This is a genomic window from Desulfosporosinus paludis (assembly GCF_045689965.1).
GTDB lineage: Bacteria > Bacillota > Desulfitobacteriia > Desulfitobacteriales > Desulfitobacteriaceae > Desulfosporosinus > Desulfosporosinus paludis.
This window is the reverse complement of sequence record NZ_CP144211.1, coordinates 3,524,384-3,582,054: the sequence shown is the minus strand read 5'-3', so window position 1 is coordinate 3,582,054 and position 57,671 is coordinate 3,524,384. Positions and strand designations below refer to the sequence as shown.

At 44.3% G+C, this 57,671-nt stretch carries 49 protein-coding genes, 3 pseudogenes and 1 riboswitch (2 of these 53 running past the window's edge); of the genes and pseudogenes, 12 read left to right on the top strand and 40 right to left on the bottom strand.

The features are described from left to right. From VZF35_RS17815 to VZF35_RS17785, 7 genes and pseudogenes are all read right to left on the bottom strand, one after another. Nucleotides 1-547 carry the start of a sensor histidine kinase gene (locus VZF35_RS17815; protein ID WP_407307046.1) on the bottom strand. Its footprint begins 866 nt before the window's first position, so the window shows 547 of its 1,413 coding nt (coding positions 1-547); it begins with the start codon at nt 545-547; the stop codon falls past the left edge of the window. After that, nucleotides 525-1,217: a response regulator transcription factor gene (locus tag VZF35_RS17810; protein WP_407314690.1), complete on the bottom strand. Its 693-nt coding sequence runs from the start codon at nt 1,215-1,217 to the stop codon at nt 525-527. The genes VZF35_RS17815 and VZF35_RS17810 overlap by 23 nt, the downstream gene beginning before the upstream one ends. A 221-nt stretch (nt 1,218-1,438) precedes the next feature. Then, on the bottom strand, nt 1,439-1,639 hold the full coding sequence (locus tag VZF35_RS17805; RefSeq protein ID WP_407307044.1) for a hypothetical protein: 201 nt from the start codon (nt 1,637-1,639) through the stop codon (nt 1,439-1,441). A gap of 103 nt (nt 1,640-1,742) precedes the next feature. Next, a complete protein-coding gene (locus tag VZF35_RS17800) occupies nt 1,743-3,017 on the bottom strand; it encodes a hypothetical protein (RefSeq protein WP_407307042.1) in 1,275 nt (424 codons plus the stop codon). Between the two features lie 52 nt (nt 3,018-3,069). Next, nucleotides 3,070-4,034, bottom strand: a pseudogene (locus VZF35_RS17795) (phosphodiester glycosidase family protein). A 573-nt stretch (nt 4,035-4,607) separates the two neighbouring features. Beyond that, on the bottom strand, nt 4,608-5,825 hold the full coding sequence (locus tag VZF35_RS17790; RefSeq protein WP_407307040.1) for an ABC transporter permease: 1,218 nt from the start codon (nt 5,823-5,825) through the stop codon (nt 4,608-4,610). 95 nt (nt 5,826-5,920) lie between these two features. Continuing rightward, nucleotides 5,921-6,616, bottom strand: a complete 696-nt coding sequence (locus VZF35_RS17785) for a polysaccharide deacetylase family protein (RefSeq protein ID WP_407307038.1) — start codon at nt 6,614-6,616, stop codon at nt 5,921-5,923. A gap of 573 nt (nt 6,617-7,189) precedes the next feature. On the opposite strand from VZF35_RS17785, the gene VZF35_RS17780 reads away from it, so the two are divergent. The 9 genes from VZF35_RS17780 to VZF35_RS17740 all read left to right on the top strand — a co-directional run bounded on the left by VZF35_RS17780 (nt 7,190) and on the right by VZF35_RS17740 (nt 15,971). Continuing rightward, nucleotides 7,190-7,315 carry a hypothetical protein gene (locus VZF35_RS17780; RefSeq protein ID WP_407307037.1) on the top strand — a complete coding sequence of 42 codons (126 nt, stop codon included), beginning with the start codon at nt 7,190-7,192 and terminating at the stop codon, nt 7,313-7,315. 404 nt (nt 7,316-7,719) lie between these two features. After that, the gene (locus VZF35_RS17775) at nt 7,720-8,184 is read left to right on the top strand and encodes a GtrA family protein (RefSeq protein WP_407307035.1); all 465 of its coding nucleotides are present in this window, start codon (nt 7,720-7,722) and stop codon (nt 8,182-8,184) included. A 132-nt stretch (nt 8,185-8,316) separates the two neighbouring features. Further along, on the top strand, nt 8,317-9,465 hold the full coding sequence (locus tag VZF35_RS17770; protein ID WP_407307033.1) for an NAD-dependent epimerase/dehydratase family protein: 1,149 nt from the start codon (nt 8,317-8,319) through the stop codon (nt 9,463-9,465). A gap of 14 nt (nt 9,466-9,479) precedes the next feature. After that, nucleotides 9,480-10,625 (top strand): glycosyltransferase family 4 protein, encoded by a 1,146-nt coding sequence (locus tag VZF35_RS17765; RefSeq protein ID WP_407307031.1) that lies wholly within the window; start codon nt 9,480-9,482, stop codon nt 10,623-10,625. Between the two features lie 168 nt (nt 10,626-10,793). Continuing rightward, entirely contained in the window at nt 10,794-11,249 is a 456-nt protein-coding gene (locus tag VZF35_RS17760; protein ID WP_407307029.1) for a divergent PAP2 family protein, read from the top strand. A gap of 441 nt (nt 11,250-11,690) precedes the next feature. Further along, nucleotides 11,691-12,857: a UDP-galactopyranose mutase gene (gene glf, locus VZF35_RS17755; RefSeq protein ID WP_407307027.1), complete on the top strand. Its 1,167-nt coding sequence runs from the start codon at nt 11,691-11,693 to the stop codon at nt 12,855-12,857. A gap of 60 nt (nt 12,858-12,917) precedes the next feature. Then, entirely contained in the window at nt 12,918-13,937 is a 1,020-nt protein-coding gene (locus tag VZF35_RS17750; RefSeq protein ID WP_407307025.1) for a glycosyltransferase family 2 protein, read from the top strand. A gap of 49 nt (nt 13,938-13,986) precedes the next feature. Next, the gene (locus tag VZF35_RS17745) at nt 13,987-14,943 is read left to right on the top strand and encodes a lysylphosphatidylglycerol synthase domain-containing protein (RefSeq protein ID WP_407307023.1); all 957 of its coding nucleotides are present in this window, start codon (nt 13,987-13,989) and stop codon (nt 14,941-14,943) included. Continuing rightward, the gene (locus tag VZF35_RS17740) at nt 14,916-15,971 is read left to right on the top strand and encodes a glycosyltransferase family 2 protein (RefSeq protein WP_407307021.1); all 1,056 of its coding nucleotides are present in this window, start codon (nt 14,916-14,918) and stop codon (nt 15,969-15,971) included. Before VZF35_RS17745 ends, VZF35_RS17740 begins: the two co-directional genes overlap by 28 nt. A gap of 96 nt (nt 15,972-16,067) precedes the next feature. On the opposite strand, the gene VZF35_RS17735 is transcribed toward VZF35_RS17740, so the two are convergent. The 3 genes from VZF35_RS17735 to VZF35_RS17725 all read right to left on the bottom strand — a co-directional run bounded on the left by VZF35_RS17735 (nt 16,068) and on the right by VZF35_RS17725 (nt 18,679). Beyond that, nucleotides 16,068-16,889, bottom strand: coding sequence for an undecaprenyl-diphosphate phosphatase (locus VZF35_RS17735; protein WP_407307019.1), 822 nt, complete (start codon nt 16,887-16,889; stop codon nt 16,068-16,070). Between the two features lie 49 nt (nt 16,890-16,938). Next, the gene (locus VZF35_RS17730; protein WP_407307017.1) at nt 16,939-17,649 is read right to left on the bottom strand and encodes a zinc dependent phospholipase C family protein; all 711 of its coding nucleotides are present in this window, start codon (nt 17,647-17,649) and stop codon (nt 16,939-16,941) included. Between the two features lie 223 nt (nt 17,650-17,872). Beyond that, a complete protein-coding gene (locus VZF35_RS17725; protein WP_407307015.1) occupies nt 17,873-18,679 on the bottom strand; it encodes a methyl-accepting chemotaxis protein in 807 nt (268 codons plus the stop codon). 419 nt (nt 18,680-19,098) lie between these two features. Between VZF35_RS17725 and VZF35_RS17720 the strand changes: the two genes are divergently transcribed. Then, entirely contained in the window at nt 19,099-19,578 is a 480-nt protein-coding gene (locus VZF35_RS17720) for a hypothetical protein (RefSeq protein WP_407307013.1), read from the top strand. A 282-nt stretch (nt 19,579-19,860) separates the two neighbouring features. On the opposite strand, the gene VZF35_RS17715 is transcribed toward VZF35_RS17720, so the two are convergent. Both VZF35_RS17715 and VZF35_RS17710 read right to left on the bottom strand, forming a co-directional pair. Then, complete coding sequence (locus VZF35_RS17715) at nt 19,861-21,060, bottom strand: diguanylate cyclase (RefSeq protein ID WP_407307011.1); 1,200 nt, start codon at nt 21,058-21,060, stop codon at nt 19,861-19,863. 396 nt (nt 21,061-21,456) lie between these two features. Then, nucleotides 21,457-21,879, bottom strand: a complete 423-nt coding sequence (locus VZF35_RS17710) for a metal-dependent transcriptional regulator (RefSeq protein ID WP_407314688.1) — start codon at nt 21,877-21,879, stop codon at nt 21,457-21,459. A gap of 244 nt (nt 21,880-22,123) precedes the next feature. On the opposite strand from VZF35_RS17710, the gene VZF35_RS17705 reads away from it, so the two are divergent. Further along, nucleotides 22,124-23,470, top strand: a complete 1,347-nt coding sequence (locus tag VZF35_RS17705; protein WP_407307009.1) for an Nramp family divalent metal transporter — start codon at nt 22,124-22,126, stop codon at nt 23,468-23,470. A 242-nt stretch (nt 23,471-23,712) separates the two neighbouring features. After that, nucleotides 23,713-24,003 carry a hypothetical protein gene (locus tag VZF35_RS17700; RefSeq protein ID WP_407307007.1) on the top strand — a complete coding sequence of 97 codons (291 nt, stop codon included), beginning with the start codon at nt 23,713-23,715 and terminating at the stop codon, nt 24,001-24,003. A gap of 32 nt (nt 24,004-24,035) precedes the next feature. Here VZF35_RS17700 and VZF35_RS17695 read toward each other — a convergent pair whose 3' ends face one another. The 28 genes and pseudogenes from VZF35_RS17695 to VZF35_RS17560 all read right to left on the bottom strand — a co-directional run. Beyond that, nucleotides 24,036-24,896 carry a YitT family protein gene (locus VZF35_RS17695; RefSeq protein ID WP_407307005.1) on the bottom strand — a complete coding sequence of 287 codons (861 nt, stop codon included), beginning with the start codon at nt 24,894-24,896 and terminating at the stop codon, nt 24,036-24,038. Nucleotides 24,897-25,154: 258 nt separating this feature from the next. Beyond that, nucleotides 25,155-25,241, bottom strand: a riboswitch (cyclic di-GMP riboswitch). A gap of 68 nt (nt 25,242-25,309) precedes the next feature. Next, the gene (locus tag VZF35_RS17690; protein ID WP_407307003.1) at nt 25,310-26,866 is read right to left on the bottom strand and encodes an ABC-F family ATP-binding cassette domain-containing protein; all 1,557 of its coding nucleotides are present in this window, start codon (nt 26,864-26,866) and stop codon (nt 25,310-25,312) included. 18 nt (nt 26,867-26,884) lie between these two features. Then, nucleotides 26,885-27,040: a hypothetical protein gene (locus tag VZF35_RS17685; protein ID WP_407307001.1), complete on the bottom strand. Its 156-nt coding sequence runs from the start codon at nt 27,038-27,040 to the stop codon at nt 26,885-26,887. A gap of 49 nt (nt 27,041-27,089) precedes the next feature. Continuing rightward, nucleotides 27,090-29,078, bottom strand: coding sequence for an ABC-F family ATP-binding cassette domain-containing protein (locus tag VZF35_RS17680; RefSeq protein WP_407306999.1), 1,989 nt, complete (start codon nt 29,076-29,078; stop codon nt 27,090-27,092). Nucleotides 29,079-29,341: 263 nt separating this feature from the next. Further along, nucleotides 29,342-30,745: a serine dehydratase subunit alpha family protein gene (locus VZF35_RS17675; RefSeq protein ID WP_407306997.1), complete on the bottom strand. Its 1,404-nt coding sequence runs from the start codon at nt 30,743-30,745 to the stop codon at nt 29,342-29,344. Nucleotides 30,746-30,909: 164 nt separating this feature from the next. Further along, the gene (hutI, locus tag VZF35_RS17670) at nt 30,910-32,175 is read right to left on the bottom strand and encodes an imidazolonepropionase (RefSeq protein WP_407306995.1); all 1,266 of its coding nucleotides are present in this window, start codon (nt 32,173-32,175) and stop codon (nt 30,910-30,912) included. Between the two features lie 48 nt (nt 32,176-32,223). Further along, nucleotides 32,224-33,119 (bottom strand): annotated as a pseudogene (gene ftcD, locus VZF35_RS17665) (glutamate formimidoyltransferase). A 133-nt stretch (nt 33,120-33,252) separates the two neighbouring features. After that, nucleotides 33,253-33,882, bottom strand: a complete 630-nt coding sequence (locus VZF35_RS17660) for a cyclodeaminase/cyclohydrolase family protein (protein ID WP_407306993.1) — start codon at nt 33,880-33,882, stop codon at nt 33,253-33,255. After that, nucleotides 33,873-34,178 carry a hypothetical protein gene (locus VZF35_RS17655; RefSeq protein WP_407306991.1) on the bottom strand — a complete coding sequence of 102 codons (306 nt, stop codon included), beginning with the start codon at nt 34,176-34,178 and terminating at the stop codon, nt 33,873-33,875. Before VZF35_RS17655 ends, VZF35_RS17660 begins: the two co-directional genes overlap by 10 nt. Before the next feature lie 9 nt (nt 34,179-34,187). Beyond that, the gene (locus tag VZF35_RS17650; protein ID WP_407306989.1) at nt 34,188-36,200 is read right to left on the bottom strand and encodes a urocanate hydratase; all 2,013 of its coding nucleotides are present in this window, start codon (nt 36,198-36,200) and stop codon (nt 34,188-34,190) included. Nucleotides 36,201-36,203: 3 nt separating this feature from the next. Continuing rightward, on the bottom strand, nt 36,204-38,471 hold the full coding sequence (locus tag VZF35_RS17645; protein ID WP_407306987.1) for a xanthine dehydrogenase family protein molybdopterin-binding subunit: 2,268 nt from the start codon (nt 38,469-38,471) through the stop codon (nt 36,204-36,206). Further along, complete coding sequence (locus tag VZF35_RS17640) at nt 38,464-39,369, bottom strand: FAD binding domain-containing protein (protein WP_407306985.1); 906 nt, start codon at nt 39,367-39,369, stop codon at nt 38,464-38,466. The genes VZF35_RS17645 and VZF35_RS17640 overlap by 8 nt, the downstream gene beginning before the upstream one ends. Next, a complete protein-coding gene (locus VZF35_RS17635; RefSeq protein ID WP_407306983.1) occupies nt 39,366-39,872 on the bottom strand; it encodes a (2Fe-2S)-binding protein in 507 nt (168 codons plus the stop codon). Before VZF35_RS17635 ends, VZF35_RS17640 begins: the two co-directional genes overlap by 4 nt. Nucleotides 39,873-39,889: 17 nt before the next feature. Continuing rightward, nucleotides 39,890-40,609 (bottom strand): vitamin B12 dependent methionine synthase, encoded by a 720-nt coding sequence (locus VZF35_RS17630; RefSeq protein ID WP_407306981.1) that lies wholly within the window; start codon nt 40,607-40,609, stop codon nt 39,890-39,892. A gap of 147 nt (nt 40,610-40,756) precedes the next feature. Continuing rightward, nucleotides 40,757-42,214 (bottom strand): trimethylamine methyltransferase family protein, encoded by a 1,458-nt coding sequence (locus tag VZF35_RS17625; RefSeq protein ID WP_407306979.1) that lies wholly within the window; start codon nt 42,212-42,214, stop codon nt 40,757-40,759. Between the two features lie 79 nt (nt 42,215-42,293). Then, complete coding sequence (locus VZF35_RS17620) at nt 42,294-43,772, bottom strand: trimethylamine methyltransferase family protein (RefSeq protein ID WP_407306977.1); 1,479 nt, start codon at nt 43,770-43,772, stop codon at nt 42,294-42,296. Then, nucleotides 43,769-44,770: an ATP-binding protein gene (locus VZF35_RS17615; protein WP_407306975.1), complete on the bottom strand. Its 1,002-nt coding sequence runs from the start codon at nt 44,768-44,770 to the stop codon at nt 43,769-43,771. Before VZF35_RS17615 ends, VZF35_RS17620 begins: the two co-directional genes overlap by 4 nt. Before the next feature lie 188 nt (nt 44,771-44,958). Continuing rightward, nucleotides 44,959-45,906: a glycine betaine ABC transporter substrate-binding protein gene (locus tag VZF35_RS17610; RefSeq protein WP_407306973.1), complete on the bottom strand. Its 948-nt coding sequence runs from the start codon at nt 45,904-45,906 to the stop codon at nt 44,959-44,961. Between the two features lie 109 nt (nt 45,907-46,015). After that, the gene (locus VZF35_RS17605; protein WP_407306971.1) at nt 46,016-46,660 is read right to left on the bottom strand and encodes an ABC transporter permease; all 645 of its coding nucleotides are present in this window, start codon (nt 46,658-46,660) and stop codon (nt 46,016-46,018) included. After that, nucleotides 46,661-47,776 (bottom strand): ABC transporter ATP-binding protein, encoded by a 1,116-nt coding sequence (locus VZF35_RS17600; protein WP_407306969.1) that lies wholly within the window; start codon nt 47,774-47,776, stop codon nt 46,661-46,663. Between the two features lie 56 nt (nt 47,777-47,832). After that, nucleotides 47,833-48,489 carry an ABC transporter permease gene (locus VZF35_RS17595; RefSeq protein ID WP_407306967.1) on the bottom strand — a complete coding sequence of 219 codons (657 nt, stop codon included), beginning with the start codon at nt 48,487-48,489 and terminating at the stop codon, nt 47,833-47,835. Nucleotides 48,490-48,864: 375 nt separating this feature from the next. Next, complete coding sequence (locus tag VZF35_RS17590) at nt 48,865-49,494, bottom strand: corrinoid protein (protein WP_407306965.1); 630 nt, start codon at nt 49,492-49,494, stop codon at nt 48,865-48,867. Between the two features lie 98 nt (nt 49,495-49,592). Further along, nucleotides 49,593-51,020: a trimethylamine methyltransferase family protein gene (locus tag VZF35_RS17585; protein ID WP_407306963.1), complete on the bottom strand. Its 1,428-nt coding sequence runs from the start codon at nt 51,018-51,020 to the stop codon at nt 49,593-49,595. 4 nt (nt 51,021-51,024) lie between these two features. Then, nucleotides 51,025-52,665: a histidine ammonia-lyase gene (locus VZF35_RS17580; protein WP_407306961.1), complete on the bottom strand. Its 1,641-nt coding sequence runs from the start codon at nt 52,663-52,665 to the stop codon at nt 51,025-51,027. Continuing rightward, nucleotides 52,662-54,097, bottom strand: a pseudogene (locus VZF35_RS17575) (trimethylamine methyltransferase family protein). The gene VZF35_RS17580 and the pseudogene VZF35_RS17575 overlap by 4 nt, the downstream one beginning before the upstream one ends. A gap of 306 nt (nt 54,098-54,403) precedes the next feature. Further along, nucleotides 54,404-55,861, bottom strand: a complete 1,458-nt coding sequence (locus tag VZF35_RS17570) for a sigma-54 interaction domain-containing protein (RefSeq protein ID WP_407306959.1) — start codon at nt 55,859-55,861, stop codon at nt 54,404-54,406. Nucleotides 55,862-56,107: 246 nt separating this feature from the next. Further along, entirely contained in the window at nt 56,108-56,401 is a 294-nt protein-coding gene (yhbY, locus tag VZF35_RS17565; protein WP_407306957.1) for a ribosome assembly RNA-binding protein YhbY, read from the bottom strand. A 143-nt stretch (nt 56,402-56,544) separates the two neighbouring features. After that, nucleotides 56,545-57,671, bottom strand: the 3' portion of a protein-coding gene (locus VZF35_RS17560) for an ABC transporter permease (RefSeq protein WP_407306956.1). Its footprint extends 73 nt past the window's final position; only the last 1,127 of its 1,200 coding nucleotides appear in the window; its start codon lies beyond the right edge, outside the window; its stop codon occupies nt 56,545-56,547.

Below are 57,671 nucleotides of genomic sequence, written 5' to 3'. Positions count from 1 at the left end.
GCGAAGCTGAGCCACCCAACCATAGTAACTGGCGTAAGAGCACGGTTTGGGCAAGCTCCACGTCTTCCAAATCTGCCGCGCCTTGAAGCGTGCCAATTTGTTTCCCACCAGACATGATCGGACGGGCCATATAATAGACATCCTTGCCATTAAAGTTGCAGATTTCAGGGCCTGCCTGTTGTTCGATTGGAAGCAAAACGCTTACATTGCCTTCCTTTTGTATTACCTTCCCTTGCAAGGAAGCTAATTGTATTGTCACACCCTTGGGTACATTATCTTTCAAGGCCTCCGGATCACGAATATCCATACCCTGCCCTTCCATCTGATCATCCAGCGAGCCAAGGACGCGAGTGACTGTACTCTCAAGGACTTGTTGTTTTTCTTTATGTAAGTCTTGGCTATTACCCCAATACGTGATAGCCGAAAGAATGAGCACCGTCAAAAGAAGTAGCAGAATATACCAAAGAGTAATTTTCCAGGCTAAACCCCATTTAAGCTTTGGGAAGCGGAATTTCCCAATTAGCTTAGTCTTCGGCGCGCAAGACATAGCCGACTCCCCTCACTGTATGGAAATAATGCACTTGAAAGCGATCATCAATCTTGCCGCGTAAAAAACGAACGTAAACGTCTACAGCATTTGATTCCCCATAATAATCGTAACCCCAGACATTTTCCAGAATATGCTCCCTCGATAGAACACGGTTCGGATGCTCCAAAAACAACGTCAATAATTCAAATTCCTTTTTCGTTAAACTTACTTCCTCACCTCCAAAATAGACTTGATATGCTTGAGTATTAAGTTCAAGTTCTCGGAACTTTAAGTGTCCTGAATTTTTAACTGGAGGGTTTTTACGCCGTAATACCGCGCGAATCCGAGCCATTAATTCATCCATAGCAAAAGGTTTTGTCAAATAATCATCCGCACCAAGATCCAAGCCAAAGACTTTATCCTGAACTTCATCTTTGGCGGTCAGGAGCAGAATCGGGATATCCTTACGCGTCCGGATTTGTTTACAAATTTCATAACCATTGAGAAAAGGCAGCATAAGATCTAAAAGAATCACATCCCACTCCCGCGTTAAGGCCAAATCTAGTCCCGTCCTACCATCAGCGGCAAGCGCAACTCGATGTCCTTGATGTTCTAATTCCAAGACTATGACTTTAGCAATAGCACGGTCGTCTTCAATCAATAATATATTGAGAGCTGTTTCTATCATCTTCACATAACCCCTCCTTCGTATACTATTTCGATTGCAAATGTTGTCCTTAACTCTCAACCTGGAACTTTTTCTCAAGCATTCTTATTTTATCTTAATCTTCCAAACCCGCTTATAATTTACTATTAATAGGCCTGGACTTCTTAATGTAATAATGTTCCTCTGGCCAAGGGTTCCAGAGCACACGACGATGCGGCTCTGAAAACCCCCAGCGTACTGAGTTAAACTAGACGGTCAATCTTGTTTCCTAGATATGTTGGATTTTGACTTTTTGTCGCTTTGGCTGATGAAGACTGAGCTTCAGATATCCTCTCACTCATGCTTTCCTTCGCTTCTTCGCTCGTGCCCGTTCTTGCCGTGACATTTTGGTTCACCAATGTCATTTTAGGTAACATACTGGTACTTCCGATCGATGCAATCATGTAATTCATCTCCTTTCTAAGCTAATCTTAATGCTTTAACATTAAAGGAGGATTAAACTAACATTAAAGTCAGCGAAGGAAGTTCTTGCTGGCTCTATAACTCTTAGGACTGGAGTGGTTGTACCTCTACTAAAGTGGATGTTCCTTGCTTTGTGAGTTGAATGAGCTCAGCGCCATCATCAGAGATGTAATTCTCATCCCCGTGTAATTTAACCTCTGTCAGACGGCCCGCTGTATCAATATAGGCTTTCTGCTGATCATAAACGATCACTTGTCCTTTAGCACCAATCAGCGTACACGAGCTGTTGTTAAATGGAATCGCACCTTCCCACTCAGTCGTCAGTGAAGAGTTATTCGTCATGTGGATAAGGTCAGGTGTTGTTTCAATTTTTATGAGTTCGTTATTTTGTACCTCCCCAATATACACTTTTCCATCTTTAATACCTAATATTCCATCATTACTATTCCTGGAAATTATTTGACGCTTTGCGCCATCTAGAGCGATGATCCGATGGATACCACCTTCTTTACTGTCCAGAAAAAGAGTTCCATAACGATCTGAGGCAGCCATATTGTCAATCGTCTCCCCCGATTGACTTAAGGTTCGAACGTTTTTCATCACGTCTATTTCTAATAGCAGTTCTCTTGAAGCATCTTTTACAGTGAGGTACATCAAATTGGTGGACGTGGAAACAACCAAGTTTTCAATGTTACCTCCTGCTGGAAAGGCGTCAATCGTTTGATTAAACCGATCATCAGGAGCAGTATCTTCGTCACTATTGGGGAGATCCAGGGAGTATAGCTCTGTGATTTGCGGATTTCCATATCGTTTTTCAAGATGAGGCGCTGCAGTTACCTCTTTGGTTACTGTTTTTGGAACTTCGTGAACAATTGTTTGATTGGGATCTTCTGTTTTCGGCAGTACCGAGATTGAACCAGAAGCTGATGCCGGCACCTGAATCGTAGTATTAGGAGGATAAACAGTAACATAGTTTACTGGATCGGGGTTTTTCTTGGCATAAAAATACAGTAATGTATTACGGTCTGGCAACCATTGGTACATAAGTACACCCAAACTTTTATCATTGTCGGAGGGCGGCGCCTTTTGAAAAACTACTTTGTTCTTTTTGAGATTAAAAACTTTCAAGGTACCATTTTCCGCATAAGCCAAGTAATCCTTAGCGTAAGAAATTTTAACATCTGTAAGATCGATGGCAGGGATATTGGCTTTGAGCTGGGTCGTAATCGGTTGAGTGCTAGCCGCGGGCGGAGGGGATATAACTTTTTGAACTTGGCTATTTAGAATATAGTAACCTCCATATTGCAAAAGTACTGAGATCATTGTCCAAACGAAAACGATGCGTAGTTTCTTCTTCATACCAGATTTCTCCTTTTTCAAGCCTTCCTGAAAACTAAGATAACTCCGTAACCTACGGGGTAACAACAAAGGCAGTAGGAATATAGCGCTCGCCAAAAATATCCCAAAGCTTGTTCTCTACTTGGCCATTATAGACAAGTTCTGACGAAGAACCACCATCAAGGTTGACTGCATTTACAGCATGATAATTATCGAAGACATTCATGAGGTCTCGTAAGGTTGCTCCTATACTCCAAGTCGGTTGTCGACCGTCGATAACCACAAAAATAACAGTCCCATCAGCCATTTGCCCGATCCCTGTACGGGGTGCAATCCCCCAGCCACCGTCTCCCGAAATAACGGGTTTTCCACCTACGATAAGATTGGGGCCAAAGGTAACAGCTTCAAGGATGTGTTTCTCTGATATTTGAGTCGCTGTCATATTTCCAATAATTAATTTCCCTTGATCATTAAACCCCACAATATTAACAGTCTTATTATCCACGTTATTGTGGACTATTTTTCCATCGTGCACCGTTAAACCGTCTGGAAATGCTCCGTTTCCTTTACCATTTGGGTCATAGAACCCACCCGCATTAATGCCAGCAACCGCTCCCGTGTCCTTAACAAGATCACTGACCCTTTCTCCCGTTATCCCAATTTCTTTAGTAACCGCCACTCTTATTCGTTTGGGGTCCTTGATCAGCATCACTTTCCCTTTGAAGTTTGGACCTTGAATATCTTCGATGGTAATACCTGAACCTGTATCAGCCATCACCTTTTTACGCCCAATCGTTCGACCGTTACTTACTCCTTGAGAATTATTAAGATTCATAATCCTGTCTATTTCTGTTTGGGAAAGAAAAGCCTTGACAACCTGAGGATGGCGTGAGGTATAAACTGAGCCAACCGCCATTACTTTGAGTGCCTGAAAGGGCCCCAGAACAAAACAAAAGGAGCAAGCAGTACAACAAGGATAATGTTACAGGCTAAAAACGCGATAATAGCTTTCAATCGAATTCTGCGCTTGCTTTTCATGAAAACTCTTCTTCTCCTTTTCTAACTAAATCACTAGGTATAGCTTAGACTCCAAGGATATGCTATTTTACCATTCAAAGATTAAAACAAGATGAAAAATGGTGAAAATTGTTGAATACAAAAACAAGCCCTATTCGTGGCTCTCTATATACTAGGAAAATTAATAAACAATTGGGGTTAACTAAGAAGCTTACTGGTTAAAATCTATCCTGTCTAAAATAAAAAGGATTTAATAATTTTTTAATGCAAATTAAAGTGTCATTGCTGGAATTATCATTGGTACGCTCTGCGGTCGATTACTTTTGGAGTTTAGTTCATTCTTTCAACCGATCACAGACTTTGGACTTTGCTTATTCCATTATGGAATAATTGAACATGATGATCCAAAGTAGTTAATAACGAAAGGCCCCCATCGTTTCCGATAAGAGCCAATTGAATAGGACAAGCCACAGATCACTTGATATTAACTGAACCAGTTGATTCAGATAATTCATCCGATTGTCTCCTTAAGCGATTCTAATTGAATATCGCTGGTAAGAACAAAATAGAGGACGTATTCGGAACCTAATCAACTTACTCGAACCTTAGCGCGTCAATTGGATCCATTGATGCGGCTTTTCGAGCTGGGAATACCCCAAAAATAATACCAATCGCGGCCGAAAAGCCAAAGGCTACTAACACTGACGTTATTGAAATACTAGTACTCATCTTTAGAGCTGACCCGATGAGAGTAGACCCAGCAGAACCAAGAATAATACCAATCCCGCCTCCCAAAATACTTAAAGCAATTGCCTCGATGAGAAATTGCGATAGAATATCGTTGTTTTTAGCCCCGATGGCTTTCCGAATACCAATCTCGCGAGTTCGTTCTGTCACTGAAACAAGCATAATATTCATGATCCCGATTCCCCCGACGAGTAGTGAAATCCCCGCAATTCCTCCAAGAAGCATTGTTAGGGTTTGAGTGACTCCTTGCATGGAAGCCAACACATCCGCTTGATTCTGAATCGTGAAATCATCTGCTTGGCCATCCTTTATCTTATGAGCTCTGCGCATATCTAAGGTAATCTCATCTTGTGCCGTTTGAATCTCATTTGCTGATGTAGCTGAGATTAGAATACTACGCAACGTCTTTCTTCCAATTAAGCGCTCTTGAACGGTTGTAATCGGGGCAAGAATCATATCGTCACTACTCATAAAGCCAGTTGACCCAGTGCTGGTTGTCACACCGATTACTTGAAAAGGCACACCTTTTATCTTGATCGTCTTCCCAATGATATTGGCGTTAGGATCTCCCATTAGATTTGTAACTACGGTGGGACCTAGTACTGCAACCCGTGCATTTCTATCAACATCTTCTTTTGTAATAAATCGACCGCTGGCTATGGTAACGTTTTTAATAACTTGGTAACTCTCATTGGTTCCACTAATCTGGGTTAGCGTATTTCCCGCGCCATATACCACTTGATAGTCATTATCTGTATAGGGTGCTGCTGCTTTCACGGCCGTTCCGACTTGAATCTTAGCTAAATCCGTAATAGTCAGGGTTGTTAAACTCCCCGCTCCCCCTTTAACCCCTCCTGAGTTAGATTGGCCCGGGCTAACCGTGAGAAGATTTGAACCTAGTCCTTGAATTTGAGACGTGATTTGTGCAGTTGCTCCATTGCCGATACCAACCATGGCTATGACCGCTGCTACCCCGATAATCATCCCAAGCATCGTCAGAGCTGATCTTAGTTTGTTTGCTCTCAAAGCTCTGATAGAGATCCTAATACTTTCCAAAAAGTTCAACTCTTCTTCTCCTTCCATCAGACATTTCATCTTATTTATTCGTTCACAACAACTTAGAGACGGCCGCCCAACTTGCTATATCAACCTACAAACAGTTAACTGGACAAATCCAGACTAACAAAAGGCAACTTTTTCTCGCTTTCAACATTTCGAAAGATGCTTTCCAACGCACAAATAGTATTTTCGGGTGCTCTCGGTTGCCCCCCAGCATCGTGCAGCAATACTATGGATCCTACAGATATTTTTTTTAGAACTCGTTTTGCAATTTGCTCTGGACTTCGTTGAGCAAGCCAGTCATGACCCTCTACATTCCAAAGAACTGCTTTCTTTTTTCGATATTTTAACCATAACCAAAGAGCCAAGTTGAAAACTCCCCACGGTGGACGTATCCATTCCACCTTTTGCCCAGTTAACCGTTCTAAGGTAGCAACCCCTTCATCCCACTTCTTCCAAGTTGTCCAAGGATTTAGAAACCAGGAACAAATATGTTGTTGGCAGTGCATGCCAAGTTGATGTCCATGTCCCTGAATTTCCTTAATCAACTCAGGATAAGCATCGGCATTTTCTCCGACAACGAAAAAGGTTGCTGGAACCTTGTACCGCTCAAGAATTTCTAAAACTTTAGGAGTATAGTCCGGATGAGGTCCGTCATCAAACGTAATGGCAACACCATAGGCATTTTGATTTTTCCAAGAATCGATCCCTACACAACGTAGTACGAGATTGGGGATAATTATATATGAAACTATTAACAAGAACGTAAACTCTACGATTAATCTTTGCAAATCCATGATGTCTGTTTCTCCTCAGTAGGTTAAAATATATCCTGGCTCTGAATTAATTTTTCTGCATCATATACGAAGTTCAACTATGTGACATTAGGGCTAAGCTCAATTCAACCCCGTATAAATGGACATAGGGGTATATTTCTTCTTTATATCGAGTTATTAATTTTTGATTTATTGGCATGTTGCATAGTGCTCGTTATGTAATAAAAGGTTGATCTAAATAACACAGCGATAAAAATGACAATATCGCGACCTATATCAGTAATTATTCCCAACACTTAGTCCCCTCTCTATATCATTTCAAATTCAACTTTAACATTTTTATCTTAGAAAACGCTTAGAAATAGTGATATTAATAATCTTACAAAAACCCCCTCCCCTTTTTGGTTTCGCTCCAAATTATGTGAATTAAAGCTATTGCTATTTTGTTTCTATCACTTGGGCGTTATTTTCTAAAGTATTATGCTGTATCGGCTATCATCCATTCAGGGTGGTAGCCATTTCTAAAGGGCTTCATTCACAAGACATTGATATTTACCATATTATGGAGCATAATATATAGAAGGAGTTGATCTCATGTTCGGTTTTGGATTTCTCCCCTTTGCTCTGGGTTTAGGTTTAGGGGCTACTATAGCAAGACCTCGCTACTACCCATCCTCGTATCCCTATGCCTATACCCCATATCCCTACGGATGGTATTAGTATCAATTTGACCAATATTAACAATCAAAGTTATAAAATCAGCAGCCGATTATGCCGATTATTTAGAAGTTATCTTGTAATAAATACCTTCTAATCTTATTGGAATAAACGAACTAAGGAGGGCTTAACGCTCTCCCTTTTACATAATAACAGTTTGTAATTACCCTACGGCTTTGTCATGGCTATTCCATTAAATGAGAAATAATCAAAAGACTTCAAAGTTATAACAAATTAATGATCAAAATTATACACAGATGGTGGGTACTTAGTTGGAATGGTGGATTACTTACCTCAAAGTGTTTCCTGGCAGTGGATAAAGACAAGAAAAATTTTAACAAATACTTGATACATTTCTAAGGGTTTTCAAAGGAATAAAGTTTATTGTTAGTGTGGAGGTGAAACTAGTGGCCAGTGATTTATTGTTAACTGCAAGACGCCATAATAATATTTTAAAGGGACAATTCCTGCAATTCATTCTAGTCGGTAGCCTTAATGCTCTCATTGATCTAGGGTTTTTAGATATTGCGTTATTGCTTTGGCCTACTAATAACCCAACATTACTCATTATCTTTAATACAGTGGCCTACCTTTTAGCAATTATGAACAGTTATATCTGGAATTCTCGTATTGCTTTCCGAAATCATGCTCGTAAAGATTTTCGCGAAAAGGTCTATTTCTTTATTCAAGCTGGGGTAAGCTTAATAATAAGTAATCTAGTATTTTTGGGAGGTATACATTTTTTAACCCTTTGTCGATTGTCCGTGTGGTTTATCCAAAATATCTCTAAGGTACTGGCGATGGTAACACCTTCTATCGCCAGCTTCTTGTTTATGAAATATTTTGTTTTTAAGAGAGCTAAAACGGCTTAGTTTACTCTCCTGCCTCTCCTGCCAATTATTAACAAAATATTTATATGATAGATCCCTATAATATTAATAAAATCTTTGGTAGTAGTTTATGAGGAAGTAAAGTTAACAACATGAAAGAAATGAGGAACTAAATTGAAAATTATCGTAGCTGGAGGAGATGGCTTTTGTGGCTGGCCAACTGCACTCTATTTATCTAACCAGGGACACGAAGTCATTATCGTTGATAGTTTAGTGCGTCGGAGATGGGACCATGAACTCCATTCCAACTCTTTAACACCAATCGCTACCCTAGATGAACGTGTTACTCGCTGGCAAGAGCTTACGGGTAAAAAAATAAAAACTTATATTGGAGACTTAAACCATTATGACTTTTTGCGGGAGGTTTTAATTCAAACCAGGCCCGAAGCATTTGTTCATTTTGCTGAGCAACGCTCAGCCCCATACTCTATGATTGACCGTGAACATGCCGTCTTTACGCAGGTGAATAACGTAGTGGGTACTCTTAACGTCCTCTATGGAATTAAAGAAGTGGTTCCAAATTGCCATCTCATTAAACTAGGTACCATGGGCGAATATGGAACACCAAATATTGATATTGAGGAAGGATATCTTAAAATAACACATAATGGCCGGGAAGATATATTACCTTACCCAAAACAGCCCGGTTCTTTCTATCATCTTTCCAAAGTACACGATAGCCATAACATCATGTTCGCTTGCAAAGCCTGGGGGATACGAGCAACCGATCTAAACCAAGGTGTTGTTTATGGTTTGCATACCGAGGAGACTCTATGGGACCCCCTTTTAGTCAATCGCTTAGATTATGATGCTGTGTTTGGGACGGTATTAAATCGTTTTCTTACTCAGGCAGCAGTTGGACAAGGCTTAACAGTTTATGGAAAAGGTGGCCAAACGCGCGGTTTCCTGAACATCATGGACACCATCCGCTGTATTGAAATTGCGGCAGAAAATCCGGCCGAACACGGGGAATTCCGCGTCTTTAACCAATTTACTGAAGAATTCTCCGTTTTAGACCTTGCCCATAAAGTTCAAGAGGTTGCTTGTGCAAAGGGTTTTGACACTCGAATCATTCACCTGGAAAATCCTCGGATAGAAAAAGAAGAACACTATTATCATGCAGCGCACAGCAAGTTGCATGATCTAGGTTTAGAACCGCACTTGCTAACCAATGAAGTATTAACTGGCATCTTTTGCTCTGTTCTTGAACACAAGGAACGTCTTATCAACGAAAATGTGTTACCGAGCATCAGTTGGACCTGAACAGGTGAATAGGAATGAAAATTGCAATTGTCACGGAGACTTTTTTACCTTCAACCGATGGTATCGTAACCCGTCTATGTGCTACCATTCAGTGGCTCCAAAAGAGCGGACACGAAGTACTCATTATCGCTCCAGACTTAGGTATTAACGAATTCGAGGGCGCTAAAGTTAAAGGAGTACCTGCTCGTACCTTTTTCTTTTACCCGGATCGAAAGTTTTCTTTGCCCACACATAAAGTAAAAAAGTATCTGCAAGAATTTCGACCGGATATAGTCCATGTTGTCAATCCAGCTCTGGTAGGAGCATCTGGTGTTTATTACAGCCGTCGCTTAGGGCTACCACTTGTCGCCTCATACCATACGAATATAGCACAGTATTCTAGTTATTACCGATTACCTTTTCTTTTGCCTCTATTGTGGAAATACTTTCGTATCTTGCATAATCAAGCAGATGTGAACTTGTGTACTTCAGAGTCTGTTAAAGATGAATTAACAAGCCGAGGATTTCGAAATCTACATGTATGGAAACGTGGCGTGGCGGTACAGCAATTCGGCTCTCAAAATTATGATCAAACCATGAGAGAATATTTAACGAATGGACAACCTGAGAAAACACTTCTTTTGTATGTCGGAAGGCTCGCTGCTGAAAAGGGAATTGAAAGAATTCGCGATGTACTTGAAGGTTCTTCAAATCTTTGTCTAGCTCTTGTCGGTGACGGGCCACATAAAGAAACCTTACGTTGCTATTTTCGAGACACTAATTGTATCTTCACAGGTTTTTTTCATGGTGAGAAACTAGCGAAGGCCTACGCCTCTGCGGATATTTTTGTTTTTCCCTCTATCACGGAAACGTTGGGGCTAGTCATTTTAGAGGCAATGGCTTCGGGACTACCCGTGGTTGCAGCCCGAACTGGGCCGAGTTCTGAGCAGATCGTTGACGGCACTACAGGATTGCTATATTTACCAGATGATCCAAATAGCCTTAAGGAAACTATTTTAAAATTAAACGAAAAAACCATACGGTGGAAAATTGGAAGAAATGCTTATAATGTTGCACGTAGTTTTGGGTGGGATGAGTCAGCGGAACAACTTTTGGAGTTTTATAAGCTCGCCTATAACACCCACTCTCACAGAAATAGGTACTTATTAGGATTGGATTAATGAAATCCGACTCAGGATCAAATATTGTAATGGAGCGAGAAAGCTGAACAAATTCAAGTTTTCCGAATTACAGACGATGGAACAGTTGTACATTTAACTATCACACCCAAATTAGCCAGTTCTTAATATAGCAAATAATCTATGAAATCTCCGGGAGGTAATTTGTGCTTGAATAATCCTCTTCTTTTATCGGCTATACTTTCTGCAATAGTCGCTCAAATCCTGAAAATACCAATAAACTATTGGATTCAGCACTCCTGGAATTGGCGCGCTGCGTTGAACCCGGGAGGAATGCCTAGCTCCCACACAGCACTTATGGTGGGATTAACCACTACGACTTTGCTTAAATATGGTTTAAATAATCCATATTTTGCCATTACGACAGCGGTTACAATGATAGTGATTTATGATGCAGCAGGTGTACGAAGGCAGACCGGTCAACATGCAATAATACTTAATGAATTAACAAAAACCATCGAGACGTTGAATCGTGAATTAAGAACAGAGATCTATATCAAGTCAGCGCGCCTAAAAGAGGTTCTTGGACATAGTCCGATTGAGGTCATGGGTGGTATAGTTGTCGGAATTGTAACTGGATTAGTCATAGTACGTTGTTATAAATAGGAAGTTTAATAATTTAGAATTGGTGAAAGGAAATCAAGACGAAAGCGTCGCTTATCAGATGAAGTGGTGACTTCGATGCGGGCATTGCTCCAGAACACTTGGGGCATATTTTTGAGCGATTCTATCGGGTAGATAAAGTTAGGTCAAAACAAACTGGGGGGAGTGGCTCAATTTAGTTGAAGAAAATCACTTACCAATTATTTAACAATATTACTCGCTTCAAAGAGAAATTAAAGGTTTCTTCGGTATACTAACAGCACTACTAAGTATAGCAGTATTGTTTAGCTGGTGGTATGATTGAGAAAATGAAAATTTGCACACACAGAAAACTCATAAACAGGGAGGTATGGTGATTTAATAAATCAGGCCATAGTAATAAAATCTTGAGTTCTCAGCTATTGATATTAAAGATAACATTATGATGTGTAAGGAAGAATTAGGTTGAAAAATAGAGCAATTTGTGATTGTCTTGTCATCGGCTGCGGCATGGCAGGCACGGTTATAGCGCGTGAACTGGCGGAACGGGCAGGTAAAAAAGTATTGATCCTCGAATCGCGCGACCATATAGGCGGGAATGCCTATGATTTTATGAATGAAAACGGAATTTTTGTTCATAAGTTTGGCCCTCATATCTTTCATACGAACAGTAAAAGGGTATTCGATTATCTCTCACGGTTCACACAATGGCGAAATTACACCCACGAGGTTGTGGGCAATATCCATGGGGAGCTTATACCCATTCCTTTTAATCTCAATTCGCTCCATTTGGCCTTTGAGTCGAGCAAAGCAGTGCGCATTGAGCAAAAGTTGATCGACATCTATGGATTCGGTAGCAAGGTGCCCATCTTGGATCTGCGCCGACAGCCTGATGCAGAACTTGCTGAAATCGCGGATTTCATATATAACAACATTTTTTTATATTACACGCAAAAGCAATGGGGACTGGCTCCCGACGAAATCGATTCTCTGGTTACCGCACGAGTGCCTGTAGTTATCTCAGATGATAACCGCTACTTTCAGGACACATATCAGGGTATCCCCGCTAAGAGCTATACTTCACTCTTTGAGCGCCTGTTAGATCATCCCAATATTGAGCTCCATCTCAATTCCGACGCACGTAGGCGACTCCGGCTAGAATCCGGGGGAGTGTTCTTTGACGGTCATCCTTTCAACGGCACTGTAGTATACTCAGGACCGACAGATGAACTGTTTGACTGCCGATACGGACGCCTGCCGTACAGGACTTTAGATTTTGTCTTTGAAACGCACAATACCACATGGTACCAGTCCAAGGGGACTGTGAATTATCCAGTTGACCAAGAATATACCCGCATTACCGAATTCAAACACCTCACTGGACAAGCCCTTGACGGGCGAACTACCATAGTTAAAGAATATCCACGGGCTTATACAGGTTCAGACAGCGAGACTCCCTATTACCCAATCCAAAATCCTGAGAATCTCACCCTTTACGAACGATATCGTAAACTTACCGATGAATTTCCTCAATTTCACTTACTGGGTAGACTTGCGGAGTACAAATACTACAACATGGACGCTATAGTTAAGAAGGCCTTGGAGCTTGCCGACACCCTAATAGAGAAATGAACTTAGTATTCTAAAATCTTATTTTATACCCATTCAAAGCTACAGAACGGAGCGCCCAAATTGAAGATAATTACATTCACTGTACCATGCTACAATTCAGCGGCTTATATGAAACGCTGTATTGATACACTTCTTCCGTGCGGAAATGATGCGGAAGTTATTATTGTAAATGACGGTTCTACCGACGACACCGGAACAATTGCCGACAAGTATGCAGAACAATACCCTGATATAATACGGGTGATCCATCAAGAAAACGGAGGACATGGCGAAGCGGTCAATACCGGCATTAAAAACGCTTCCGGTCTTTACTTTAAAGTTGTAGACTCAGACGACTGGATCGACGGACCGGGTATGATTGAGGTGCTGCAAACCCTTAAAACTTTAGTAGGTGACAACTCTGCTCCCGATATGATGGTATGCAACTATGTCTACGAAAAGTTGCTGGATGGGACCAGGCACGTTATAAATTATAGCAATGTCTTTCCTCGCAATCAGATGTTCGGTTGGGATGACATGAAGAGGTTTGCTCCATGGAAATATCTTCTTATGCATTCGTTGATTTACAGAACAAAATTATTGCACGAATGTGACCTCAAATTGCCAAAACATACCTTTTATGTCGACAATATTTTTGCCTATCAGCCACTTCCCTTTGTTAAAGCTATTTACTACCTAGATGTGGATCTTTACCATTATTTTATCGGGCGGGAAGACCAATCTGTCAATGAAAGCGTAATGCTAAAAAGAATTGACCAGCAACTTCAGGTAACTCGCTTCATGATAGGGTGTCACCGCCTCCCCGGGAGCATATCCAGCAAAAAGCTGTCCAGTTATATGCTTAGCTATTTAGCTATGATGATGACAATTTGCACCGTATTTCTGAGAATTTCCGGCACTAAGGAAGACAATGAGAAGGAACAAAAACTTTGGTCCTTCCTTATTAGCTGCGATAACGGCCTCTACCATCATGCAATCAGCAGGTTTTTGAGAATGGTTGCAAACCTGCCCGGTAGTTCCGGTAACAGAATCACCGTCAGATTATATAACATAGCACGCAAAGTCTATAAATTTAATTGACGCGTGTGAAAAAATACGCTACAGAATCTTGAACCAAGGGAGCAAAGGAATGCCCACTAATACAAAACTGAAGCTTTCTATAGGTCTAACCATCACCGCCATCGTTATTTATTACTCCATTGGGGCACTTAAAGGCCTTAATGTAGAGGGTCTTTTCCACTCGGACATCAATTGGAGCTTTACTGTAGTTTCTGTGATAATCTTTGTGTACGCCAACTATATTCGCGGACTTGCCTATACACGTGGTATTGACCGAGACATGGACAGAATGACGGCACTTCAAATCGTCGGTATAGGACATGCTGCCAACATGGTTTTGCCATTTCATGTCGGCGAGGGGTTGCGGGCAGCCTTTTTTCCTAGCGGGTACAGTGCTATACGGCGAACAAATCTGCTAGTTATTCCGGCCTTCGCAGATTTTGCAGCAATTATGATGCTTTCAATTCTCGCAGTTCCATTTGCTGGGTTCAAGGACCAAAACCTATTAAAGGCACTATGGATTCTTACATTTCTCTGTATTGCCGCGTTAATATTGTTTATGATTCTCATTGTTTTTCTTCCCCGGCTTCGCAGCTATTTCAGTGAATATCTAAATTTTGATACTGTAAAAATGATGTTTTGGGTGATCCTATCATGGATCCTCCTGCTCGTGTCGACATGGCTCGGACTTGTGGCCTTCGACTTCCCATGGATGGCCTCTATTCGCATGTCGCTGGCCGTGTTTGCCGCAACCAATATCATTAATTTTATACCGGCAACGCCGGGTGCCATAGGCCTTTTTGAATACGGAACAATTCTGGGCCTTGGGGGTCTGGGAATCGATCAGACCACGGCACTGTCCGTGAGCTTGTTATTGCATCTAATACAATATGCTGCACTCCTCCCTTTGGGCATTTTCCTTTACATTAAATCCCTTCACGGGCAATACGGAAAAGCGTTCACCAAGATGTGGCATATAAATCGGCAGAAGGACACTAAATGGCTGACACTAAAACGGATAAAATAATTAATTTGGAGATGAATCATATTAAACTTTTATCAATTGTCGTACCATCCTATAATTCGCAGGACTATCTTCACCACTGCCTTGATACAGTAGTGCAGGGCGGGCAGGAGGTGGAGGTTATTGTCGTGGATGATGGTTCCACAGACAGCACGGCGAAAATTGCCCGTGAATACTGCGAGCGCTTTCCTGGAATTGTCCGGCTTGAGCAGAAAGAAAACGGTGGCCATGGCTCGGCAGTTAACCGCGGACTTGAGGTAGCCACGGGTATCTATTTCAAAGTTGTCGACAGCGACGACTGGTTGGATACTTCAGACTACATGTCGGTGCTTTCGTTGCTTCGCAGCATCGGTGCCGTAGACCTGCTGATCACAAATTATGTCTACGAATATTCTTATAACGGTAAACATAAAGTCATGCGCTATAGTAATATATTCCCACAGGGTAAGGTAATTTCATGGGACAGTATGCGTCGCTTTCGCTTAGACCAGCTGATGCTCATGCATTCCATGTTTTACCGAACGGAATTACTCCGACAGTGTGGCATCAGGCTGCCGGAACACACATTTTATGTAGACAATCTTTTCGCCTATCTACCTCTGCCCTATGTAAAAAGCTTAGTTTATCTGGACTGTTCTCCATATCACTATTTAATTGGCCGGGCTGGTCAATCTGTCAACACGCAGGTTATGATTAAACAGATTGACCAGCAGCTTAAGGTAACGCGCATGATGATTGAGGCGTACGATCTCTTCAAAGACATTAAATGTGAGAATCTTAAACGCTACATGCTTTTCTATCTTTCAATGATGGTAGCAATCACCGTCACTCATATCTATATCGCAGAGGACAAAGGGCTTAGCTGCAAGGCAGACGAACTCTGGGACTTTATAAGGCAAAAGGATGAAAAGTTGTATACTGCACTTCGCCGGAGTTTTGTCAACTCATGCATAAGTTTTGCGCAAAAAATCAGCCCACGCATTATATCTCAAGGCCTTAATCTCATTAAACACATCTATAAGTTCAGTTAAAATAAGCCTTGCCGTTAGACAAAAAAAAGTAGTTATCCAAAATTAAGGATAACTACTTTTTTTGTGATGAGCAAAATATGGTTTGTAGGGTACTAATTAAATCAACCGAGTTAATAAAATTAATCCTCCAACAATCCAACAATAATAAGCAAAAGGCTTCATAGCACTAATTTCTTTCTTTCTAAACCAACGCATCAAAATAGAAACAGCAATGAAGGCAAATACTCCTGCAAATAAACCACCAGTAAGAGAGGTAAGAAGCAATCCGTGTGACCCATGTTTAATTAGTTTGGGGATCTCAAGGACACTGGCCCCAGCAATAATTGGGGTTGCTAACAGCATAGAAAATCGGGCGGCCTCTTCGTGTTTGAGTCCCATCCAAAAGCCAGCAGTAATACTTGCCCCAGAACGAGAAAAGCCAGGGACTAAAGCTAACGATTGAAACAAGCCAACTATAATAGCTTGCCCATAGCTTAACTCATTGATATGTTTCTTGCCACGCGACTTAATTTTCTCACCAAAATATAATAACAGGCCATTGACCATCAAAAAAATGGACGCGCTGGTTACGTTGCTGAACAGATGTGTAAGAGGTTTTTCTAAAATAACGCCAATTATGGCAGCTGGAATAGTTCCGGCCAATATCAACAAAAGTAACCTCAAGGAGTCCCGTTTCTGGGAGTTAAGGATTGAGCGGATTATACTTATCCATTCATCTCGGAAGAATACCAGTAAGGCTAGTGCAGTTCCTAAATGGAGCATAACGACATAAGGTAAAAAGTTATCCTGTAAAAACTGAGGATCAAGTTTCCACTGAAAAACATAAGGGGTAAAAACACTGTGTGCTACACTACTTACTGGAAACAATTCGGTAACACCTTGGACAATCGCTATTATAAGCGTTTGCAAAAACGTCATGATTTAAGCTTCCTCCTAATCTTTTAATATAATTATTTAATTGCTAGAGTTAAGCAGTTAACTTTGCCCTCTGTAAAAAATGTTTAGAAAAAACCAAGAAACCAGCTGTTGTGTAAACAGTGAGCGGCAGAAGTTCTCCAGCGGCGACATAGTAGTTCTCTTCGCTACACCCTTTTTCCTGTGAAACAAGGGGATAGAAAAGTGCGGCCTTTTCAACATTATACCTAATCCATTGGCTTGGGTGTGTGAATGGCTTGTATATCCCGTTTTGCTTGGCAGTAAAGTACTGCAGATTATTGCTTGTCCATCGTTCAAATTCTTGATGCCCGTCAAAAACAACGCCTAAGGCGTGGTGAGGTACACACATATCTTGTACAAGGTGTAAAGCAGCCCCTAGATAGAACATACCTTTAGGTACGTTTTGATGACACATGGCAATAGCTTTGTTGAAATAGTACTGGCATTCTGCATCCGCCCCTGGCCAGTGCAATCTCCCCTGTTTTTGGGGGTCAAAAAAATAGTGGCAGATATTTTTCCAACCTTGATCTGCCCAAAACAACCCTTTTGTAAGCCAATCATCATAGGGGCGGAAATAAGTTACTACATCTTCTCTTCCATCTTTCCCCAGTACATTATATGCTTGTTGTAAACAGTGAACATGCGTCGGGCTGGGAGCATCTAGAAAAACCTGGAACGGTCTGACTGGAGCCAACAAAGCCTTCGTCACTTTATTCAAGGTTTGTCCTGATAGTATCGGCAAACTGAAACACTTCCTTACTCACACTTATTTCTGAGTACTGATCAAACGATTATTCTATTCGATCTATTAATGAAGATACCATACAAACCTTTAATTATCCTTAAGAATTGGTTAAGACAAAGAGACAACCATAAATAAGCGACAATAATTATAACTACTCCCATAGTTGCAAGCAAAAAAAAGGAGGAGCAAAGTTGTTCCACCTTCTTCAACATATTAAGAACTAGATATTCCCCATCATTACAAGTTTTTCTGCCATTTGAGTAATTTGCAATAAAGCGTTGGAGAGTTCTGTCGCAGCAACGGCCTGTGATTCAGTCACTCCACTCAGTTGCTTCACTGATTCTACTAAGTTTTTGACTGAAATACGTACCCCATTAAGATCGGATTCAATTTCATCCGTAGAACTTTTCGTAGACTCGGCCAGCTTTCTTATTTCATTTGCGACAACAGAAAAACCTTTACCATGTTCTCCGGCACGAGCGGCTTCAATGGACGAATTAATCCCAAGTATGTTACTTTGGGCAGAGATTTTGTTAATTTGCGCTGTCACTTTCTGGGTATGCTCAACTTCCACGGTAACTTTATCTGTATCATAGATCATGGCTTTAGTAGTTGCGGCAAGTTCTTCGGAAGTAGCTGCAAGGTTTTCTGAGATCGCTGAGATCTCCTCCACCGCTGAAAAAATTTCCTGCCCTGCCTTCAGTAAGTTATCATAGTTCTCGGTCGAAATGCTTACGGTAATACATCCGACAATAGCCCCATATTCTCGTATTGGATGGGCTATTCCAACATATGGTATTCCTAAAACTTCTTTTGGTATACGTTTAACAATTCGTCGTCCAGTTCTCAGTGCCTCTTCCGTCGCTGTGTTTTTCGGGATAAGATCTCCGATAGTTAGATTTAAGTTTAGACGTGGCCCAGAATAAGCAGCAAGCACTTTTTCAGTATTAAGCAATGTGATGGCAGTCTCAGTATCAAAGAGGTCCTGTAATTCACCTATGATTTCTAAATAAGAGTTAAGCTTCATAAAAAATAACCTCCTGATTGTTCATAAAAACAGTTAGACAATACTAGTACCATCTTGAAAATATATCCTCGAAAATTGTCGATTAAAGGTATTCTATTATGATTCAATGATTAAATCAATCGTAAGTTTATTTATGTATACGGATTGGGAACAATTAGCTTTATTTTCCGTTTTTTTGTAAATTCGATAAGCTAAAAGTTACAGGTCAATAGCATTTTGGCTCAAAGATTTGTAATCGTTAAATTACTAAGTTCGCTGGCAGCTTTACCAATAATAGGAGAAATAATATCACCTAAGGCCTGAAACCAATTAATGGTTTGTCTATGATCTGTCAATGAAAGAGATTTTTTGATTGCAGAATAATTACAGGCAATTAACACAATCTAATTAAAATACCATTGAAAAGAGGTTGGACTTATTTGCCTACTTATTTTATCTATCCGATTTATACCATTTGCATGTTCATAATCACATATTTACTTGTACCCAGACAAGCTATTCGTTATTTATTGCGCTATAGCATTGTCTTTGGTTTCCTCACCGACATGATGATGGTCATCCTATTTACCAAAATTATTGGCTTGGGCGGTTACATCAATTTTGGCCCATTTTGTTTTAAAGGAATCCCTTTTTTTCCTCTAATTGCTTGGACGATATATTATGTTTTATATCTATATTTATTACCCAGAGAAAAACCGTGGATTTATATCTTTCCAATTGCAGCCGCCTTTTTCAGTGTTCTCTTTTCAAATGTTCTTCAGAATCTCGGTATCTTTGTATGGAACTGGGGTACGCTCATTATACCCTTAGCAATCTATCTTATCTGGCATACGGCAGTTACTTGGGCATATCTCAAAATTTCAAAAGCTCTAAATGATAGTGACCGTCTATTTACTTAAGACCGTCATAAGCAGCGCTATGCAAAATTAAAAAAGCCCTCAGCATTGTGAGGACTTGCATACTCAAATTAGCATATCGAACAAACTCTATTTCGCCCATTTTCTTTAGCTTGATACATGGAACTATCCGCTTTCTGGATTAAGAACTCTATATCGGTAGATTCCCCTTTTTATAGGAGTAAACTCCGAAGCTTGATGTTATTCTAATACTTTCCCTAACGCCAATTAATTCAATTACGTGCTGCTCTACTTTACTTCTCATGCGTTCGGCAATTGTCGTGGCTAATTCGCAATTTGTATGAGGAAGACAAATTGCAAATTCTTCCCCCCATGTCGTCCAAGAAAATCATAAGTTCGGCAAGTACTTTCAAGACAATTTGTGAATTCCTTTAGAACTAAGTCTCCCACATTATGTCCATAGGTATCATTAATTTTTTTGAAACGATCAATATCAGTCAAAATTAAACTAATCGGAAGGTCTTCTCTTTCGGCACGATTGAACTCTGCTTTAAGTCGTTCAATAAATGCTCTTCTATTCAAAATTCCCGTTAAATAATCAATGGAGGCCAGCTTTTCCGCCTCTGCCTTGGCATCTTTAAGCTCCTGTTCAACTGCTTTTCTTTCCGTAATATCACGAGTAGCACATACAATCTCCGGTAATATCTCACCTTTGATATTTATCGTTTTGGCATTAGTTTCCACCCAAATGAACTTACCATCTTTCCTTCTCATTCTATAAGTCTGGGTTTGATGCTTCAGTTTATCGGGTATGAGAAATTGTTTAACCAGCGTAATATCCTCTGGATGGATAAGTTTTAATATGTTACTCCCTATAAGTTCCTCTTGGGAGTATCCCAATAAATACTCAGATGATGTCGAAATGTTGATATATGTGCCATCGGGTTTATGTGTCGATAGCATATCCAGTAAATTTTCCGCCATTAGGGTGTTGGTGGACATAATTTTAAACGTTAAATTCGTCATGATTATGTACTCAAGGGCAATGTAAGTTAATATTGCTCCCAACGAATAAATTGCCCAATAATAAGCTAGAGTTTTAAATAGCTCACCTTGATCATGAATTAAATAAGTCAAGGCACCTGTTGAGATAACCATGGCAAATAGGAATAAGATAATAATTTTCCTTAACCTTGAGCAATTACACAAGGACATAAAGGAAGAAACTGAACCTAGGAATAATGCCACAAAAAAAGCAGTTATAGATGCCTTATTAATTCCAAAGTTGATGATTCTAAAAATAGCGATCACTAAAGAAGATGCTATAGCTGATATAGGACCACCTAAAATTCCAGAACTTATAATGGCAATGTTTCTCAAATCAATAATGACATCTTTAGAAACATCAATCGAATAGAACATTAATATAAGTCCTAAAAACCCGAACAATAGCCCAATTAAAATTTGTATTCTTAGAGACTGTTTATTCCGAAAATCCTTTTTTCGGAAAACTAAGCCAAACACAAAAAGAAACGATACTAGAATCGTAACATTAAGAAACAAGTCCGATAACATTTTAAATTTCCCCAACATAAGTTTTTTATAACCGACTAAATTCTTCAGTAACTATCACTTGTATATATTATATGCTTACGTCAAAGGTAGCAAGTAGCAAGTAAAAATTCACCTTTTTTATATCTAATTGTCTAAACCTCAGACTTCAATCTGCGAATAGCAGATTGAAGTCTAGAACGTCAAAATGAATCAGCCAGAGCATTATCAATCCTAACGCTCTGGCTGATTATCTATTTGCCTAGTAATTATATTATTTTTTCAGTAAATATTCGTAGCATTTTTTGTTTTCTTACGTATTCTATTTCAGAATTACACTACAGAGTTAGTTTCGGCTAACCCGCCAGATTATCGAAGACCGTCTTTTGACGTTATAAAGTCATTATATGCCTGTTTCCAGGTTGGATTGGTTTTCATGAACTCGACAAAAGTTTTGATGGCATTGATAGTTGCAGTTGACAGATAGTGTTCCATAGCTTCGGCCTCAGCAGCAAAATCACATCTGCTACATATTAGGTCGAGAAACTCCTGCAACAATTGGTATCTCGTGACCAAATAATTACCGATTTCTTTACCCTTATCAGTTAGCTTAATCTCGCCATACCGTTCGTAGTTTATGTAACTCTCATCTCGCAACTTATAGAGAGCTTTAGTTACTGACGGCAAAGCAACTTTAAGTCTATTACTGATATCCGTTACTCGAACAGAGCCCAATGACAAAGAAAATCGGTAGATTTCCTCTAAATAATCCTCCAAGCTGGGTGTAAGCAATTTAGCGCTCCCTTCTTTAAATACGCCCAATGATAAAGCTGCCGACCTAAAGGAAGTGATGTTTATCTGCTCGTTAAATCAAGTCGCTACTTAATTATATTCGGTTTATTGTCTATCTTGACAGCTTACCGAACTAAGATTTGGTTTCCCATAAAGTACTGTTTACACACTAAAGAAGATTATTGCTTATAAAAAGTCACGCAGAAAGTAGATACCGCTATTCAAATAAAGGGAGGAAAACAAAATGAGTAATGGGCTGAATATCCATCAAAATGTTGCCCCTAACGTATCGATACCTCTAAACTTAAACACGAACAAAACAGTAGAGGCTTGCCGAGCCGCGATCGCAGGCAAAAGCAAGGGAATACGGGCGTTGCTCCCGTTTTTGGGCCCCGCTTTCGTTGCTTCCATCGCTTACATGGATCCAGGAAATTTTGCCACTAATATTTCAAGCGGTTCGGAATTTGGCTACAATATGCTGTGGGTTGCAGTACTCGCCAACATGATGGCGATGCTCCTGCAAAACATGTCTGCCAAACTGGGGATTGCCACCGGCAAAAACCTACCGGAGCTTTGCAGAGCACACTTTTCCAGATGGACTTCACTTACCATGTGGGGGATCTCTGAATTAGCTGCTATGGCGACGGATCTTGCAGAATTTTTGGGTGCATCACTGGCGCTGAATTTATTATTTGGCATTCCAATGCTTTATGCCACAATTTTAACCGGCTTGACTACTTATTTCATACTTATGCTGGATCGCTTTGGCTTCCGACCTTTGGAGAAATTTATTGCAGGCTTTTCCCTCTTAATCGGGGCATGCTATCTAATAGAAACGTTTCTTTCTCACCCTGACTTTGCTCAGATTGCTTATCATAGTGTTGTGCCCTGGCTTGGCAACAGTGACAGCATTATGCTCGCTGTCGGCGTTATTGGAGCAACCGTGATGCCCCATGCAATCTATTTGCACTCTGGGTTAACTCAAAACAGGATTGTCCCTCGTAATGATAACGATAAAATTAAACTTCAAAAATTTAATACGAAAGAAGTTTTCATTGCCTTGGGTTTTGCAGGATTGATCAATCTTGCCATGATGTATATGGCTGCAGCAGCATTCCATACAACAGGACATAGCAGTGTTGCAGACATTCAATCTGCCTATAAGACACTAACTCCTATCCTTGGGACGGCAGCAGCAAGTGTTTTCTTGATTTCGCTGTTGTTCTCAGGAATTTCAAGTTCTGTGGTCGGTACGATGGCTGGCCAAGTGATTATGCAGGGATTCGTAGGGTTCTCCATACCGGTTTGGGCAAGGCGTATTATTACCATGCTGCCAACAGTTGTCATTGTGGCATTAGGTGTTGACCCCACTATGACATTAGTCATTAGTCAAGTGGTATTGAGCATCGTTTTGCCCATTCCAGTTATAACCTTAATTTACTTTACAAAACGCAAAGACATTATGGGAGTCCTGGTTAATAAACGATGGATAACCGTTTCCTCGATTATTTGTGCAATTTTGATCTTGTTTCTTAACCTTTTACTCATCTATCAAACGTTAGGCGGGAAAATACCTTTGTTGAGTAATTAATCTTAAATTAAATTTAAAACAGAATTACAAAAGCTGGAGCAGCACGTCCTATTTGGCTTGTATAGATGATTCCAGCTTTTGTAATTTGTTAAATTTTCAGGGCAAAGTTCTTTGTATAGGGCTTTAGACCTAATAAGATAGGCCTTTCGTATCATTAATACCTATTATTTCTAAAATAAGCAGGAAAAAGAAGTATTAGGAGGAATATGAAGAATATTCAATTTATGCAGGAGGTAGGATAAATGATTGACCTTAATGCACTTGACAGACCATGCCCAAAATGTTCTGGACTTGGCAGGATCGATAACCCCGCATGGTTACCGTACTGGGATATGCACAATGGCCTTAAGGGTTTGTCTCGGACCGTAGATTCTCAAAAACTAAAAATTGTCGACGACAATGCAGGGCAAGGTCAACCACTTGAACCCATGTTTTTTATTTGTAAAGAGTGTCATGGAAAAGGGAAAATACTTACGGATGAAGGAAAACACTTGATAGAGTTTGTAAAGTTTTGGAGCAATCCGAATTATTAATTTGAACTCCAAACATTATATACGAGATACAGTTAGTGTATCGCCTTTTTCTTTAGTTTTCCGCCAATTACATCATGAACATCATGAATCGTGACAAAGGCATCTTCATCTATCTCATCAATAATTGACTTCAGTTTAGCGATCTCTAAACGGGTAATCACAGAATATACTACGCCTTTTGCTTGTCCGGAATACCCGCCTTTACCTTCTAAGAAAGTTACCCCTCTGCCTAAACGAGCCAGCAGTGCTGATGAAATTTCATCGGGTTTTTCTGAAACAATCATAACAGCTTTAGATTCATCCAATCCTTGAATCGTTAAGTCAATTACTTTGAAGGCGACAAAATAGGCTATTAGGGAATACATAGCTCTATCCCAACCGAATAATAATCCAGCGCTGCTCAGGATGAAGATGTTAAAAAACATGACAACCTCACCAACTGAAAACCCGGTCTGTTTCGAAACAACAATTGCTACAATTTCTGTTCCATCGAGAGAGCCTCCATATCGGACAACCAATCCTACTCCAATGCCGAGGATGATACCGCCGAATACTGCGGCAAGTAAAATATCATTCGTTAATCCTGGTACCGGCTGTAAGATACTAACTCCTATTGAAAGTGTCGTGATTGAAAACAAGGTAGACAAAACAAATGTCTTTCCAATCTGATAGTAACCTAAAACTAAAAAAGGGATATTAAGAGTAAAAATATAGGCTCCCAGAGGCAGCTTTGTCAAGTGGCTGGCCATAATAGAAATTCCCGTGATACCCCCATCAACGATGTCGTTGGGGACTAGAAATATCTCCAGAGCGATTGCTGCAAGTATGGATCCAATAAGCAGGAAAGCATACTTTTTGAAAATGTTAACCAATTTGTTTCTTTTTCGTGTCATGCAACTCCCCCTTGTATACTGCCAAAGACCTAGGCAACCTGAATTATACATAAATACCCAGTTATTATCAAGCTTACTAAAACTATAACATCTTGGCAATATTGCTAATTCCTCTGACATTGAAGTAATTTCCTCAATACTTGCTGTAATTTCTTCTATAGCAGCCGCTTGTCCATGACTGGTATCCAAAGATTAAAAAATACAAAAAGCTGTGACATCAAATGCCACAGCTAAAACCGTATCTGAAGGGTTTCATACTTTGGCAACCAGACTGTCATAGTGTAGCCACACCTTAGGCTCATGGCTTTGCGTCCTTACTTTTCAGCAAGTTTGCTACTACGTCTTGAATTCGCTGGCAGAGGAGCTGAGTTATCCTTGAGCTTAGCAGCAGCTTTGACGGATTGAGTCACTAATCAGACTATCTTTGTAGTCCACTCTTCCAAGTTCCAAACATCCGTCACCCAATCCTCATAAAATTCAGGTTCGTGGGAAACGACAAGCACAGTCCCTCTATAGTTAATGATCGCTTTCTTCAGCTCTGCTTTAGCCTCAACATCCAGATGATTGGTTGGCTCATCCAGGACCAGCCAATTCACGTCTTTGAGCATCAGTTTGCATAAGCGGACTTTAGCGTTTTCTCCCCCACTCAACACCATCATTTTGCTGGCAATATGCTCGCTGGTTAAACCACACCTAGCTAAGGCGCCCCGAACTTCAGCATTCGCCATGCTGGGATATTCATCCCAAACTTCCTCTAGAGCCGTCTTCTCATTCTTTCGGCTCGACTCTTGCTCGAAATAACCTGGATAGAGGTAATCTCCAAGTTCAACTACCCCAGAAATCGGTTCGATGTAGCCAAGAAGCGTCTTGAGAAGCGTGGATTTCCCCAGACCATTAACCCCGCGAATCGCAACCTTCTGACCTCGTTCAAGAGTTAAATCCAAAGGCCGAGTTAGGGGCTCGTCATAACCCAGAACAATCTCTCTCGCTTCGAAAATTACCTTTCCAGCCGCCCGCGCTTCTCGGAACTTAAACGTCGGAGTGATCTTTTCCTTGGGTCTTTCCAGTAAATCCATCTTATCTAACTGTTTCTGACGACTCTTTGCTCGGCCTGTCGTTGAAATCCTTGCTTTATTTCGAGCGATAAAATCCTCTAAGCGATCAACTTCTTTTTGCTGCTTATCATAAGCCTTAATCTCCTGTTGCTTGCGCGTTTCGGCGAGCTGCATGAATTGTTCATAGTTTCCAGTGTAGCGAGTCAAATTAGCGTTTTCCACATGATAAATGACATTGATCACATCGTTTAAGAATGGGACATCATGGGAAACAAGAATAAAGGCATTTTCATAGTTAATAAGATAGCGTTTTAACCACTCTATGTGCTCCACATCCAAGAAATTTGTCGGCTCGTCCAAAATCAAGATGCTTGGGCTCTGAAGCAAAAGCTTTGTAAGCAAAACCTTCGTTCGCTGTCCTCCGCTTAAGTCCGTTACCTCTTTATCAAGACCGATTTCCCCCAAACCTAATCCATTGGCGACCTCTTCTATTTTGGCATCGAGCGTATAAAACCCATTGTGTTCTAAAATGCTCTGAATCTCCCCAACATCCTCTAAAAGTTTGTCCATTTCTGTTTCGGAAACACTGCCCATGCGCTCATATAAAGTCATGATCTCGGCTTCCAAATTAAACATTCCTTGAAAAGCTTCCTTGAGAACATCTCGAATTGTCTTCCCTTTGCTTAAAACTGTGTGTTGATCTAGATATCCGACAGTAACTCGATTGGACCATTCCACTTTCCCTTTATCCGGCATTAATTTCCCCGTGATGATATCCAAAAAAGTAGACTTTCCTTCTCCATTGGCCCCCACGAGACCTACATGTTCCCCTTTCAATAAGCGAAAACTAACTTCTTCCAAAATCTTGCGCCCACCGAAACCATGACTCACGTTTTCAACATTAAGTATGCTCATTGACCGTATCTTCTCTCCTTACTTATCAAACATGCCTCCGACTTTGCGTCGTTTAATGCCTTTTCTCTTTTCCCCGATCTTCTGCGTGGCCTTGATCGGTCCGCCCTGTTGGGAGCTCTTGAGCTTTTTCTCAGCAACAACTTTTTTCATTGCTTCTAAACTTTTCTCATTCATACGTCAACCTCCAAAATTGAGCTTTATTTAGTGCCAATATCTCGATTACTTATCCCTTATTCTGAGCAATTTTTTCGGCTAACTCATTAAGATATGTCCACCTCTCGATTAGCTCGTCTAATTTGCATTCTAAATCCTGTTGAAGTTTCGCTAACTCATTTAGTTTTCCAAAATCACTGCCCGCCTCATTCATCATTTGAAGATTCTGTTCCAATTCCCTTTCGGCCTGAGCTATCTGAGCATCGATTTGGGCAAAATCCTGTTGTTCTTTAAATGTCATCTTTAGCGGACGTTCTTTTTTGCGTTCCGACTCATGCTTATCTTCTTGACCATCGTTGGTCGTAGTACGGTCAGTGGCACTGTTTCCATTCTTTGTTGATTTTGTAAACGTCGCTCGCAGCGCTTCTTGCCGAGCAGCCTGCATTTCGTTCTGAACTGCCGCGTACACTTGCTCTCGATAGTCAGAATAATTCCCTACATAGGAACGAATAGAACCCGCTCCTTCAAACGAGAAGATCTTATCCGTTACGCGATCGAGAAAATATCGATCATGAGAAACGGCAACGACTGCCCCCGGGAAATCATCCAAATAGTTTTCTAAGACAGTCAAAGTTTGAATGTCCAGATCGTTCGTAGGCTCATCCAATAAAAGAACATTCGGAGCCCCCATTAAAATTCTCAAAAGATAAAGTCTTCGTTTTTCACCACCGGAAAGCTTGCTAATCGGGGTCCACTGAGCAGCCGGCGGAAATAAGAACCGTTCCAACATTTGTGAGGCTGATAAAAAGCCACCATCCGCAGTTGGAATCACTTCAGCCACAGCTTTTATTTCATCGATCACACGCAAATCCGGGTTCAAGGAGGCATTTTCCTGGGCGAAGTACCCTATTTTTACCGTCGAACCCACATCTATAACACCTTGATCCGGTGTCAAACAACCTGCCAGCAAATTAAGCAGTGTTGTTTTCCCGCTTCCATTCGGTCCAATGATCCCTATCCGGTCATTTCTTAAAAGTACATAACTAAAGTTTTTGATCACCATGCCCCGGTCCGGAAAACCCTTCTGCACCTCTCGGCATTCAAGGATTTTTTTTCCTAAACGAGATGCCCCAGCTAACATCTCCAGCCGATCATTATGCTCCAACGGCTTGTCTGCCTGAAGCTTTTCAAAGCGTTCGATTCTGGCTTTTTGCTTAGTTGTCCGAGCTTTAGCTCCGCGTCGCATCCAGGCTAGTTCATTGCGAAAAAGATTTTGGCGTTTTCTTTCACTTGCCTCGGCCTGCTCCTCTCGCTCCACTTTTAATTCTAAAAATCGGCTATAATTTCCAGGATAAGGATATATCTTTCCTTGATCTAATTCCATAACCCGCCCTACAACCCGGTCGAGAAAATACCGATCATGAGTAACCATAATAAGAGCGCCCTTACGTTTATTTAAATATTGTTCCAACCAATCAACCGTATCATTGTCAATATGGTTGGTCGGCTCATCCAAGACCAATATATCCGTGGGATTGATCAGAGCACTCGCTAAAGCAACACGTTTTCTCTGTCCCCCAGATAAAGTTCCCACTAACAGGTCAAATTTAGGAATTCCTAGCTTAGTGAGAATTGTCTTGGCCTCATTTTCCAGTTGCCAAGCATCCAACTCATCCATCTGCTGACCAAGTGATATCACGGCTTGCTGAAGCCTGGAATTCTCTGGCTGATCATTTAGTTTTTCCAGAGTAGTTTCATAATCTCTCAACAATTTCATAACAGAGGAATTCCCTTTGAAAACTTGTTGCAATACCGTAGCCCCGTCTTCGAATTCCGGGTTTTGGGGAAGAAATTCTATACGAACGTTACTTCCCATCGTCACACGGCCTTGGTCAGGCTGCTCAACTCCTGCCAGAATCTTAAGCAACGTGGACTTGCCCGTTCCATTCACCCCGATAATCCCGATCTTTTCTCCTTCGTCAATCCCAAAAGAAATATCCTTAAAAAGAACCTTTTCGCCATAATTTTTCGTTAAATTCTCAGCCGTCATAATGTTCATTTTATAGTTCCTCCAAGTAATCTCATTATATCATGATTTCCGAAACGATTCTCGCGCAAAAGCCCCATAGCAAATACGGCTTCGTCGCATTGCTATGAGGCTCTCTCCTCAAGGTCTGTTGATAACCCTTTCGTTAATCGTCTACCCTAATGTATATCTCTCGAAGCTCTGATAAAATCATATGCCCATATAAATAAACGTCATAATATCGGAATCATGAAGCAAGATATTCAAGCCCCTTACCTCAAGCTTCTTAAAGACCACTAGCAAACTTTCTTGTTAACCATTATATCAAGAATAATCCGATCCATTTCACGGGTTCCTTGAGTTGCAAGACGTCCGAGGTTTTCAATGGTTTGCTCGGCAGTGCTCTCGATAATTCCATCCGTGGACTGAATGGCTATTCCCTCTATGGCCATAATCGCTGACTGAACGGCAGTACTCGTACAAGTTGATAGTTTTAAGGCGCACCCGGCTTTTGCTCCATCACAGAACATTCCAGTGACATTGCCCTGCATATTCTGAATGGCCGTTTTAATTTCTTCTTTACCTCCTCCAAGTAGGTAGGTAATACCACAACTCGCACCCGTACCTGATGCAGTGGCCCCACAAAGGGCCGAGAGTCGACCAATTTTTGTTTTAATATGTATTGCTATCAGATTGCTTAAAGTCACAGCTCGAATTAGCTGCTCATTAGATACGCTCAAATTCTGCCCAACAGCCACAACCGGTAATGTGGCAGAAATTCCTTGATTACCGCTTCCCGAATTGCTCATAACGGGCAGTGTGCTCCCTGACATTCTGGCATCAGAGGCACCCGCTGTCAGGGCCATCGCCTGAGTTATCAAGTCATCGGCAAATATCCCCTTGCGAACGCTTTCTCGAATCGTTTTACCAACTTGTAAACCATACTCATTCGATAAACCTTCTAAGCCTATGTTTGTATTAAGTTCAATGGCTTTTTCTATGATGCCTAGGTCGCGAAGGTTAACCTCCTGCACAAAGTCCCATATGGAATCAATAGATAAAAAGGAGTTCTTTTTCTTTTCCTGGTCATCCTTTGCATCTTCGTTAAGACTATTAATGATGGTTTCTCCATTAGCTTCCAGGAAAACCACCTGAGTATGCTCGTCAGCAACAACAACTTTTGCGTAGGATTGAGCCGTTGCAACAACTACTTCAATGTACAGTTTTTTCGATGTCTCTGCCACTTCAACGCAAATTTTGCCTTCTTTAATCATTTCCTTGGCCATTTCAACGTCACTTGGCGTCAGTCCGTTCAACACTTCAAGCCCTTTTGAAGAATCTCCGGCGATAACTCCTAAGGCAGCCGCTAAATTAACTCCGCTTCCCTTTGCCCCTGGAATAGTGACAGCCATGGCATTTTTAATAACGTTAGCACTGGCCATAACTTTTACGGACGAAACGACTTCTCCCTTAACATACTTTTTAGCTAAGGCAGCTGTATAAGCAATCGCCATGGGCTCCGTACATCCTAAGGCAACGACAAGTTCTTTCTCCAAAATCCTCAAAAATTCCACATAGTGCACTGTCCTATCCCCTCTTTCTTTGCTGACTGAACGTAATATGTAATATTCTTTTGCTAATAATAAAACTCCTCTTTTTACCTTAATAACACTTGTCGCTTGTTCTTGAACTTCGGACAACCCTCTTAAGAGTACCAGTTCTGTCCAAGTTATCTCGAAGTCGAGAAATGTTTTTTCAGGAGGCCTGAGAAAACTCAGTTCCTAAATAACTAAGTGGTGGTTATTACAATCAAAAAGCATCCTCTTTTCATAGTGAAAGAGGACGCTTTTTGATTGCTGTTATACTACTTTTTTACACTCCAAGCTATCTTGCCGCGCTTTATCACTAGGTCAACAGGATTATTCCCAAAATGGTAGGGCAAGTAGTTAAGATTCGGGACATCAAGAACTAGGATATCACCTTGCTTCCCAACTTCCAGACTGCCCACCCGGTCTGCCCTGCCAACAGCATGGGCAGCATTAATAGTTGCGGCAGTCATCGCCTCTTCAGGAGTGAGCCGGAGATAAAGACAAGCAAGAGTCAAGACAAGCGGCATCGATTCTGTGGGAGAAGATCCAGGATTAGAATCCGTAGCCAAAGCAACAGGAACTCCAGCCTGGATCATGGCCCTCGCCCTTGCATAGGAATTTTTAGCAAGGTTAAATGAGGTCGCGGGTAAAAGTACTGCGATGACCCCTTGATCTGCTAAAGCTGCGATCCCTTCGTCCGAAGCCTGCAACAGATGATCGGCGCTGGTGACACCCAGTTTTGCCCCTAATTCGGCTCCTCCAGCAGAATCTAATTCATCAGCATGGATCTTTAGCTTTAAGTTCAGTTCCTTTGCTTTCCTCAAGATCTTTTCGCTTGATTGAACACTAAAAACTCCCGGTTCACAAAAAACATCGCAAAACTCAGCAAGAACGCTGGAGGCAACTTGAGGCAACATATCATCCACAACAACATTAGTAAATTCTTCTTCGCTATATCCTGGCGGGACAGCATGTGCTCCCATAAAGGTCGGCACAAGATCCACTGCTTGCTCGTTATCCAATTCTTTGATCAGGTGCAAGGCTCGAAGCTCTTCCTCAAGCGTAAGTCCATACCCACTCTTTACTTCAGCGGTCGTCGTTCCGAGACTTAACATCGTCTTAAGACGGCGGCTTGTTTGCGCTTTGAGTTCTTCATCCGTCGCTTGTTTAGTACTCCGAACCGTAGAAAGAATTCCCCCGCCTTGCTTAAGAATTTCCAGGTAGGGAACTCCTTTAAGCTTTAGGGATAATTCATGTTCACGTGAACCGGCGTAGATCACGTGTGTATGCGGATCTACAAAACCCGGTGCAACGACTTTCCCCATAGCATTTATTTGAACCGTATCGGGCCCAGCCCAACCACCGGCTAAAATATCTTCCGACAAGCCAACTGCTACGATCTTGCCCTCGCAGACGGCAACAGCACCGTTTTCAATTAAACCAATCTCCGACATTTTTTCTCCACAAGCAGGTTTATCTGAGTGACCTGCCATCGTCACCAAAGCGGCAGCGGAATGGATCAAAAGATCAGCATACTTCATTAGACCATCTCCTCAAAGTCTAATCTAAAATCCTGTAAGGTTCCAGCCCTAGAATCCAAATACCCGCTTTTCTAAAATCTGCTCACTTGAGAAATCATGCAGCTTCAAATAGTAAGTTGCGGCATCCAGCATGGCATCCAGCGGAACAAGTCCAACAATTTCACTGCCAACAACAGGCACTCCATAATGGGCTGCCTCCGTTTTAATAAATTCTAAAGCCCGATACAAGGGCGTTCCTTGAGTATCTACCATATTCATAGAGATCTGTACCATCCCTTGCTCGGAAAGATCTATCCCTAAAGCTTTTACATTGACAAATCCACCGGAACTTCCCCGAATCCCTTTAGCAATTGCCTTGCCAATCTCCAGATTAGTTGTGCCTAAGTTCACGTTAAACGCCACCAATGGAGGACGAGCACCAATAGCAATAGCTCCGGCTTTTCCCAGAACACTAGGGCCGTAATCCGGAGTCCTCTCAGGAGTTTTTACGCTTTCTTTCAGGCCTTCATACTGTCCTCTGCGCACATCGGCTAAATTTCGTCGTTCTGCTCGAGTTGCCGCTTTCTCGTAGAGATAAACTGGGATGGATAACTCCCCCCGACACGTTCCCCCAGCCTTTTAGCAAGATCCACACATTCTTCCATCGTCATACCCCGCACAGGGACAAAAGGAACGACATCCGTGGCCCCCATTCGAGGATGCTCTCCTTGGTGCTGGTCAAGATCAATCTTTTCCGCCGCTTTGGCAATCAGCTTCCAGGCAGCTTCCAGAACCTTTTCCGGCTCCCCGATCATACTGATAACCGTCCTATTGTGATCCGCATTGCTGGAGTAATCCAGCAGAGTAACACCGGCTACTTGTCTCACCTCATCAAGGATCTCCTCGACAACCTCCAGTCGCCGTCCCTCACTGATATTCGGAATGCATTCTACGATTTTTACCACGTACAAATCCCCCTAAAATCTTCAACTCTTAATAACACTTAACTATATAAACTGCTTAATTACATAAAATAACTCGTGTCTGGAAGAGAAGCCTTTTCTCTCCCGATTTATGGCCGACTGAAATTCACTCTTCCTACTTCAAGCCTTCCAAAACTTTGCCTTGACATTCTTCAAATAATGAATTCCCATCACTGCGCAGTGCTTGGCATTCTGCTAGCAGAGCTTCTTTTCTGCTCGACGACTTCAGTCCTATGGCATTAATCTGGACATTATATAAAGCCCCCTCCAGGCCGGATTTAAACATCAGGGCTGCTACGCCCATATCACTTAAAGCATTGGGATTACCTTTGTCCAATAAACTGGGAAGCTTGCTCAACCCAATCAGACACTCCCGAGCGGTTCGCAAAGGAATATCTGCCGCTTTAAGTGTGGCATTTTCTAAGGCCTTACGCCGCAGATTCTTTTCTTCCTCACTGCTTTTCGGAAGACCTAAAGCCGCCATCACACAGTTAAAGCCCTCTGTATCTTCATCTACAAGGGACAACAACATCTCTTGTTTCGTCTCAGCCAAGTCCAGCAGCGATTTCATCTCGTCCTGAACAGCAGCAAACTTCTCTCTACCGATCGTCAAGCGACAAACCATAGCGACAAGAGCATATCCCTGAACCCCTGCATAAGCAGCTACGCTTCCTCCGCCAGGCGCAGGCGAAGAAGAAGCCACTTCAAGTCCAAATTCACCTAAATTCATATCCTTTAAAGCCAATATTCTGCTCCCTCCAATACATAAAGTAAAAGCACGACGAGGGCTAACCGAACAAGTGTGACACACCCTCCCTCCGTTTTCTCAGACCCAGAGGGTGTGCTCACACGGCGAGAGGTCTTTGCACGAGTCGTAGCCAAACTCGGCTTTAATCCGCTTTCATAAGCTGGGCGGGAAACAGGACGTTTCCCGCCGGCCATGCGACACGGACGTCGCGTTGGCCGGGTACCCTGCCCACTTTTATCAAGGATTAAAGCCCTAGTTTGGCACGACGAGCGCCGACCGAACAAGTGTGACACACCCTCCCCCTACTTGCACACCCGCTCTATCAATTCGTCCTTGGGAATGAACGGTATGGTAATATGTCCCTTCCCGGCATAACGTTCGTTAAACTCGATACTCGTCTCGATCGAATGTTCATTTCTCGCCCAAGAGCGCCGAGCGACTCCTCCCATCACATCCCATAAAAGCGCTGACTTAATAACGTTGTCGACGCGTTCACTTCCGTCGAGCACTAAGCCAAACCCGCCGTTAATGGCTTTGCCAATTCCCACACCCCCGCCGTTGTGGAGAGAGACCAAGCTCATTCCACGGGCGGCATCGCCGGCAAAACTTTGGACGGCCATATCAGCCATGACATTGCTCCCATCTTTGATGTTCGCCGTTTCTCTAAACGGAGAATCAGTCCCGCTCACATCATGATGATCCCGACCCAGCATAACAGGTCCGATCACACCTTGACGAACTAATTCATTAAATTTCAAAGCGATCTTAATCCGTCCTTCGGCATCCTGATATAAAATCCGAGCTTGAGTTCCTACGACCAGCTTATTTTTCTCAGCATCTCTAATCCAAATATAGTTGTCCCTGTCTTGCCCCCGACGATTCGGATCAATGCAGGCCATCGCCGCTTCATCCGTTTTGTGCAAATCTTCTTTCTTTCCGCTCAGGCAGACCCAGCGGAAAGGTCCATACCCATAGTCGAAAAGTTCCGGTCCCATGATGTCCTCCACATACGATGGGAAAATAAAGCCGTCTTTTTCGTCAACTCCGTTTTTAGAGATTTCCTTCACCCCGGCATCATAGACCGCTTTCATGAACGAATTGCCGTAGTCGAAGAAGTACGTCCCACGTTTGACTAACGCAGAGATCAAATCATAGTGACGTCTTAAACTTTGATCAACGCATTTCTTAAATTCTTGGCGATCCTCTGCAAGCATCCTCGTCCGCTCAGCAAATGTAACCCCCTGAGGGCAGTATCCCCCTTCATAAACGACATGGCAGGAAGTCTGATCCGAGAGCAGGTCCACCTTGATGTTTTTATCGACGGCATATTCCAGTAAGTCCACAACATTCCCTTGATAAGCAATCGACATCGGTTCCTTTTTCTCCATATATTCAGCGGCAATCCGGAAGACCTCGTCTAAATCTGCCGAAGCCTTTGTCACCCATCCTTGTTCGTGCCGAGTCTGAATACGCGACTCGTCCACTTCGGCGATGATTCCGACGCCTTGAGCAATTTCCACAGATTTGGCCTGCGCTCCGCTCATCCCGCCAAGACCCGAGGAGATAAATAAATGGCCCTTCAAATCTCCGTCATGCGGTACACCAAGCTTCATACGCCCAGCATTAAGCAAGGTGTTAAACGTACCGTGGACAATTCCTTGCGGTCCAATATACATCCAGCCGCCCGCTGTCATCTGACCATAATTGGCCACTACCATTTGTTCAGCAATTTCCCAGTCTTTTTGATTGTCAAACATACCGACCATTAAGGCATTCGTAATGATCACTCGCGGAGCTTCAGGGCGCGAAGGGAACAGTCCCACGGGATGACCGGATTCCATCACCAACGTCTGGTGATCTGTCATGACTTCCAAATACTTTTTAATCAGACAATACTGCAGCCAGTTCTGGCAAACACTGCCCGTTTCTCCATAAGTAACAAGCTCATAGGGATATAAGGCTACGTCAAAGTCGAGGTTATTGTCGATCATCACTTGAAATGCCTTGCCTTCAATACAGTTACCTTTATACTCCGAAATGGGCTTCCCGGACAATTTTCCGGCCGGGCGATAACGATAAGCGTAAATTCTCCCCCTGGTACGCAGTTCCTCCAGAAATTCAGGGGCTAAAGTCTCATGAAGCTCCTCAGGTACATAACGCAGGGCATTTTTTAAAGCAACCTTCGTTTGTTCCGCCGTAAGGCTAAATCCTCGGTCCGGAGCCCTGCGGATTCCTTCGGTAAATTCTTTGGCTTCAGGCAAAACAGCGTCTAATTTGATGGTCATAGCGTGTGAGATGTCATGATTACTATTCATCACTTAACCCTCCTTCTTTTTCAGACCGCTCACGATCCTTGACGGTGTCAGAGGCAATACTTTGAGCCTTGTCCCCAGCGCATGGTTGACGGCATTGACAACCGCCGGAGCTATAGCGCAAGCTGCAATTTCCCCAATGCTTTTTGCTCCGTACGGTCCGTTATTTTCCCCTTTTTCTATGAGCAGCACCCGAACGGGCGGCATGTCTGGCGCATTGACAATATGATAGTTTGCCAAACTGTCCCCTCTTACTATACCAGTTAACGGATCGATATCAAGGTCTTCTGTAAGAGCCATCCCTAAACCCATTTGTATACCCCCATAAATTTGCCCTTCCACAAAACCGGGATTAATGGCTCTCCCAACATCAAAGGCAGCTACGACCTCCGACACGTTAACCAGCCCCGTCAAAGTGTCAACTTCAACTTCAGCGAAATTTGCGCCATACGACCCCGGATTATCCGTTGCCCGATAGGTTTCCGTGACGATAATTTCCGTTTGATTCCGTCGCTGTGCCTGACTGGCAATTTCTCCATAGGGATACTTCCGATCAGGATCTCGACGCGACCAAACCATTTCCTCACACATCACAACGTCATCTTGAGCACATTCCAGGATCAGGGCAGCCTGCGCCAAAAAAAACTCCTTGACCGTCTCCGCAAGTTTCAAAGCGCCTCCGCCGCATACATGCATAACCCGGCTCGCCTGAGATCCGATGTCATACGGACTTGTCTCCGTATCCCCTTCAGGCATTTCTATGCGTTCAGGGTTTATATCCAGGACTTCCGCTACGATTTGCTTAATGGAGGTGATCGTGCCGCAGCCCAATTCATGAAGCCCGGACAACAAGATCATGCTCCCATCTTCCAGCATCCTTAAGGTCATGGTCACAAAATCCTGGAACGCTCCGAAATAGCCATTCCCGTGGGTGCAGCAAGCCATCCCCACGCCTCTTCGAAACCGTCCCGTACTCTGGGGTCTCCGGCGCTTTTCGTACCAAGCAAAGGCCTTAGCTCCTTCCTGAGCGCATTCTATAATTCGTGCATCGCCAAGAGATGGCCCTCCGCTTAAATCGGGATCATTGACTTGGACTAAGTTTTTTAAGCGAAACTCCAAGGGATCTAACCCCAACTTGCCGGCCATGTGATCAAGGTTGATCTCCGAAATCGCCATAATCTGAGGAGTTCCGTATCCTCGGGCAGCTCCGGCTACAGAAGTATTCGTATGGACCGCCATTCCCAAATATCTTTGATGTTCCACCCGATAAAGACGGAAAAGCTTTTTACCCATCGCCGCCACAAGCGCTGCCCCGTTGGAGGTATAGGCACCAGTATCTGCAATCACCCGGAAATCTCGCGCTAAGATCTTCCCCTCCCGATCGGCCGCTGTTTTAACATATCCAATCACTTTAGTCCGAGTACGAGTCGAGACGATACAGTCCTTCCGCTCCAACTCTACCTTGACAGGTCTGCCCGTTGTCATAGCCAAATAGGCACAGAGCGGTTCCAGGAGGACTTCCTGTTTCCCTCCAAAAGAACCCCCCATGGGAGTTTTAATAACCCTTACCTTATTAAAAGGCAAACCAAGAACCTTAGCTACGTTTAAGCGAACCGCATAGATGATTTGGCAAGGCGACAAGACCGTGATTTTCCCGTTGTGATCCGGAAAAGCAAGGCAAACATGAGGTTCAAGGGCCGCATGATGTACTTTCGGAGTTTCGATTCGGTCTTCAGCCACCAAATCGGCCTGAGCAAAGACCTCCTCCGGCCTTCCGCATTTTATCTCTTTATTGAAAAACGGTTCTGGAACCGGATGAAGCATTCCCTCCAGAGCAAACGTCTTTTCAGGGTCCAATTCGAAGGGCAATTCCTCATAGTCCACCTTAATTAGCTTCAAAGCCTGCCGAGCTGTTCCTTCATCAACAGCCAGCACTGCTGCCACTTTATCTCCAACATACCGAACCGTATCCGTAAATATCCTCTCATCCTCATAGGCCATCTTCTGCTGCCCTTCAAACCAAACCTGACTGTTATAGGAAGTCTTGGGGGTATTTTCATGAGTAAAAACTCCCACAACTCCAGGCATCTCCAAAGCTGCAGAAGCATCAATGGACAAAATTTTGGCATGAGGCAGCGGGCTGAAAAGCAGTTTAGCGTAGAGCATGCCATCGAGCTTTAAATCTCCCGTGTAACGAAGTTTTCCCGAAACCTTACCCAATGCATCATGGATGGGCAGAGTTTTACCCACATACTTTAGCGAGCTCTCATTCATTGAGCAACCCTCCCAAGATCGGCTCCGAACCCCAAAGGTTGAAAGCCATATTGCGCGCCAAACCTTTGATAGCCTCTCGTTTGTATGGGTGGGAGCTTCTCCCCCTAATCGCTTGATCTACGGTTTCCGACAACATTTCCTCCCAGCGATGCAGAAGAGGCAATCCCAGCTCCTGTCCCTCAAGCACTCGTTCCAAAGCCTTTAAGCGAAAAGCCGTTTCACCAAGTGCTCCTACTGCAATCCGCACATCCTTGATGACCTTGCTATCGCCCTCATAGTTCAGAGCTACGGCCATATTTAAACGGGCAATCGATACTGCTGTTCGACTCCCGATCTTTTCAAAACCACTCAGAAACGATTTCTCTCCAATGGGAATCTCAATCCCCGTAATCAGCTCATGGGGATTGAGACAAGACCGCCCTTTGCCAATCAGAACTTGGGCGATGGGAAGCCTTCGGACTCCTTCCTGAGCAAGGGTCGATACCTGAGCCTCCAAGACTAAAAGTCCTGGCAGGCTGTCCCCCGCCGGAGAAGCGCTGGCTATATTCCCGCCCAAAGTCCCTCTATTTCTAATTTGTGCCGAACCAATCTTCCCCGCTGCTTGAGCCAAGCATAAAGCGTTGTCAAGGAGCAAAGGTTCTGTCGCCAACTGGCTGAAGGGAGTCATACTTCCGATGTGCAGAATACCCATCTCCGCCTGCACCCCGCGGAGTTCCTTAACCTGGGACAAATCGACAACAAGTTGAGGCTTTTTATACCCTCTTTTAAGATCTATAAGCAGATCCGTCCCACCCGCTAAGAAAGCAATCCTTCCTTCGAACCCCTTAATCCCAGTTATTAACTCTTCCAACGACGTTGGTCCGAATAGATCAAACCCTCGATACTCTCTTTCCATCATGTCGGGCCTCCGCTTCCACAAGCCGGAGTCAGATTTCGAACTTTCTCTTCAGCCGCCTGGCGAATCGCGTTAATGATTTTGATATAACCGGTACAACGACAAAGATTCCCGGCAATGGCTGTCCGAATTTCCGCTTCACTCGGATAGGGATTGTTCATAAGCAAAGCTTTGGCAGACATAATCATACCCGGTGTGCAATACCCGCATTGAACAGCCCCTTGATCGATGAAAGCCTGTTGTAAACGATCAAGCTCACCCTTTTCCTCTAAACCCTCAATCGTTATAATATGACGGCCTCGTGCCTGAAAGGCCAACACTAAACAAGAATTAACCGCCTGTCCATCCATGATGACTGTACACGCGCCGCACTCTCCTTCTCCGCTGCACCCTTCCTTGGCACCGGTTAACCTCAACGTATCGCGCAGAACATCGAGCAAACGGTCTTTGGGGTTAATCCCTACTTTTTGAAGCTCACCATTCACGGTCATTTCTATTTCCAGCATTTGCGCGCCCCCTAATCCTATACTGACGCCTCTGATTCCCGGGTCTTCTTAAACTTAAGTCGGCTGTGCGGGCAGGTGTGCTGACCTGAACACATCTCACAGGTGATGGCACAGGATAAATTTGGCTTGCTCAAGTTTTTGCCCAAGGGAATGATGAGAGAATGCGACTTAACAGGAGACATCAGCATCGTATCACTCAGAACCACCCCGATTTGCGAACCATCTAACAATTGAAAGATCGTTTTTTGAACTTCCAGAGGAACCTGACGGCCTCCCGGACACAAATTATAACCCGTCTGCAGCCCTCGTACCCTCCCTCGTTCAATGACCATACCTCTCATCAGTTCCAAAACATCATCCACTGCCACCGTCCCGCATCCATCGAGAATCATTCCTTCGAGCATTTCACCTTCTTGAAATAAACGGGCTGATTCTTCAACTAACCGCACACCAATCGTCTGTACAGCCACCATAACCTCTTCTGCGCCTTCGAAAAAAGCCGCAGCTGCACTAACCTGAAATTGATTATCCAGAAGAATCTCTTCGGCACTAGTCACCTTCACGGGAAAATAGTTAAAGATACAGCGGGCATCAATCAGCTCCAAAGCCTTTAAACGGACCTGTTCTATGAGCGGGCGAAAACTCAGGCTTCTTTCCGAATCAGCATCCGGTAACCCTATTCTCCGATAAATCTCCCGAATATCGAGGTTTAGATTCTTCCATTCCATACGTTCCATCGTGCATCCACTCCTTTACGCGCGCAGTCATTTTTTCTTTCGCTATATTTTTGAAGGCTGTATCTTCTATTTCTATCAGTAAGGCTATATCTCTTCCATCTCTATCAGAAAGGAAATAACCGGACTCCTAGAAACAGCGGCTCGTTGCTACACTGGTTCTCCAAATTTTTCTCTTGCCTTTCTCAGAACTGAGGCTATCCCCTCTTTTACCTCTTCTGAAACCTGATCGGGTTGATAAGCTGCTAAAATATCTTTAATCCTCATCCGAGCACGTTCTATCATTGTCAAGCTTCCGTTTTCTGACCAACCCTCAAAATTATTAAAATCCGAAAGATCTGCCTGCCAGTTCTCTCGGAAATGATCGGCAGTGTGATCATCCCCCAGGAAATTCCTCCCCGGTCCTACCCTCTGGATCGCTTTAATCCCCAAGGACTCCGGATCCGTATCGATTCCCTTCAATAAACGTCTTGTTCGCCCAATGACTTCATTGGAGATCACGAGCAGCTCCAAAGATCCTGTCAAGCCAAACTCCATGTAGAAGACATCATGCATGATATTACAGCCTTGCAAAGCACCCATCAGGGTAAATTGAGTTGACTCCATCAACGCTTGTTCGTCACAAACCTTGGCGTTGCAGCATCCCGCATATCCCCAGGAAGGCAGCTGGTAGTAATGGGCCAGATCAACCATCCCCCCTTGAAAAAGTATCGCTTCAGGAGTGGCATAAACGGCCTGCATGGTCCTCATATCCAAAGGAGAATTGCCATAACCATAAATAAACGGAGCTCCGGGCTGTTTTAATTGGTGAAGGATCAGACCGCTCAAAGCCTCTGCATTCGCCAGGACTAAAGCCCCCCCAACGGTCGTCGGAACCGAGGCACCTGCAACCCCACCACAAGCGAAATTTGTCGGCACCCAATTTTCAGCGGCAACTAAAAGTTTATCTACCGACTCCTTAGGATGCTGGAGAGGAGAAGTTGGTTCCGTGTAAATCATAAATAAGGGTTTCTGACGTAAGCGTTCTTTTCCTCCGACGGCCACTGCCGCCATCTCAATAATATCGGACAAGGTATCCCCGTCTTCAGCAATTACAACTTGAGGTTTCAGAGTATTTTGCACCATCAAAGCATATTGTTCGCGGTTGATCATACGCGGATCTACATCGGAAAGAAAACCCATGGACATCACAAAATCGATATTCGGCAGATAGTCACAGATTCTAACCGCCTGGGCCACATCCTCCTGACGCCAGCTTCGCCGTTCCAGGCTGAAAGGATCTAAATAGTTGAGCGTATCGGACCCCGTGCCGAAATAGACCTTCGATCCCTCCAGATAAAGAGCCGGATCTCCTTTTCGGTTGTATAAGGTTACTCGGGACGGCGCCGACAGGAGAGCTTGTTTCACCATATGGGAGGGAAAATATACCCGATTCTCATGTTCGACGTAGGCCCCCGCCCTTCGCAAAATCTCCACTGCCTCCTCGTGGTGGATAAGCAGCCCTGTCTCTTCAAGGATTTTACAGCTTGCTAAATGTATCTCTTCTGCTTGTTTTTCTGTCAGAGTCCGAAAAAACAGCCCATTTCCATGCGAACTCCCTACTCCCATACCATAACCTCCTCAGTACTAGGATCATTTACGTTACTGGAATCTCTCTGCTTAAGCTCCAATCGCTCTCAAACGTCCTTTATCTTTGCTTCCTTCTGACTGCTTGCTTGCGCTCTTCGGTCTCGGCAATAATTTCCATCAGGCCTGTATGAATTCCTTCAGCGAGCGATTCCGGAGTATGGTTCTTGATAATCTCTTGCGCTAATTGTTGCGAGCGATCTTCTGCCGTTTTTGCTCCCTCTTCTTCCCAGATTTCCCAAAACAAACGATTGAACTGCTTTGGCACCCATATCTCGTCGCGGAAATGTTCATAGGTATGGGAATGAGCAACATAGTTACCCCCGGGTCCTACTTCATCAATCACATCGACAGCCAAAGTCTCCTCGTTCAAAGGTGTACCTCCACCCATATAGCGAGCATTTGAGATAAAGTCATCGCACAGCGTTAGGAAACTTAGGGAACCGGTTTTTCCACCTTCGAGATAGCCCACATCATGTACGAGATTCGCCCCCATTAACTGAGCCATTAAAATCCCGTTCCCAGCTTCCATCCCGGCTTGGGCATCCGGTACAGGAGCATTGACACACCCAGCCTCCGTAAAATTCGGAATTCCATAATACTGGGATAACTGAGTCATAATGGCATAATTCATGAGCGTCTCCGGTGATCCATACAAGGTTACAGTACTCTTCATATCCATAGGCGTTGCCCCGCCGCCAATAATAATGGGCGCCCCCTTTTGCTTCAATTGAGCCATCACCACACCCGCCAGAGCCTCAGCGTTCATCAGCACGATGGAACCCGCTTTGGTAACCGGTGTTGTGGCACCCGCCAAAATCCCGGGGGTGTACACTACCGGAACTCCATATTCGAAACAAGCAAACATTTTTCCCACACCGTCGTTTGTGTGAACTAAAGGCGAGATGGGTTCTGAGTACAACATCATGAAGGGATTCTTGCGCAATTCCTCTTTGCCGCCGGCGACCAAACACGCCATTTCCAACTGAGCACGCATATTGATTTCATCATGGGCCGTGACGATCAGCGGCTTTGTCGTATTGGAAACCATGGCCTCCATTTGATGCAAATCGCTCACTTTAGAGCTCTGATCAGAAGCAATCGCATAACTCATCACGAAATCATAGTTCGGCAAATAATCCATAACCCGACACGCTAATTCAACATCTCTCTTGGTTGAGCGCCGCCGTTCTCCCGTTTCGAGATCTATCGTAAAGGGAAGATCTGATCCCGTCCCAAAATAGGTCCGATTTTTTTCCAAAGGCATGACACGCTGCCCCTGGCGGTTCGCCACCACAATCTTGCGCGGAGCTAAACGAATGCACTCTTCCACCAACCAACTCAGTATCCGAACACGATGCTCCTTGACAAGGCATCCGGCCTCTGTCAGCAGCTGCAGGGCCTCCGGGTGATCGACCACGACACCGGTACGTTCCAGAACCTCTAATGTGGCAAAATGAATCTCCTCTAATTGACTCTCTGTAACCCACCTCAGAAGCGGTGTCCCCTGCTCTGAACTGTTGGAACGAATCCTTCTCATCTTAAATCCTCCTCTGTAACTGACATTGAATCTATTGTGATGGCCTCGCTCGGACAAACATCGATACAGCTTCCACACCCCCAACACTTCTGGGGATCAAACACAACCTTCCTCCGCGCCTTGCCTTTGACGACAATCTCGGTCTCCCCGTAATAAAACGCAGAAAAATTACAGCGCTTCGTGCAGGCACCACAATGCGTACACAGTCCAAGGTCCTGTCGGGCCGCATATTGGACAACCGGAAATACGCCCTTTGTTCCCTTCTCTTGAGCCAGCCGTGTAGGATAACAACAACATGCGCAACAATTGCATAACCAAGCCGGCCCGTTGATTCGCCAGTCGCTGTTGACCTGATGCATTAACCCTTCTCTATGAGCCGTCAGAATGATTTCCTTGGCTTCTCCCCGCGTAAGAGCACGCCCTAGCGTTCGATCCGTAATAGAGTCATCAAAACTCAAACAAGTCTCCGTTGGTTTGCCGCATCCAGCCAATTTTCGGCAGTTGCAGGGAACTAAACGTATCTCACGAACTGATTTCAACAATTCCTCCAGATTTTCCGGCAACTCAAAGGTTTCCGGGGCTCGTTCCACTGGCTCCCCGTTTTGGAGCGCTTTAAGGTATGGAGCCATTTTCTCTGCATAAATTTCATAACACCACTTGTCTAATGCCTGGAGAAGTTCTTGATTCAAAGTCCTGTAACCCTCATTAAATTTGCACAAATAGTCCAAGCGCTCATAAAAATCCGCTGCCCAATAAACCATTTCACCCTTCAGTTCCTCTCGATTGAGCAGCTTGCCAACATAACATTCCTTTAAAAATTCTTCGATTTCCTCTGCAGGGCAGCCCATCCTTAAAGCAATTTCGGACGCCGAACACCGTTGCCCTTCTAAGCGAACCACCATATCCATGTCCCGTTCTGATACAAAGCTTCTAAGATACGGCAGAACAAACTCAGGCACGGCAAACCTGGCAGCGAACTTTTTCACGATCGGCTTCATCCAGGCCTCTGGCGTTTCAGATATTTTCAGACATCAAAAATCCTGCCTTTCATATTAGAAACGATCATTGGCCACCTCTGCCCCCAAGCCTAGAGGCATTCAAGGGCACAAAGTGGCCAATGTTGAGTATGGGAAAAACAATAAAATTGCTTTAACAAACACAGATCATGAGCCTACAAAACGCATTGTTACTTGAGCAACCCTTTGCTCTTTAAGAAGGTTGTAGAAACTTCCTCAACCGACTTCTTCTCCACGTCCGCTTGCATATTCAATTCTGTGATAGTTTTGGTGTCGAGAATATCACTCAATTTTTTGAGGTCAGCAGCTAAGGTAGGATAGGCATCCACAATTTGCTTTCTTACGACGGGGCAAGCATTGTACACGGGGAAGGCCTTTTTGTCGTCTTCAAGTATCACCAGCTTATCCGTCACGATTCTCGGTTCTGTAGTGAAGGCCAGAGCCAGGTCTCCTTTTTGCGCTTTAAGTGTATCGTAGTTTAAGCCCATAGCAACATCCACGATATCATCTTTCGGCATCTTAAAATCATAGGCCTTTTCAAAGGATGGCAATCCATCCGCTCGGCCATCCCATTCCGGGAAGCTGACAAACTTGAGGTGTTCGCCTTTTTTTACTTGGGCCACATAATCCGAGGTTGTCTTTAGGTTGTACTTAGCCGCAACATCTTGACGTACGACAATCCCATAGGTGTCGTTAAGCGGGGCATAGTCTAACCATTCAATTCCGTTTTTATCATCCCAGTCTTTTATCAGCTTGTAACTTTCTTGAGGATCAAAAACCGGGTCGTGATTCATCAAATTGATGACACCCGTACCGGTGTACTCCCAGTACATGTCAATTTGCCCGGAAGTCAGAGCAGGTCTGATGACTGCCAGTTCTCCTAAACCCATTTTATTATCTACAGGGTAACCTAACCCTTTGAGGTACTGTAAACTCATGGTTCCCAGAAGAGAGGCTTCTGTGAAGGTTTTGGACGAGATCTTGATCGTCGGTCCTTTTTTAGCAGTATCAGCAGCAGTTCCCGAAGCAGGAGCCTGGGAACCGCAGCCCACAACTCCTCCCAAAGCTAAGACTAGAGTTAAGATGATGGCGAAGCCAAAGATAAATCGTTTCTTCATGTACATACTCCTTCCTAAGAATAAGTATTGATCATCTATCTTCAAGCATAATAGCCTTTAGCACCCTGCCCGGTTGATCCCCCTCCTTTCGACTCCGATTCAGGTTAACTTATTCAACCCGCATACCGGGAGGAGTGATACGGTGCTCGAGGACACTAAGGACTCGATCCAAAAAGATCGCCATAATTGCCCCCAACCCAGCCCCAACCAGCAAGTATTCCGGTCTAAACAACGCCAAGCCGCCGATGATCAAATTTCCCAGCCCTCCAGCTCCGATCAAAGCTGCCAAGGCCCCAATACTGACGACATAGACCGTAGCCGTTCGGATACCGCTGAGGATAATCGGCAGCGCCAAGGGAATTTCCACCTCATAAAGAATTCTTCTTTGGGACATCCCCATGCCTGAGGCCGCTTCCTTGACATCCGAACTCACTTCTAGCAAACCGGCAATAGTATTTCTCACGATGGGCAGCAAACTCTGAAAAAGCAAAGCTACCACTGCCGGCTTCATTCCTATTCCGAGTATCGGCAAGGCTAAAGCAATAATCGCCAAACCGGGAATCGCTTGTAAAACATTCAGCAAATTCAGCAAGACTAAGCCAAACTTTTTAAATTTAGGCCGAGTTAAAAAGATTCCCAGGGGTACAGATATCAAAATCGCTATAGTCACCGTGACGAGAACAATCTCAGAATGCTCCAATAGGGCACCTGGTGCCTTTTCAAACAAGGCAACCCGGAAATTTTCCCAACTCATTTACTCACCCTCTTTTCGGTACACATGGTTCCGAATATCTTTGAAAGAGAGCACACCACACAATTCTTCACCCTTCAAGATCCCGAGATAATCCACATCGAATTCCAGGAGCAGAGAAAGCGCATCCGGCAAAACCGTCGCTGTCTGAACGAAGGCCTTTTCTGTTCGAGCCACTCTTTTTCTGAGCTTGTCAAGGTCGCTTCCAGCTTCCCTAAGATCGGCTTCCGTGATTTGCCCACAGACTTTGCCGTTATTATTTAACAAAATGGCTACTTCAGCCCCAGAGTCCTTCATTTTCTGGGCAGCATTGGGCAGTTCACTTTCCTTCACAACACAGCTAATCGGTTTCATAGCCTCTTCCACACGATAAAGATTCAGCTTTTTCACAACCCGATCATGCCCAATAAAGTTTTCTACAAAATCATTCACCGGTCGAGTCAGGATCTCTTCAGGGGTTCCAAACTGAACAAGCTTTCCCGTATTGAAAATGGCAATTTTATCCCCCATTTTAATGGCTTCGTTAATGTCGTGAGTCACAAAGACGATGGTCTTCTTAATTTCCTTTTGCAAGCGCAAAAATTCATCTTGGAGATGATTGCGAGCAATCGGATCTACCGCCCCAAAAGGCTCATCCATCAGCATGATCGGCGGATCGACAGCCATCGCCCGTGCCACCCCTACTCTTTGCATTTGCCCGCCGCTTAGTTGAGCCGGATATTTCCCCCGGGTCTTTTCCACATCAAGCCCCATCATCACCAAAAGCTCTTCCACCCTCTTGGCAATTTTCTCTTTCGGCCATTTATACAGCCGAGGTACAATGGAGATATTCTCGGCGATCGTCCGATGCGGCAGCAGGCCAATCTGCTGAATCACGTATCCAATACCCATCCTCAATTGATCGGGATCTGTGCGCATCACATCATTGCCGTTGATTTTGATCACCCCGGATGTCGGCTCAATCATGCGATTAATCATGCGCAGCGTGGTACTTTTCCCGCAGCCCGAGGGGCCGACTAAAACGCAAATCTCTCCCTTAGGTATAGAAAGAGATAATTGTTCCACGGCTGGAATTGCTTGACCCGAGTATTGCTTTGTGACTTGCTCTAGTTCAATCATCAAGATCCCCCTCTGCCAACGTTATCTAGTCTCAGATATAAAAAAAACCATAAGCTTTAACGGTTTAATCTCAATCCCCGAGGAACAATGAGTTTCTCAATTCCCCCAAGAATCGTGTCTAAGCCAACAGCTATTACAGATATAATCAGCGCCCCTGTGACCATCATGGGAGTATTGGAACGAACAAGTCCCTCTGAAATAAAGCGTCCTAAATTACGTTCTCCTATGTACGTTGCGATTGCCGCAATCCCAGTTGTCATGACAACGGTAATTCGGAAACCGGCAAAAATAATCGGAATGCCTAAGGGCAAAAGAATCTCCCGCATGATCCTTCCCGAACTCATCCCCATTCCTTTGGCTGCTTCGATCACATTCCGATCGACGTTTTTTACCCCATCATAAACACTGCGGATTAAAGGCATCATAGCGTAAAGAACTAAAGCAAACAAAGCAGACTTTCGCCCTAAGCCAAAGAAAGGAATAGCAACTAAGATAGCAAACATCGACAAGCTGGGAATGCAGAAAATTGTATTGGCTAAAGCCAAAACCCGAGCGGCCCATTTATCACTTTTTGTCAACAATAAGCCGACAGGTATCCATATCACTAACGAAATTAACACTGCTGTAAGAACAAGGGTAAAGTGGTTGCTGGAATACTCAATGATCGTCCCGGTATTTCTTGTTATAAAGTTTATAAAATCCTCTAACGTCACTTGCCGTCACCCCTCTTCCCTTAAGACTTTTCAATCCCTGCTGTAAATCAGCCTTATAATACCTTATGATTCTGCTGCCAAAACCAGAATCCAAATAAAGCAAGCACGCTTTTTCAGAGATAATAATCCGAGGTGCCAGCAAGGCGTTTCCCAGAAGAGTTAACCGATACTTGGTTAAACTAAATTTTAGTTGCAAGAATTGTGCCTACTTTCGGACAATTGAGGAATCAGCACCTCTGCCTGTTCAGCGAAGCAGAGGTGCATAGATTCTTTGCTCCAGCAATCCACCACAAACCAGTCCCAGTGCTCGGTATACAGCAAGCGCAAACTCAATTTTGCAGCAAAATATCAATGCACTTTAGGATGATCGTTCTTCTAAGCTATAAAACGCCCACACAATTCTACAGCGCTGCCAGCATCTGAAGCATATCCATCCGCACCAATTTGATTGGCAAAGGCCAGCGTAACGGGCGCCCCTCCAATCATGACTTTCACCTTGTCTCTAAGGTTAGCCTTCTCCAAAGCTTTAATCGTTTCACTCATACCGGGCATCGTCGTCGTAAGCAATGCTGACATTCCAATGACTTGGGGCTGATGTTTGCCAACAGCATCTACAAATTGTTGCGAGGTAATATTGACACCCAGATCAATCACTTGAAATCCCTGACTTTCCAGCATCATGACGACAAGGTTTTTCCCAATATCATGAAGATCCCCTCTGACTGTCCCCATAATCACGGTCCCGCGTGAAGGGATATCTGCATCGGCAATATACGGTTTGACCAGGGCCACGCCCCCGCTCATCGCTTTCGCGCAGCGCATCACTTCAGGAACAAACATATCCCCTTTTTTAAAAAGCACTCCCACTGTATTCATACCTGCAATCAAACCTTCATTAATAATCCTTAAGGGGTCCGTTCCATGCTCTAACATCCATTTAGTACCCTCGGCAACCTTTTCCACATTTCCTTTAAGAACGTAATCACTCAACTCTGAAAATTCCATGTCTAAATCCTCCTTCAGCTTTCTTAGGTACTATTATTTTTTAGCTCGGGTAAAGCCAAAAATGCATAGCTAAGGTCTTATAAAATTAAGAAGTCACGTTAAGTGAGTTCAGGCTCAACACCGAACTTATGTCTGTAGTAATGGCGCAGTTCTTGTTCCACCCCTTCAGGCAATGCCGGACGAACGTAACAGGCAATCCTGTCTTGCCAAACTTTATGCGATCGCTCTAACAGAAGTCGCTGATAATCCCGTTTTGGAGCGTAAGGCTGCCGATCACACAGCCTGGGATTCCAAAATTCTTGTCTGAAATGGTTTAAGGTGTGATTCGTATCCAAAAAGTGACCCCCAGGACCTCGGGAGCGAATCTCAGCAACCGCCAGAGTGTCCTGATTAATGGTTAGCCCTTGACTGAACCGCCGAGCCATCCCGCCAATCTCCTCATCCAGTACCAGCTTTTCCAAGGATAAGGTCAGAAAAGAATCCAGAATTCCCGCCGAATGCAGAACAACACTCGTTTGAGCTGCCACCGTGGAAACCATGGACAACATGGATTCCATTCCTGCTTGAAAATCCGCAGTTTTAGCATCCGTCAAAGCTCCGCCTGAACGAGACGGCAGCTTATAATAACGCGCCAATTGATTGACCGCCCCGACCAAAAGCGCGAGTTCCGGTGCCCCCAGGGCTATAGACATGGTCTTCATATCCGAAATCGTCGAAGTGTTTCCATAAACCACAGGCGTGCCCGGATTAATAAGCTGGGAGAGTACAATTCCTGCCAAGATTTCAGCGTTATTTTGAACGAGAGTCCCGGCTAAGGTCGTTGGACTGGTTGCCATAGCCATACTGCAGGGAGCCAGAATTAGACCCTGCCCAGCCCTTGCGTAAAGCAGCAGACTTTCCAGCATTTTTTCCGAGTAGATTAGAGGGGAATCAGGATTAACGGTTCCCAGCAGGCGGCAGCCCGGCCTCCCCTGAAAAACAATCTCGCTGACTTCTAAGGAAGTTTGAGCAATATCTCCCCCCATCGTCAACCCCATTTGAGGCTTATCTGAATACCAGCAGCCCGCCAGAACCATCCAAGCAAAGGTCTCCTGCTCAGACACCCCTGGGATCTCAGGCATCACAAGCCCTCCCCCATTCGTGTCGAAATAAGAGCTTTGGTGGATAATCCGCAGGAGGTTGAAATAATCTCTTTGCTCAGCCTGGCGCCTGACCGCGTCAAGGTCTTGAACATAGACGCACCCAGCAGGCGGAGCAAACACTGTACTAGGGCCCCCAATCCAAACCGAGCGTTCCGGATTTCTTGCCTCTAATAAAAACCGTTCAGGAGCCTTCTCTAAAACTTGAGGGAGCAGGGCCTGGGGAAAATACACCCGACTGCCCTCCACTCTCGCCCCACCACTGCGCAAAATAGCTAAGGCTTCATCGTGATGAAACTCCACCCCCACACTCTCCAGGACTTCCACGGTTGATGCCTGAATTATTTCAATCTCTTGTCGGGAAAGCACTTCCACCAAAGGATTCATTCTCTCACTCCTCTAAAAGGAAAGCATCTGCTTCCGCGAGGGCAATCGCTAAGCGCATTTGCTTATTCATATAACGGTCATCCCCCGTAGCAGGTATGTCTTGACGCAGGCGATTATAGACCTTCCGGGTTTTCGGTGCCAAACTCAAACCCTCAAGCTGCGGCTCAGCACAGGAAACCCCTTGAGCCGCACAGAGAATTTCAATTCCCAGGATCTTAAACATATTAGAAATCACCATTCCCGCTTTGCGAGCAGCCCAGGTTGCCATGCTCACATGGTCTTCCTGATTGCTCTTCGTCGGAATAGAATCCGCACTAGCCGGATAACAAAGGGTTTTATTCTCACTGACCAACGCCGCTGCCGAACATTGCGCTAAAGTAAAACCAGTATTGAGCCCCACCGAAGTGCCTACCAAATTGCGCGGCAGACCATAACTCATGGTTGGGTCAAGCAAGCGAGCACTTCGCCGTTCAGAAATATTTCCCAGCTCATGAACCGCCACCGTTAAGAAATCCATGGCAAAGGCCAAATATTCACCGTGAAAGTTTCCGCCGCTTAATCCCACGTACTCTCCGTTCTCTTCGCGGAACATCAGAGGATTGTCTGTGGCCGCATTAGCTTCCCGCACTAAAATCTGATCCACAAAATCCAAAACGTCCAGAACAGCTCCATGAACTTGAGGCACACAGCGCAAAGAATAAGCATCCTGAACTCTAGGCTGCCATTCCCCGCTGCGCACTTCTTCCTTTAATTTAATTTTGCGCGCTTCATCCGTCGTCCATTGACTTCCGGCCAAGAGTTGGCGAATGTTCTCTGCTGCTCGAATCTGGCCCGGATGATTGCGGACCTCTTGAATTCTCGGTTCAAACGCTCCCATCTCCCCGCGCATGGCTTCCATACTCAAGGCACATGCGACATCGGCCAACTTTGCTGCTCTGCGGGCATCATGCGCCGCCAGAACAGCCATCCCCAAGGTGAATGTACAGCCATTGATCATTCCCAGAACATCTTTGGCCTTCATTTGAAAACTCGCTTCCATCCCGGCACGCGTCAGCCCCTCCTGAGCGGATAAACGCTCGCCCTGATAGAAGACCTCCGCTTCCGGATGACCCACTAAAGCGGACACTAGATGGGCCATGGGGGCCAAATCTCCGCTGGCGCCAACTGAACCTAAAAGAGGAATCACAGGATGCACCCCGCGATTAAGCATTTCCAGCAAACGTTCCACCACTTGAATGCGCACTCCCGAAACCCCTTTAGCCAGAGAATTGGCACGCATAAGCATGGTCGCTCGAACGACGTCTTCCCTCGCCGCCTCACCAATTCCTGAACAGTGCGACTCAATCATCAGCCTCTGAAAGAGATCATTTTCTTCGGGAGCAATCCGAGTATCTTTTAACTTGCCAACTCCGGAGTTAAAACCATAGATGATCGGCGCATCATCCTTAAGCCAGTTTTTTTCAATATAGTCCCTCACAAGGATCAAATGTTCTCGAACCGAAGGATCAAGCCCAACTTGAGGGAACCCAGTCTCCTGCTGAGCAGCTCGTGCCACACGGACGATGGTTTCCAGCGTCAAATCCTTTCCCGTCAGCAAGAGAACCTCGCTGTCTTGTTTTGACTTAACAGTCTCACTCGTGCTCATGCTCCTTGCTTCCTCTCCCTTTGCACCACGGCATCGATTCCGGCCAACACATCCTCGGGCAAGGATGGAACCGTGTGCTCCGCTAAAAGTTTCTTGACTCTCTCGTTGGCCAGTTCACCAAACGTCTTGGCCCCAGCTTCTTCCCAAGAATCAAGATTCAAACGATTGACGACATGAGTGTCAACACGGTATTTTCGGAAATTATCCATGGTGTGATCTTCTCCGATGAAATTTCCGCCGGGACCCACGGCCTTAATTACATCCACGGCTAAGGTTTCGGCATTTACTTCCACACCCCTTAGATAATACTTAACATTGTTCGCTGCTTCGTCACAGAGCACTAACATCTCCAGTGATGAGATAAGTCCGATCCCGATATAGCCGGCATCATGAATTAAGTTTCCTCCGGCTAAGCCGGCGATCAAAGTGTTAAAGCCTGCTTCCATTCCGGCCTGCTGGTCGAAAACATGGGCATCACTGCAGCCGGCGGTGGTAAAGGTCGGGAGATTATAATATTGGCCAATCTTCACCAGGGAGGTGCACCCTAAATCTCGTTGAGGAGAACCATAAGAACAAATAAAGGTCCGCAAATCCATGGGCGGAGTCCCTCCTCCATAGATAAAAGGGGCCCTTTCTTTTTCAATTGATGGATCACTAAACCTGAGAGTTGTTCAGCATTCGCCACAACGAGGGAACCGGCGGGAGTGACAGGACCCGTTGCTCCAAGCATGGTGGCCGGCACATAAATCATGGGAATTTCCTTCTCCGCACAGGTTAAGAGCTTTTCAGCTGCCTCTTTAGAGTGCATAAGAGGAGAACTGGGCTCATTATATAAGGCAAAGAAAGGTTTCAGCCTCAGTTCGCGCTCCCCGCCTGCCACCAGGGAAGAAATCTCGTAAATATCGAGCAGCCCCTGGCGTCCATGGGCCGTAAACAAAATTGGTTTACAGGTATTTGTCACCATCGCCTGATATTGATAGACATCGGATGCCTCAGCAGGCGCATCTGAAGCCAGACCTAAGGACATGATGAAATCTATATGCTCTAAAGCATCCGCCAGTTTAGCTGCCATCCCCACATCAGCGTTGGTCGCTGATCGCCGCTTCCCTGTTTCAACGTCAATTGTATAAGGCGTATCCGAGCCCGAACCATAATAAATTTTACCCTTTTCCAGGATACAAGCAGGCTCTCCGGAACGGTTGTATAATGTCACAGACTTTGGAGCACTGGCTAGAGCTTCCTGAATCAACCATACCGGAAAGCGAACACGAGTCCCTTCAACATCGGCCCCAGCATTTTTCAAGAGCTGCAGAGCCTCCTCTTCGTACACTTCAACGCCGACTGTTTGGAGCACCTGAAGTGTCGCCGAATGGATTTCTTCGATCTGATCGTCGGAAAGCAAATTTAGTCCCACTGTCGCCTGTGTACTCATGTTGACTTTCAAGAAAAGCATCCCCCTTATCCTTATGTTTTCTAGGAACTGTTTCCCAACACCTTCAAGACAGCGAAAGTGTATCATACAAATTAATCTTGCAAATCCGATGCCAGGTCTCAGAGCAGGCTGGATTTTACTCTCATCGATAATAAGCGAGGCTGGAAGAGTCCATAAATTGGACTTTTCCAGCCTCGTAAGGTTCATCATAACTCTATGTAATCCTTTGAAAACAGCTTGCCGCAAAATGCAAAACATCTCACTGCAAAATTGCATTGCACATATTCGGTTTGCACGTTAGGCATCTTAACGCCGGAATTGCTCCGGGTCAATTCCTAACTTCTTAATCCGATACTGCAAACTTTGGCGTAAGATCCCCAGTTCTTTGGCGGCACGGCTGAGATTTCCGCGATGCTTTTTTAAAGCATCTGTCACAATACTAGTTTCTGTATCCAGCAGCGACGGACTGAGCTGAGAAGGAATCTTGTTGGCTTTAAGTCTTTCTTGCTCCATTTGTTGCTTAAGATACATCGGCAGGTGTTCACAGGTCAGCCATTTCTCCTCACCAGCCATACAAATCATGCTCTCGATGGCATTCTCTAATTCCCGGATATTTCCGGCCCAGCGATAGCCCTGAAATATCCGAGCCAATTCCGGTTCAAGCTCCTTCTTATGCGGAGAGTGTGCCGGAGAATGTTTTCTAATAAAATGCTCCGTTAAACATGGAATATCCTCTCTTCTCTCCCGCAGCGGGGGAACCGTCAGGGAAATGACCGAGAGTCGATAAAATAAATCCTCCCGCAGCAATTTTTTTTGCAGACAGGCCAAGGGATCTACATTAATCGAACTGATAATCCGGCAGCGCAGCGGTATTTCTGTGACACTCCCCACCTTGCGGTAATTGCGTTCTTGAAGAGCACGCAGTAGTTTGGCTTGAAGCCCAAGACTCATGGAGTTAATTTCGTCCAGATACAAGGTCCCCTCATCGACATACTCAAAAATTCCCGTCGTAGGCACTGCCCCTGTATAGGCCCCTTTAACCGCTCCAAACAACATGGTCTCGAGAAGATTTTCCGGGATTGCCGAGCAGTTAATAGCGACAAAGGGGTGCTGTTGGCGCGGGCTGCCGTTATGGATACTCTGGACGAGCAATTCTTTTCCGGTTCCCGTTTCCCCATAAATTAGAATATTAGCAGAACCCGTCATTGCCCTCTGAGCCCCACGGATAACGTTCTCCATCGTCTTACTTTTGCTGATAATATCAGAAAAGACAAAATTTGCCCGCGTAGGATGTGTCGAGCCCTGCTTTTTGCCTTCCGTCAAATCTGTTTTGATCTCTTGGATTTGCATCGTGCGCAATAACATTTCTTTTAAATGAGTAGCCTCTCGGCAAACTGAATAAACCGCTAAAAGCTCATTATGCATTAAGACCGGGACTGTACTGGCCACCAAATGAACTTCCAGTCCCTTACGGGTAAAGTACTTCTGATATGTCTCTTTAATCGGTGTCGCCGTCTTAGAAACCCTTAAATGCTCACTTGTATCCGGCGGCTGGCTGTAAATCTCCGAAAGATGCTTACCTACCACATCTTCAGGGCTAAGTCCCTCCAATAAGGCAATCTCCTGATTATAAAAGATCACATACCCATTCGGATCTGTAATAAGAACTCCCTCGTGAATGGAGTTCAAAATCGTTTCATAAATATGCACTTTTCTGCGCAGAACCTCTGCACTTGCCCATGGAATATGTCGCCGAATCCCCATCTTGCCATCCTCCCCATGCCACGATGAAGTAACATTCGCTAGCGAGGGCAGGCATCCCTTCCTGATGGAGGAAAATTCTGCAATGGGAGAAGGTTACGAGACACTTGCTCAACCGTACAGCCAACGCGACATCCGACAACCATGGATGCAAGAGGCCGCCATCCATGGCGGCCTCTAAGTTTAGAACAAAAGGGGGACTGTTCTCCGTTTCTTGTACCTCATTGTGTGAACCTAGCACCCCGCTCGCTAATTTGGCAAAACGATAACGGGTTTATCCTTAGACGGTCTGTATAACAGAAAATTCCGGCCTATGACTTGGACAAGTTCGGATCGTGTCTGCTCGGCAAGATCTGCAGCCACGCTTTTGGGTTCTTCTAAGCAATTTTGCAGAACCCGACCTTTGATCAGCTCCCGAGCTTCTAAGGCTTCATCTGCCTGGGTGACAACTGTTTCCGCGATTCCGCCCTTGCCTACTTGGAGAATTGGGACTATTTCATTGCCCATCGCCCTTAAAAAACGCTTTTGTTTACCTGTTAACACTTAATTTCCTCCCTAAATAATCATTTTTCAAAGGACTCATTTGTTTCGCAGAATTCAATAAACTGGCGCCATGCGCTCTGATCATTAATAGAGTTCTTCCCCTATCCACGTAAGTCTTGTCAACTACTTACTCATAACTAACATCACTCATATCTCAAGGCTGTGATCGGCTCGAGTTTGGCTGCTTTCAGGGCTGGGTAATAACCGAAAAAGAGTCCTACTGCCAGCGAAAAGGTAACTGCAAATAGAATTGACCAGCCTGATAAGAGGGGAGGCCAGTTTAAGAGATTCGCTGTCAGCAAAGCGCTCCCTACTCCCAAAGCAATCCCCACAACCCCGCCGACCAAGGATAGAACAATCGCTTCCAGCAGAAATTGCAGCAAAATATCGTGTTCTTTGGCTCCTACTGCTTTACGCAGTCCAATTTCTCGAGTACGTTCCGTCACGGAAACCAACATAATGTTCATAATTCCAATTCCCCCCACGAAGAGGGAAATCCCGGCCACCAGACCAATGATACTCGTTAAAATTCGCGTAATCTTATTCGTCGATTGGACGAGCTGCTGGACGTTATAAGCCTCATACTGATCTGTCGTCCCATGACGGACATTCAAAATTTGTTTGGCCCTGGAAATCGTAGTCTCCAAATCAGACTCTTGATTAGTCGCTCCTTCTAATTGATCCACCCGAGCAGTTTGGAAAATATCCGTCCAAGTCCCCCAGGGAACATAAGCATAGGAGTTTTGAGGACTCACATCAAACTGAGCAAAGGCGGATGTGTCTTTAGCCAAAACCCCGATCACTCGACAGGGCACATTTTGAATCATCACTTGTTGTCCCAAGGGATTACCGGCTCCGAATAAACTGTCTGTCAGCGTCTGATCGATCACCACCACACGGCGATCTGCCTCAAACTCCTCCTCGGAGAAAAATCGTCCTTTAGCCACTTCCCGGCGGCGCAAAACCGCAAATTCTGGCGTCGTTCCTACAATCATGGCCGAGGAATTCTTTTGACTCATTTCCAGGGCGGCATAATCAACGCTCGCCGGAAGCAGAGTCTTCGCTTGCGGCAAGGCTCTTTGCAAAGCTTCGCTGTCCGATAGCGTCAGGCGATTCTCTTCAGTCAACCCGGTTTGACTGGTGGATTTGGGGTACAAGACGAAAAGATTAACTCCGCTTTTCTCCATTTCCTGCATAATCGCAGCTTTCCCGCCCAGCCCGATCGTCACCACGGCAATCACGGCAGCAATACCAATGATAATCCCCAGCA

What these genes read in the sequence shown, in the direction of transcription:
- VZF35_RS17810 (WP_407314690.1), bottom strand. Translation starts at nt 1,217, where the DNA reads ATGATAGAAACAGCTCTCAATATATTATTGATTGAAGACGACCGTGCT.
- VZF35_RS17805 (WP_407307044.1), bottom strand. Translation starts at nt 1,639, where the DNA reads ATGATTGCATCGATCGGAAGTACCAGTATGTTACCTAAAATGACATTG.
- VZF35_RS17800 (WP_407307042.1), bottom strand. Translation starts at nt 3,017, where the DNA reads ATGAAGAAGAAACTACGCATCGTTTTCGTTTGGACAATGATCTCAGTA.
- VZF35_RS17785 (WP_407307038.1), bottom strand. Translation starts at nt 6,616, where the DNA reads ATGGATTTGCAAAGATTAATCGTAGAGTTTACGTTCTTGTTAATAGTT.
- VZF35_RS17780 (WP_407307037.1), top strand. Translation starts at nt 7,190, where the DNA reads ATGTTCGGTTTTGGATTTCTCCCCTTTGCTCTGGGTTTAGGTTTAGGG.
- VZF35_RS17765 (WP_407307031.1), top strand. Translation starts at nt 9,480, where the DNA reads ATGAAAATTGCAATTGTCACGGAGACTTTTTTACCTTCAACCGATGGT.
- VZF35_RS17745 (WP_407307023.1), top strand. Translation starts at nt 13,987, where the DNA reads ATGCCCACTAATACAAAACTGAAGCTTTCTATAGGTCTAACCATCACC.
- VZF35_RS17740 (WP_407307021.1), top strand. Translation starts at nt 14,916, where the DNA reads ATGGCTGACACTAAAACGGATAAAATAATTAATTTGGAGATGAATCAT.
- VZF35_RS17735 (WP_407307019.1), bottom strand. Translation starts at nt 16,889, where the DNA reads ATGACGTTTTTGCAAACGCTTATAATAGCGATTGTCCAAGGTGTTACC.
- VZF35_RS17725 (WP_407307015.1), bottom strand. Translation starts at nt 18,679, where the DNA reads ATGAAGCTTAACTCTTATTTAGAAATCATAGGTGAATTACAGGACCTC.
- VZF35_RS17705 (WP_407307009.1), top strand. Translation starts at nt 22,124, where the DNA reads ATGAGTAATGGGCTGAATATCCATCAAAATGTTGCCCCTAACGTATCG.
- VZF35_RS17700 (WP_407307007.1), top strand. Translation starts at nt 23,713, where the DNA reads ATGATTGACCTTAATGCACTTGACAGACCATGCCCAAAATGTTCTGGA.
- VZF35_RS17695 (WP_407307005.1), bottom strand. Translation starts at nt 24,896, where the DNA reads ATGACACGAAAAAGAAACAAATTGGTTAACATTTTCAAAAAGTATGCT.
- VZF35_RS17690 (WP_407307003.1), bottom strand. Translation starts at nt 26,866, where the DNA reads ATGAGCATACTTAATGTTGAAAACGTGAGTCATGGTTTCGGTGGGCGC.
- VZF35_RS17685 (WP_407307001.1), bottom strand. Translation starts at nt 27,040, where the DNA reads ATGAATGAGAAAAGTTTAGAAGCAATGAAAAAAGTTGTTGCTGAGAAA.
- VZF35_RS17680 (WP_407306999.1), bottom strand. Translation starts at nt 29,078, where the DNA reads ATGAACATTATGACGGCTGAGAATTTAACGAAAAATTATGGCGAAAAG.
- hutI (WP_407306995.1), bottom strand. Translation starts at nt 32,175, where the DNA reads ATGAAGTATGCTGATCTTTTGATCCATTCCGCTGCCGCTTTGGTGACG.
- VZF35_RS17650 (WP_407306989.1), bottom strand. Translation starts at nt 36,200, where the DNA reads ATGAATAGTAATCATGACATCTCACACGCTATGACCATCAAATTAGAC.
- VZF35_RS17645 (WP_407306987.1), bottom strand. Translation starts at nt 38,471, where the DNA reads ATGAATGAGAGCTCGCTAAAGTATGTGGGTAAAACTCTGCCCATCCAT.
- VZF35_RS17640 (WP_407306985.1), bottom strand. Translation starts at nt 39,369, where the DNA reads ATGATGGAAAGAGAGTATCGAGGGTTTGATCTATTCGGACCAACGTCG.
- VZF35_RS17635 (WP_407306983.1), bottom strand. Translation starts at nt 39,872, where the DNA reads ATGCTGGAAATAGAAATGACCGTGAATGGTGAGCTTCAAAAAGTAGGG.
- VZF35_RS17630 (WP_407306981.1), bottom strand. Translation starts at nt 40,609, where the DNA reads ATGGAACGTATGGAATGGAAGAATCTAAACCTCGATATTCGGGAGATT.
- VZF35_RS17625 (WP_407306979.1), bottom strand. Translation starts at nt 42,214, where the DNA reads ATGGGAGTAGGGAGTTCGCATGGAAATGGGCTGTTTTTTCGGACTCTG.
- VZF35_RS17620 (WP_407306977.1), bottom strand. Translation starts at nt 43,772, where the DNA reads ATGAGAAGGATTCGTTCCAACAGTTCAGAGCAGGGGACACCGCTTCTG.
- VZF35_RS17615 (WP_407306975.1), bottom strand. Translation starts at nt 44,770, where the DNA reads ATGAAGCCGATCGTGAAAAAGTTCGCTGCCAGGTTTGCCGTGCCTGAG.
- VZF35_RS17610 (WP_407306973.1), bottom strand. Translation starts at nt 45,906, where the DNA reads ATGAAGAAACGATTTATCTTTGGCTTCGCCATCATCTTAACTCTAGTC.
- VZF35_RS17605 (WP_407306971.1), bottom strand. Translation starts at nt 46,660, where the DNA reads ATGAGTTGGGAAAATTTCCGGGTTGCCTTGTTTGAAAAGGCACCAGGT.
- VZF35_RS17600 (WP_407306969.1), bottom strand. Translation starts at nt 47,776, where the DNA reads ATGATTGAACTAGAGCAAGTCACAAAGCAATACTCGGGTCAAGCAATT.
- VZF35_RS17590 (WP_407306965.1), bottom strand. Translation starts at nt 49,494, where the DNA reads ATGGAATTTTCAGAGTTGAGTGATTACGTTCTTAAAGGAAATGTGGAA.
- VZF35_RS17585 (WP_407306963.1), bottom strand. Translation starts at nt 51,020, where the DNA reads ATGAATCCTTTGGTGGAAGTGCTTTCCCGACAAGAGATTGAAATAATT.
- VZF35_RS17580 (WP_407306961.1), bottom strand. Translation starts at nt 52,665, where the DNA reads ATGAGCACGAGTGAGACTGTTAAGTCAAAACAAGACAGCGAGGTTCTC.
- VZF35_RS17570 (WP_407306959.1), bottom strand. Translation starts at nt 55,861, where the DNA reads ATGGGGATTCGGCGACATATTCCATGGGCAAGTGCAGAGGTTCTGCGC.